Source organism: Clostridium sp. Marseille-P3244, assembly GCF_900120155.1.
Taxonomy (GTDB): Bacteria; Bacillota; Clostridia; order Lachnospirales; family Lachnospiraceae; genus Mediterraneibacter.
Genome location: NZ_LT635549.1, coordinates 1353907 through 1411577 on the forward strand (window position 1 = coordinate 1353907; position 57671 = coordinate 1411577).

Below are 57671 nucleotides of genomic sequence, written 5' to 3' on the forward strand. Positions count from 1 at the left end.
TCTGATCCATAACCCGGTATACGGTCCGTTCACTGGGGATATGTACGCCTTCCGGCTGCTTCAGCAACAGCGCCTGATACATCCGGATCCGTCCATAAGTATCGTTACATTCATCCTCGCTGATGATTTCTTTCATGGCATCCGCCAGATCCTGGTACTTCCATGGACGGTCTTTGTTTGCGAGATATTTATAGAAGCCCTGCCGGCTGATACCAAGCATCCGGCAATAAAATGAAATTTTTCCGGTAATCCTGCCGTCCTCTGTTTTCAAAGCGAGAAAGATCATTCTCTGGTTTTTGCTGACTTCCGACGGCTGGCGGCGAAAAAAGCGCTGGCTTCCTCCAGAAATTCATTTTCTTCCTTCAGGCGGCGGATTTCTTTATCCTGCTCCTTCACCCGCTTACGCAGCATGGTAATTTCTTCTGACAGGCTCATTGCACTGGCAGGGGTATGGGAACCTTCCCCAACATCCAGCTTACCAGCTCTTACAGCTTTCAGCCATGTATGGATGGTTCCTTCAGGGATTCCTAATTCTTTAGCAGCCTTAGCGCCGCCGATTTCTTTGGCAAGTTTCACTGCCTGTACTTTGTATTCATGGTCATATTTACGTGCCACTTTGAATACCTCCTTATTCTCTTGGTTTTATTATGAAATCCTTGAGAATAAGCTGTCAACTTTTTTTATACCACACCAATACTTGCAGATATGAGCTCCACCTTCGAGGGCAGATTCCGCTTGCTCTGGATAAAAAGAAAAAGGTATTTGATTAATCATCAGATATTTCGTGTCATGTTCAATCATTTTCCACTCCATCACATCAAAATATCCATTTTGGAAATTCACCCAATAAGATGGTTGGTTATTTAGGTCAGAAAAACGTTTCTGCACCTGTGGTTGTGATATCAGAAGATTATAAATGCCCTGAATCGTAGTTGCTTTGATGCAGTCACGAAATATCAGCCTTTGAATCTGAGATTTTAAGCGAATCCCATTACGATCTTCATGGTAACATCCTTGTTCATAGATATAGGGTGTGCTTCCGAGCATAAAAAAAGGAACCGTCTGTATCAGATGGTCCACAATTTCCATGTCGAATACTCCAATCCGTTTTCCCTGTTCATTAAAACGATGAAATCTGTTTAAGTCTGGTGTATCGTCTGGTCTGCGTTCAAAGCGCTTAATATAGTCTCCAAGTAAAGATTTTATTTCTTGCATATGCTCCAGTTTTTGAAGATATTTCTTTTCTTTAAATAAATACCATCCCTGCCTGACTGTTAGAAAATTTTTATGGAGCATTTGTTCCAGAAAATCATTATATTTCTTGCCGTAACAAGCCGTTACATAGCAGTAATCCATTTGGTAAGTTCCAGCATAAGCAATTTCTTCCATATATGCTGCGAAACTCTCAAGACTATGATATCCGTCTTCCGCAGGAAGCAGAGCAACAGTAAGGAATCCGGCACCTATCAAAGAAAATGCTAAATCCTGATTATCAACAAGGAAAATATATTTCTGTTCATCTGTTTCCGGTTTGGTTTTCATATAGTGTTCTAAAAAGTTTTTATTCAATGTAAATTCCTCCTAACGTGAAGAAAGACGCTCCAACTAAGGAACGCCTTTCGGTAAAAAGTCTATTGATAGGCTGAATGCAAGGCTTTTGCCTTAGTCAAACCATCAATCCAGTTACATATAATAACGATAGATTCAAGATTTACATTGATTAGTGAACAACACCTTTCCGGCCGCCAAGGACGAGATGCCCTTTCAAGTCATCCCATGTGAAATCCGGCATATCCTCTCTTGCCACGAGAAAGTTCCCTGCCCGCTGGGTAAGCTGGGCAAAGTTTACCACATAGTCTGTAGCGCCTTCACTGTAAGTGTAGATAGACGCTTCAGAACCCATAAACCCGATTTCTGCTTCACCGGAGATTACGGCAGTCATAACTTTGTCGGCGCCAAACCCGCATACGAGATCCAGATCGATCCCTTCATCTTCAAAATATCCTTCTTCTATTGCTACATACATAGGTGCATAGAAGATAGAGTGAGCAACTTCATTCAGAGTGACTTTCGTCAGTTCTTTTTCTGTCTGCTTTGCAGCGGCACTGTCCGGGGAGTCCTTTTGCTGGGCCGTGCCTTTGGCGCAGCCGCCCAGAAGCGTCAGAGCAAATACAGCGGCAGTCAGGCATGCTATAATACGCTTTTTCATAATTCCTCCATAACATATGATTCTATGAATTTCATAATAATATATGAGCAAAGAATGAAAAAGGTGTGAAAACAGGGTACAAATAAAACAGGATGTACCATCGGATACATCCTGTTCATATGAACGATCATATTTCAGAAATAAGATAAAACATCAATAATCATCCGCATAGTCATCCTCAAAGGAATCATCGTAGTCATCCTCATCATCGTAATCTCCACCGCCCCTTGAAGTGATGGCCAGGATCAGTGATATAACTGCCAGTACGGCCGCGGCTACAGCGGCGATGAGAAGCTGCAGGTCATCTCCTCTGTTGAGGAAGGCAAGCACTCCGCTGCCGAGATAGAATAACATAGGCAGAAGGAATGCAAATACAGAATTTGTTTTCTGCATAATTAAATACAGCAGAGCGGCTACCAGCATACAGAGAGACAGAATGACAAAAATCAGTCCGGAAGTGGATCCGTCTTCTGCAGTTGATGTCAGCCCGGCGGCAAATCCGCGGTAAATAAAATAGCCGAATCCAAGCAGTGAAACGATGCCGAGAAGGATGCGCATAGGGCGGAATCTCGGAGTGTCATCGTAATAATCATCCTCGTATTCATCAAATTCTGGCTCGGATTTTCTGGACGAAGCATTAGCGTGAGACGCCTTTTTTTCAGCCGGGGCAGCGCTGGAAATAGTTTTTGTCTCATCTGCCGGCCGGGCTTTCTTTTTTAAAGGCTTTCCTATTGCTCCGGTGGCAAGCATGTCCTCATACCCTTTTCTGGCCGCTTTTTCATGCTTGGTGCGGACCCTTTCAGGCGGAATATTACTGTAACGTTTTTCTTCGTCAGAAGCTCCGGCATTGTTTTTTGCAGCAGTTTTTGTGGCGGCTGCTTTTTTCTGAGCGGGTTTCTGATCTGTAGTTTTGCGGACGGTGGCCTTTGCATCGGCAGGTTTCTGACCCGCAGACTTTGCAGAAGCCGCTTTCTTGCCGGAGGAAGAAACAGATGAAGAAGCAGTGGCAGAAGACTTTCGCTTAGGAGCGGCAGTTTTCAGTTCTTTATCCGAAATTTCATCTTTGGCCGCTTTTTTCTGAGCCGCTTTTTTTGCACGCTGTTTATCAAGATTCCACTGTTTTTTACAATCGCGGCAGATAGCATACTCGTTATAGACAGGATCACCGTTTTCGCCAGTGCCGACCTGTTTTGTGCGCAGTTCAAGATCTTTTCCGCATATTGGACACTTCATATATCTATACTCCTCTCTTTTGTTGGACAGAATCTACAACGTATTTATTATAACATTATGAGAGGGCAAGAACAACGAAAAAATGTAAGATCTGCTCGAAAATTGTAAATTATCCTCGGATTCTGTCATGGGATCCTAAGAGCGCAGAGAGGCACAGAAAGTTAATTTTTACTTTTTCCTTGTCTGTCACAATGTTTCCGCTTCGTATGTGGCTGAAACTGGTAGATGTCATTGTAAGATTCTAATTCCTCATCATTTTGCGGAAGTGATGGGATCAGTCCTGTACAGTCCATAGCAGAAGCCGCGTTAGTAAGATAATCATAGTCATCGATAGATTTCTTTTTTTCTTTTTTTATTTCTTTTTTCATTTTTTCACCTCGCGGTTATTATCTCCGGATAAGATAAATTGTATTCTGAGGGAAGTATGGTATAATAGCAGATGGTTACGGCTGAAGACGTTTTTGGAAAAGATTTCGTTTGAAAAATACATGTGGAAAGGTGGTATATTGATGAATTTTTTAGTGGATACACACTCTCATACGATTGCCAGCGGCCATGCTTACAGTACAATAAAGGAAATGGCGGCGGCGGCAAAGTCCAGGGGCCTGAAGGCCCTGGCCATCACGGATCATGCGCCGGAAATGCCGGGTTCATGCGGGATGTTTTACTTTGATAATCTGGGGATCGTGCCCAGAGAAGAGAGCGGGGTCCGGCTTTTTATGGGAGCGGAAGTAAATATCATGGCTCCGGACGGGACCATTGATCTTCCGGAAAAGGTATGCAGAAATCTGGATATTGTAGTGGCAAGTATCCATCCTCCGTGCTATGGTTTGGATCACACTCCGGAAGAAACTCTGAGAGCCTATGCAGAAGTGATGAGTAAACCTTATATCAACATTATCGGCCATCCGGATGACGGGAGATTTTCTGTTGATTATGAGGTCCTGGTTAAAATGGCAAAAGAGACAGGAACTCTTCTGGAAATCAATAATTCATCCTTGAATCCAAATGGAGTCCGGGCAGGAGCCAGAAAGAACACACTGGTCATCCTTGACCTGTGCAAGAAGCATGGGGTACCGGTGACTGTAGGCAGTGATGCTCATATAGATGTGCAGGTCGCTGATTTCTCTTTTGTCAGGGAAGTGCTTGATTATTGCGATTTCCCGGAAGATTTGATCGTCAATACGAATCTGGAGAAGCTGAAGCCTTACTTAAATCTTTATAAAACACTATAAAGAGGTAGACTTTAAAAGTTTAGTGTGCTAAAATATAGGGGCAGTTTGAAATGAAGATCATCTGACAATGCCGGCATTTTGCTGTATTTGGGCCGCAGGCTTGAAAAGGAGAAACACGATTATGAGTAAGAAGATAAGGACAGAAGCGGTAGATTATCTTTTTAAAGCAATTCTCAGTCTGGAAAATAAAGAAGAGTGCTATACATTTTTTGAAGATATCTGTACGATCAACGAACTTCTTTCACTGTCGCAGAGATTTGAAGTGGCCAAAATGCTGAGGGAACAAAAGACGTATCTTGAGATCGCGGAGAAGACAGGAGCTTCTACAGCGACGATCAGCCGGGTAAACCGCTCCCTGAATTATGGAAATGACGGTTATGATATGGTGTTTGAGAGGATCGGGCTGGATGACGGGGAATAAACGATTCCGATAAGAATAGAAAAGAGGATGTCTGAAGTTTTTCAGGCATCCTCTTTTGGTGCAAGTTCATCGAGGATTTTTTCAATCATGGATTTCTTTAAGTAAACATCAAAACTCAGACTGCACAGGAAAGAGAAAAGCTGGAGTTCTTCTCTGTCCGGGCCATCCGGCATGTCAGGAAACGCAGAACATGACTGCTCATAAGCGTCCTTCACGGCAGCCTTGAGAGGTTCGATGCGGGCTTTTTCCATTGCGCAGATTTCGCTGTAAAGGTCAGAAAGTTTCGGGTTATTTTCATTTGAGAAATATTTTTCTTTCAAAGGCCTTAAAATAATTTCTATATCTTTGATGGAAAGAATATTTTTAAAATAGTAAATAAAAATAAGCAGGAGGACATGCTCCTTGGAATATTTCTTTTTTATAGAAGGTGGCAGAAGATTATTTTTCGTGTAATTGTTGATCATGGTCTTGGTGAGGATCTTGTCTTCTTCATATCGTTTTGTAGAGGCAAAATGCTCGTCCATAAATGTGGTGACCTGATCCATATACAGAGCAATATTGGGGATTTCTTCGGGACGGATATAATCTACATGGTCCAGACTCTCCAGGATACTCTTCAGTATATCATTTGTATCAATTTTCATAGTATCACCTCAGCGCTTCCATTATATAGTATTCAAAACTATATAGCAAGGGAAAAGTGACGAAAATGTGTTGACTTTGACGAAAACATGTTCGATAATAAACAGAAACGCAGATGATCAGAAATCTGCGGATCAACAGACAGATGCAGGATATATTTAAAGGAGACATAGATGGATATATATGAAACTTTGAATGAACCACAGAGAGAAGCTGTTTTCTACACAGACGGACCTCTTTTGATTCTTGCGGGAGCGGGCTCCGGTAAAACGAGAGTGCTGACTCATCGCATCGCTTATCTGATTCGGGAGAAGAGTGTGAATCCCTGGAATATTCTGGCTATCACATTTACGAACAAGGCAGCGGGCGAGATGCGGCAGCGGGTGGACAATCTGGTAGGGTTCGGTTCAGAGAGCATCTGGGTGAGTACATTTCATTCGGCATGTGTCAGGATCCTGCGCAGATACATAGACAGACTGGGCTATGACACCCGGTTTACCATTTATGACACAGATGATCAGAAGACTCTGATGAAAGAGGTGTGCCGGAAATGTGGGATCGACACGAAGCAGTTTAAAGAGAGGATGCTCCTCTCTGTTATTTCTTCGGCCAAAAATGAGATGGTCATGCCGGAGGAGTTTGAACTGAACGCCGGAGGAGATTTTTCTCAGCTAAAGATCGCGAAGGTATACCGGGAGTATGAGGCGCAGCTTAGGGCGAATAATGCTCTGGATTTCGATGATCTTCTGGTGAAAACAGTGCAGCTGCTGGACACTCAGCCGGATGTGCTGGAAAGCTACCAGGAGAGATTCCGTTATATTATGGTAGATGAATATCAGGATACGAATACTGTGCAGTTCAGACTGATCCGTCTGCTGGCAGGCAAATACAGGAATCTGTGTGTTGTCGGGGATGACGATCAGTCGATCTATAAGTTCCGGGGCGCGAATATCCGCAATATCCTTGATTTTGAGAAAGAATATCCGGATGCCCGGGTCATCCGGCTGGAGCAGAACTACCGCTCTACGGGCAATATTCTGAATGCGGCAAACCATGTAATCTGCAACAACAGGGGACGTAAGGAAAAAACTCTGTGGACGGAGAACGGAGACGGGGACAGGATCCGATTGGGACAGTTCGATACCGGCTACGATGAGGCGGACTTTATTGCTTCGGATATCCGGAAAAGTGTCCGGGAAGGTGCATCTTACAATGACAATGCCATCCTGTACAGGACCAATGCACAGTCCCGTCTGTTTGAGGAAAAGTTTGTGGCCATGAATATTCCCTATAAGATCGTAGGGGGAATCAATTTCTATGCCCGCAGGGAGATCAAGGATATCCTTGCCTATTTGAAGACCGTGGACAACGGGAAGGATGACCTGGCTGTGCGCAGGATCATCAATGTGCCGAAACGGGGGATCGGGCTGACTACGATCAACCGTGTCCAGGAGTCAGCTACCGCCCGCGGTATCGGTTTTTATGAAGCGCTGCTGGCGCCGGATCTGATCGCAGGGATTGGAAGGAGTGGGGCGAAGCTGGATTCTTTTGCGGCTCTGATCGAATATTTCAAGGGACAGGCAGAGAGAGAAAGTCTGACTGATCTGCTGAATGAGATCATAGAAAAGACCGGATATATTGAAAATCTGGAGGCGGATGATCCGGTAGATGCGGAGACCAGGATCCAGAATATCGATGAACTTCTGAATAAAGCGGCCGCTTATGAGGAAGATTGTGCAGATAAAGGAGAACCTGCGGATCTGAGCGGTTTTCTGGAAGAAGTGGCTCTTGTGGCTGACATTGACAGCCTGGATGAAGATCAGGATTATGTCGTGTTGATGACACTGCACAGTGCGAAAGGACTCGAATTTCCTCATGTGTATATGGCCGGTATGGAAGACGGATTGTTTCCCAGTTATATGACGGTTACAGGAGATGATCCGGAAGAACTGGAAGAGGAGCGCAGGCTCTGTTATGTGGGTATCACCAGAGCAGAGCAGAAGCTGACGCTGACCTGCGCGCGCTACAGGATGGTGCGCGGTGAGACACAGTATAACAAGCTGTCCCGGTTTGTTAGGGAGATCCCTGCAGAGCTGTTAGATACCGGTGCCGGTCAGAGACCTGTAAAGCCCCTTTTTATGGATAGACCGGAGTCGAAACAGGCATCTGTTGGGAAGGGGGTATTTTCCGTACTGAAGAAGGGAAGTCAGCTGACTGCGGAAAAGCCCGGGAAATTGACCTATGACGTTGGAGACCGGGTGCGGCATGTGAAATTTGGAGAGGGGACCGTGCTTGAGATCAAAGATGGAGGACGTGACCATGAGGTGACAGTCGAATTTGATACTGCCGGAATAAGAAAAATGTTTGCCATGTTTGCCAAGCTGGTCCGGATTACAGATGATGGGGCCAGGTAAAGATTGGACAGAGCAATAATTTTCAGAATTTGGAATAAATCAGTAGTAATCTGAAAATGTTAGTGTTATAATAATCAGAGAGCAAGAGCTGTCCTTAGGGACAGGGAAAGGACGGGTATTATGAGCAAAGTAGAAGAGCTTATCGCTGAATCAAAATTGAGCGAACTGCTGCACAGAAATGAGGCAGACAAACAGAAGAATACAGTGATCTGGGTACTCGCCATAATTGGCGTAGTCGCTGCGGTGGCGGCTATCGCATATGCGGTATACCGTTTCTTTACACCGGATTATCTGGAAGATTTTGAAGATGATTTCGATGATGACTTTGATGATTATTTCAGCGAAGATGACCAGGTGTAATACACTTAAGTAGTAAGAGATAGAACAGAACATACAGGCAGGATGTAGAAAGCTGCACCCTGTCTGTTTTGCTGTAAAGTTTCAATAGGGGACGTGTACCTTTTAAAAGGGGACAGGCACCTTTTAAAAGGTACACGTCCCCTATCGAGGATAATATTCTGACAATTTGGAGATCAGTAATGAAAAAAGGACAGATTTATGAAGGAATCATAGAGAGAGTTGATTTTCCGAACAAAGGGATTGTATCCGTGGCGGAAGAGAACAGGCAGGTCGTGGTCAAGAACGGGATCCCCGGGCAGAAAGTCCGTTTCTTGATCAATAAAATCCGCCAAGGAAACGCAGAAGGAAGGCTTGTGGAGGTGCTGGAAAGGTCTCCTCTTGAGACGCGGGAACCTGTGTGCGGTATCTTCCCGGCCTGCGGGGGATGTATGTATCAGACCATGGCCTATGAAGATCAGCTGAAAATGAAGGAAGGCCAGATCAGACGGATCATGGATGAAGCCGTAAAAGGCACATATCTGTTTGAGGGGATAAAAAGAAGCCCAAGAGAGTTCGGCTACCGGAATAAAATGGAATTTTCGTTTGGAGATGAATATAAAGACGGACCGCTGTCACTGGGCCTTCATAAGAAAGGCAGTACTTATGATGTATTGACTGCCGCGGACTGCAGGCTGGTGCATGAGGATATGACCCGGATCCTTGTCTGCGTGCTGGAATATTTTCGAAAGAGGAATGTCAGTTATTACAGGAAGATGCAGCATACAGGATATCTGCGGCATCTGCTGGTCAGAAGGGGAGGCGCGACAGGAGAGATCCTGATAAATCTTGTCACCACGACGCAGGAGGAACACGACCTTGGCCCGCTGGTGCAGGAGCTGCTGGATCTGAAGCTGGAGGGGAGCGTCGCCGGCATCCTCCATATCCTCAATGATTCTCTGTCAGATGTAGTGAAGAGTGACGAAACTCGTATCCTGTATGGCCGGGATTTCTTTTATGATAAACTTCTGGGACTGGAGTTTAAGATTACGCCATTTTCTTTCTTTCAGCCAAATACGGGAGGAGCGGAAGTGCTTTATGAGACCGTGCGGGAATATATTGGGGATATTCATGATATGACTGTATTCGATCTGTTCAGCGGAACCGGCACCATCAGCCAGGTTCTTGCGCCGGTGGCAAAACAGGTGGTGGGAGTGGAGATCGTGGAAGAGGCGGTTATAGCGGCGAGGGAAAATGCCAAAAGAAACGGAATTTCCAACTGTAAATTCATAGCAGGCGATGTTTTCCAGGTGCTGGATGAAATTAAAGAAAAGCCGGATGTGATCGTGCTGGATCCGCCACGGGATGGAATTCATCCGAAGGCTCTTCCCAAGATTCTGGACTACGGTGTGGATCGGATCGTATACATTTCCTGTAAGATGACCAGCCTGGCGCGGGATCTGGAGATGATGCAGATGAAAGGGTACCGGGTGGAGAAAATAACGGCCGTGGATCAGTTTTGTCAAACGGTTCATATAGAGACTGTGTGCCTCTTGGGCAAACGAAAACCTGACACTACGGTAAAGATCGGTATAGATATGAAAGATTACCGCAGAATTAGGGATGCGGAAAAAGCAGAATAGAAGCCTATCTGCCATTGAAAATAGTATACGGAATCGAAGTTGAGAAGCTGTTGATGCGTTAGAGAAAAACGTGTCAGCAGCTTTTTTTAGCGTTGGGTGCGTAGTCGAAACTTCGAGGAGGTGGTGCCGTTGGGCAGAGAAAATTAAAAAATGGTGATGGAGGCAAGTCTGTAATAATTCTAAGGTCTGATCAAATCTGAAAGGAGTCAATTCTATGGCAAAGAAGAGTGTAAGAAATATGAAGGTCTGTGGACAGAGCGGTTATCAGTATAAGACGATCCCGTCTATCATGCTGAAGGGACAGTGGCTGAAGGACTGGGGATTCGAGATTGATGATGCGATTGTGGTGAAGTGTGAGGATGGGAAACTGGTGATTTCCAAGGCTGAAGACGAGCAGCGGGAGTTTGCCGGAGTGAGCCAGATGGTTGCGGAGGGCGTGAAAAAATACGGAAACTGAGAATGATAAGAAAATCAGAGTTAAAGGAGGCAGTGTGCATAATGGGTAAGATTATGATGTGCGGATCATTTAAAGGGGGAGTTGGCAAGACGGCAAGCTCCTGGAATTTGGCGTATTGTCTGGCAGAGATGGGGAAGAAGGTTCTGGCTGTAGATTTTGACAGCCAGGCAAATCTTTCCACCTGTTTTGGAATTGAGGATCCGGCGGCGGTACCGTTGACCATCGGGCATCTGATGATGAGTCAGCTGGAAGATGAGAAACAGCCGGATCCGGCGGAGTTTATTCAGAGAAGAAATGGTGTGAATTTTATCCCGTCATCCATGGTGCTGTCTGCTGTGGACAGCAGGCTGCGGATGGAGATGGGGGCGGAGAAGATTCTGGAAAGTATCCTGGAGCCGCTCAGGGATCGGTATGACTTTGTGATAGTGGATACGTGCCCTTCGCTGGGAACGTTGACCATCAATGCGCTGGCTGCAGCAGATGAAGTGATGATTACCGTCAATCCGCAGCTCCTGGCTATGATGGGGCTTCAGGATTTTATCCGGACAATAAAGAAAGTACGGAACCGGCTGAATGAAAGACTCCGGATTGCAGGTATTTTGTTGACAATGTGTGATGCCAGAACAAATCTCTGCAAGGTGATTACAGAACAGGTGATGGGAGCGTTTGAAGGACAGATCCGGATTTTTGAGAGCGTGATCCCGAACACGGTCAAAGTGGGAGAGTCTATTTATTACAGTAAGCCGTTGGTGGAATATGCGCCGGGAAGCAAGGTGTGTGAAATGTATCGGAGCCTGGCGAGGGAGGTGGCAGGTTATGAAAGCGAATAGCCCGAAACGGAAGGTATTCCAGGATGCCCTGGATTTACTGACGGAGGATATGGCAGTAGATAAGGCTGTGTCTGAAAATGGTATTCTGCAGATTGCTATTGATAAGATCACGCCGTTTTACGACCATCCTTTCCGGTTGTATGAGGGAGAACGCCTGGCTGATATGGTGCAGAGCATTCGGGAGCATGGAGTCCTGAATCCGGTGATCGTAAGACGTACAAAAAAGGGATTTGAGATGCTGGCCGGACATAACCGGGCAAATGCTGCCAAACTGGCGGGATTGAAGGAGATTCCTGCTATTGTGAAGGATAAGCTGTCAGAGGAAGAGGCTTATGTCTATGTGATCGAGACGAACCTGATCCAGCGGTCCTTTACAGATCTCCTGCCGTCAGAAAAGGCGGCAGTGCTGAAGGAACGGCATGAGAAGATTTCCTGTCAGGGGAAACGGAATGATATTGTAAAAGAGATTGCTGCTCTGGAAGGCGCATCACAGAAATCAACTTGTGGTCACTGTGACCACAAGTTGAGGAGCAGGGATAGCGTTGGAAAGGAATATGAACTGTCAGGAAGTTCTGTCTCCCGACTGATGCGCCTGAATCATCTGATTCCGGAGTTTAAGGAACAGGTGGATGATGGAAGGCTGCCCTTTATGGCGGCGGTCCATCTGTCCTATTTGAATGAAGAAGAGCAGGATCTGATCTGTCAGGTTGCGGAGCAGGAAGGCAAGAAGATTCGCCCCAAGCAGGCGGAGCAGCTTCGGAAACGGACCGGGAAGATTGATCGGGAGGCAGCGGAGACTATGTTCCGATGCTCCGAGAAGTCTATGGCTGAGAAGAAGACAGTCAGGATATGGATTGACGCAGGAGTTTACAATGCGTATCTGGCGGATGTTGGCGAAGCAGATGTTTCTGAAATCATGGAGAAAGCATTGAGAATGTATTTTGGAAAGGCGGTGTGAAGTGTTTTCAGAGAGGGAATTAAAGGGACTGGATCGGGGCTATTTTAACATTATTATGGCAAATGATTATGATCTGACATTGATGAGCAAAAATACCGGGCACTACTGGTATTTGCATAATCCGGAGTATCCGGAAGAAGGAAAGGTGATCATATTTCATCGTCATAATGGACAACTGCCGTATCATCTGCACAGTAAAAGCAGCACGCTGAGCCAGGCGGTAAAGCAGATCAAAGCCCATGATGCGTTCCAGTTGAACGGCCGGCGGCCGGTCCGCAGATGATAAAGTATTAGCAGACAGCACTGTAGGAGATGCCTGTGGTGCTGTCTGATTTTTATGCCTGATATTGAGAAAAGTAAGTCTTTAATTTCATATCTTGTTATCGCTTTTAGCTGATGTTCATTCTTGAGAAACTAAAGATTATTCGTTGTGAAAATTGAGGAGCTGTGATATACTGAAAATTGATTGATAAATTAGTTCCTGTAAAAGAATTTGAAGATGACGGACATGAGGTGTACGGCATGAAAATAAGCTATAAAAAATTATGGAAGCAGCTGATCGATGAAGATATGATGAAGAAAGATCTGCAGCAGAAAGCGGGGATCAGCTGGGCTACGATGACGAAAATGTCTAAGGGCGAAGTGGTAAGCACGGAAGTGCTGATGAAGGTATGTCAGGTGCTGCATTGTAATGTAGGGGACATCATTGATTTTATTGAAGATGATCCGGAATAGATCAGGGATTTTTATGGGACAGCAACCTTGTAATAATTAGAATGGGAATGTAAGGAAGGTAAGCAGCGGATGGCGGGAAATCAGATGGTAAGCCCATATAAGGGAAGCGGCCAGATCACAAGAGAGAAATTTATGTTTTATGAGATGCGGACTGCTGCAAGACTGATGGAGGAAGGGTTAAGTGATTCAGATGTGGAGGAACGGATCGTAGAGGATAATCTGTTCCAATACCCCACAGAGAAATCCATCCGACAAATGGCTAAGACTTGTATCCGGCGTCTGCATGGCCTTCAGGATGAAAGCCTGATAGCGGCAGTTGCGGCAATGCCTCAGGATGCAGCAAAGCAAATCTGTTTATATGCGATGATGAAACAGTATCGTTTGGTATGGGATTTTATGATCACGGTGATCGGTGAGAAATACCGGATGCAGAATTTCTCCTTCAGCCAGATGGATGTGAATGTTTTTTTCATGCAGCTTCAGGAACAGGATGATTATGTGGCTGGATGGAGTGAGAGTACGATGAAGAAAATCCGCCAGATTTTGATCCGGGTGCTTGCGGAGAATGAGTATCTGGATGACATCAAGGCGGATCACATCAATCCGGTATGGCTGAATCCAGTGCTGGAGAATGCCATAAGAAGCAACAACGACGACAGGGCACTGGCGGCGTTCAACTGCTTTCAGTGAAGCAGGCTTCACTGAAAGCCTCCGGCGGATCGCAGAAATGCGCAAAGGAAAGATTGCTTCGCAATCTGCGCATTTCGCGCACTGAGCGACAAGCGCTCAATGATGATAGAGGAGGAGAACATGAACAACATAAACGAAAGATTGGATAATCTGAAATTAGAGATACAGAAGCCGGAGTTTCTGGAAGGTAAGGGACTCAGCAATGAGGTGAATATTCGTATTTTCTGTTATGATGCCCAGGATGAAATGATCGTCAGGCATTTTACGGAGCAGCTGATTGTAGACCAGTCTCTGGACTGCCATTTGATTGAGCGAAATCTGTACAAGGTATTCTTGTCTATCTGTGATGATAAGCGTATCACGGAAAAGGCAGTGCAGATGGAAGAAAAGAAAGGAAAAGAGTTCCTGTTCCATAATCTGCAGAAGTTTGCCAATAATAAGAGCTTTGTGGAGAAGATGCAGTATGAACCGCATGAGCCGGGGGATGTGCTGCTTCTGACCGGCGTGGGGGAGGTTTTTCCGTTTATGAGGATTCATTCCCTTCTGGAAGCATTGCAGCCTGAATTTCCGGATATCCCGATTCTGGTGATGTATCCGGGAACATATGACGGAAGATTTGTGCGTCTGTTCGATAAGCTGGAACCGAATCCATATTACCGCGCATTTAATATTATTGGAATTGATGGTTCCAATAATCATGTATTGTAGGAGGTACTGACAAATGAGAATACAGGAAATGTTTTATGACGACATCGACCGTAAGATCAATGGCGTCGTTAAGGTAGACCAGGATGCCGCTGATGTACTGAAGCAGGAAGTTAAGGAATATGTCATCACGCGGGATATCCGTAAGCACATGATCACCTTCTTCAATAATTATGCCGAATCTTTTCGGGAGCCGACAGCAGATGTGGGCGTGTGGATCTCAGGATTCTTCGGAAGTGGTAAATCTCATTTCCTGAAAATGCTGTCATACCTTCTGGAAAACAAGGAAGTGGATGGAAAGAAGGTTGAGGATTATTTCCGTGAGAAGTTTGATGATGAAGCGACTTTCATGCAGATCGCAAGCGCGATCCGCGGAGAAACCGACACGATCCTGTTCAATATAGATATCGAGGGATCCATCAATAAGGATAAAACTGCTGTTCTGCGTGTATTTGCGAAGATGTTTTACAACTATCTGGGCTTTTATGGTGAGAACCTGAAGTGTGCGAAGATGGAACAGTTTATTGATAAAAAGGGAAAGACGGAAGAGTTCCGCAGAGTGTTTGAAGAAAAGAACGGTTCCCCATGGGTAGAATCCCGTGATGCTTTCGCATTCTTCGAGGATGATGTGGTAGATACTCTGGTTGAAGTGCTGGGTATGAGCGAGACTGCCGCTCATAACTGGTTTGACGGCACGGAGACCGTTGAGACCTCCATTGCACAGCTTGTATCCGAAATGAAGGAATACGTGGATGCCAAGCCGAAAAATTTCAGACTGCTGTTTATGATCGATGAGGTTGGCCAGTATGTGGGCGACAGCATTGATCTGTTGATGAACCTGCAGTCGCTTGTGGAGAAGATCGGAAGCGAGTGCAACGGAAAGATCTGGGTGGTATGTACCGGACAGGAAGCGATCGATGAAATCATCAAGACCAGACAGGATCAGTTCTCACGTATCCAGGCGAGATTCAAGACTAGGCTGTCCCTGACGTCTTCCTCTGCGGATGAAGTGATCCAGAAGCGTATCCTCAGAAAGAAGGATGCGATAACACCGCAGCTGGAACAGGTATATAATGAGAATGATTCCGTGCTGAGAAATCTGTTCAGTTTTAATTATTCTGCCGGTGATGCGGTTTTGGATATTAAAGGTTTTAATGGCCCGGGAGAGTTTGCAAGGGACTTCCCGTTCGTACCGTATCAGTTCATCATCATGCAGAAGGTATTTGCCGAGATCCGCAAGCACGGCAATTCCGGAAAGCATCTGTCCGGTGGGGAGCGTTCCATGCTGTCCGGATTCCAGGAAGCGGCGCAGAAGATCGAGGATAAGGATGAGTTCGCGCTGGCGCCGTTCTATCTCTTCTACGATACGGTTCACACATTCCTTGACAGTTCTATCCGCCGGGTGATCGAGCGCTGCCAGAAGGCGGCTGACACGAATGCCGGCATTGAACAGCAGGATGTGGCCGTGCTGAAGCTTTTATATCTGGTTCGCTATATCGATGATATCAAGGCGAATCTGGACAATATCGTTATCCTGATGGCGGATGATATCCGCATGGATAAGATCATCATGAGGGAACAGGTCAGGGGATCCCTTGACCGCCTGATGAGCCAGAACTATATCGGACGCACGGGCGATACTTATAATTTCCTGACGGATGAAGAACAGGATATTCAGAGAGAAATCAAGAATACGCCGGTTGATACCGCGGCGATTGTAGAGCGTATCGCACATATGGTATTCGGCGATATTTATACAGCAAAGAAGTTCCGCTATGGTAAGTATGACTTTGCCTTTGACCAGATGGTGGATCATACCACGGTCGGAGCGGTGACAGGCGGCATGAGACTGAAGATCATGACTGTGGCAGCGGATCCTGAGGAGAAGGCAGAACTTCGCCTGATGACAGAATCCTCAGGCCAGTCTATTGTGGTATTGTCTGATACGCCGTATTATGAATCGCTGGAAAATGCAATGAAGATCCGCAAGTATGTGAAGCAGAGGAATGTGGCTCAGCTTCCAAAGAGCGTGAGAGACATCATTGCAAATTATCAGAATGAAGCTGATAAATATGAGCAATCTGCACAGACGGATCTGGCAGACGCCATAACCAATGCGCAGTTCTATGTGGACGGTGAGAAAATTGAGATCAAGGCAGCAGCCGTTTCCTCAAAGGAAGAGGATCCGGTGAAGAGGGATTATGAGATCAAGAAGGGCAAGGCGAAGAGTGTCATTGACCAGTCCCTTGATTATCTGGTGTCCCACGTGTACAGCGACCTGGATCTGATCGTGGAGAATGCTGAATCGGATGCGGATATTCTGGCGCTTCTGACTGGCGCTGTCACGATGCTTCCGGGAACGGAGCCGAACAGGGATGCTGCTGCCAAGGTGGAAGAGTATCTGGAAATGCAGGACAGAAAGCATCTGCCGACTTCCATGGCGGATGTTCAGAAAAGATACCAAGCGATTCCTTATGGATGGCGTGAGATTGATATTGCGGCTGTCGTGGCTCTGCTGATTGTAGGGCAGAAAGTGACGATCAAATATGCCGGTTCAACGGTGCAGCCGAACAATCCGAAACTTCCGGATATGCTCAGGAAAAAGAGCGAGATCGGGAAGACGCAGATTTCCAAGAGACAGGTGGTGTCTGCAACAAGGATGAAGGCGGTTAAGGATTTTCTGAGGGATTACTTCAATCTCATGGATGTTCCTGCGGATGAAGACGGCCTGATCCATTTCATCATTGATAAGTTTGAAGGTCTGCAGAAGCATTATGAAGATCTTTTGGAAAAATACGAGGGTCATAAGTATCCGGACAGGAATGTGGTCAGCAATGCACATCAAATTATAAAAGATGTGCTGTCACAGCAGAAGGATAACGTGGCTCTGATCGAGCGTGTCCTTCAGAGGGAAGACAATCTGTATGATGCGCAGGACGCTATGCAGAATGTGGAAGCCTTTTTCAAGACGCAGATTTCCGTATTTGATGCAGCAGTGAAGTTTGAGCAGGATCTGAGGAATGACCTGGATTATCTCAAGAAGGATGAAGAGGCAAACCAAGAGCTGAACACAATCCGTCTGATTACCATGATTCCTTCCAATGGGAAGTATGATTATAGGAGGATTCCGGAATTGAACGCTCTGATGGCGAAGGTAAAGGCTTCCCATGATGCGATGCTGGAAGAAAAGCGCACAGAGCTTCTGGAAGTAGTCCGTCAGTGTATGGCGGAGATCCATCAGGCGTTAGACGATGGAAATGCGACAGCCAAGGCAATCAGTGACAAGGCTGATGTGTACTATGGACAGCAGAAGGAAAAGATTGCGGAGACGACAAGTCTGGCATTGATGGAAGGCTTCCCGATTCCGATGTGGAATTACCGGGATGATGCTGTTTCCAAGATCGAGTTTAGCAAACGGCCGCCGAAACCGGTTGCTCCGAAGCCCGTGAATCCTGTGAAGCCGGCTGCGAAGAAGACGTATAAGCCGATATTCCGTCAATCGCTTTTGAAGGCGGCAAGGCTGGAAAGCGATGCGGAAATTGATGCGTATGTGGACAAACTGAGAGAGCAGCTGAAGACATTACTGAAGGGATCAGACGGTATCGAACTTAAGTGAGGCAGTAAATCTTTGATTTGTCTAGCTGAACCTATGTGGAGTTTAGTAAAGGAAGAGTCAACTTATGGATAAAAATGCGATAAAGAAGTATGCGGTGTGGGCGCGTAAGGAGTTGATTACGCGCGTCACACAGAAGACAGAGCAATATGAAATTACGGAGAAGAAAACTACTCCCGCGGACGCAGATAGCATCGGTGGAAGGGTGCTTACTGCAGCGGAAAAGAAGCAGAGACAGGCATTGATTGCAAAAATCAATCAGGATGGGTTTGAACAGGTGATGGAAGAGGTTGCCTATACCTGGTTCAACCGTTTTACCGCGCTTCGGTTCATGGAAGTGAACAATTATCTGCCGAGTCATACCAGAGTTTTCACCAACGAGAATGGCAGGTTCAAGCCGCAGATTCTGGCAGATGCGATACAGCTGGATCTGGAAGGTTTGGATATGGACAAGGTTTTTGAACTGAAGGATGCCAACAAGACGGAAGAACTTTATAAGTATCTTCTGATCACTCAGTGTAATGTTTTGTCCGGTATTTTGCCGCGTATGTTTCAGAAGATTGAGGATTATACGGAACTGCTTCTGCCGGATTATCTTCTCCGTGAGGGAAGTGTGATTGAGCAGATGATCGCATTGATTCCGGAAGAAGATTGGACGGATCAGGTTCAGATTATTGGGTGGCTTTATCAATACTATAACAGCGAGAAAAAGGACGATATTTTCGCAGCACTGAAAAAGAATGTGAAAATCACAAAAGAAAATATTCCAGCAGCAACCCAGCTTTTCACACCGGATTGGATTGTCCGCTACATGGTAGAGAACAGTCTTGGCCGTCTGTGGCTGGAGGGACACCCGGACGTGAAGGAGCAGTTTCTGCCAACGGAGGAAGAACAGTCTGCATATGCGAAAGGAAATCGCACCCCGGAAGATACCAAATGGCACTACTATCTGGAAGAAGCCGAGCAGGAGCCGGAAGTGCAGGCACAGCTGGATGAGGTTCGCAAGGAATACGCCGTACTGACACCGGATCAGTTGAAAGTGATCGACCCATGCTGTGGATCCGGTCATATCCTTGCGTATATGTTCGATGTGTTGATGAAGATTTATGAATCCTACGGTTATACGACCCGTGAAGCAGTGGCAAGCATTGTGGAGAACAATCTTTACGGTCTGGATATTGATGAGCGTGCGGTACAGTTGGCATACTTTGCGGTAATGATGAAAGCCCGTCAGTATGACCGCCGTTTTTTCAGTCGAGGTATTCAACCACATGTATATGCCATTGAGGAGAGCAATCATGTAGATCAGTTTGCCGTGGACTATTTCTGCAACGGCGATGCCAAGCTGAAATCGGCTATGGACACCATTCTCAGCGAACTGTATGATGCAAAGGAATACGGCTCGATTCTGACTGTGACACCGCAGGATTGGTCTGCACTGCATGACCGCTTTGCGGAGATTACGGAAGATATAAATATGTCCCGAGAGACGGCATTGAGAGAACTGTTGCCGCTGGTGCAGATAGCAGAAGCACTGGCGCAGAAGTATGATGCGGTTGTGACAAATCCGCCATATATGTCAACCTCTAATGCTGATATAAAAGTAAATCAATATATAAAGAATAATTTTGCTATTGCTAAAGCTGATTTATATTCCGTATTTATTGCGAAGTGCGGAAGCATGGTAAAAAAACATAGATTTCAGGCGATGATTACACAACATAGTTGGATGTACTTGGCGAGTTTTGAAAAAATGCGGCAGGTTTTGCTGAATGGCTCGGATGTTGTTAATATGGCTCATCTGGGCGCAAGAGCCTTTGAGGAAATTGGGGGAGAGGTAGTGCAAACAACCAGTTTTGTTTTGCGAAAAAGTTTAGTCCTTGGATATCATGGAGCATATATCCGCTTGGTGGAAGCAAATAACCAGTTCACAAAAGAAAAGGAATTTTTATCAAAGAAAAGTATGTTTTACGTAAATCAGCAACAATTTATAGAGATTCCTGGTGCGCCAATAGCTTATTGGCTGTCACAATCTTTCTTAAATGTATTTTCTTTTCCATCACTTTCAACGGTGGGTGAAACACGAGAGGGTGTTACAACGGCTAATAATGAGCTATTTTTAAAATTGTGGTTTGAAGTAAAAAAAGATGATATTGATTTTGGATGTACTTCACAGGAGGATGCAGTAGTATCTACAAAGAAATGGTTTCCACATCATAAAGGTGGAGAATATAGGAAATGGTATGGTAATTGTGAATATGTCATAAATTGGGCAAATGGTGGCTCAGAGATTATGAATTACAAAGATGAAAAAACAGGAAGGGTTAGATCTCATAATTATAATATTGATTATAATTTTAGAGAGTATGCAACATGGTCTCGAATTTCATCGGAAAATGTTGGATTAAGATATTCTCCAAAAGGATTTATCTTTGATTCAGCGAGTGCAGGGTTATTCTTGCCACACGATATTCTTAAATATGGCATGGGTTTTATATGTTCTAAGGTCGCAAAACCATTATTAAAGGTATTAAATCCTACCATTAAAATTCAACCGGGGGATATTGCAGTACTTCCATTTTGCATTGATAAATCACAAAAAAAAAGGGTTGAAATTCTTGTAGATGAAAATATTCAGCAGTCAGAAACGGAATGGAATGATTTTGAAACCTCATGGGACTTTCAGCGGCATCCTTTGCTTCGCAAAGTTTCTACTATTGCTGAAGCCTTTGACCAATGGCAGGCTGAATGTGACAACCGTTTTAGCCAACTGAAAGCCAATGAGGAAGAACTGAACCGTATCTTCATTGATATTTACGGTTTGCAGGATGAGTTGACACCGGAAGTTGAGGATAAAGATGTTACCGTTCGCAAGGCTGACCTTGGCAGAGACATTCGCTCCTTCATTTCCTATGCGGTTGGTTGTATGTTTGGGCGCTACTCTATTTATAAAGAGGGAGTGATATATGCTGGCGGTAACTGGAATTATAATGACTATGAAAACATGGCATGGATAGCTGAAGGAAAACCGGAAATTCTGTCTTTTTATAGCAAGACACATTTCTTTCCGGATCAAGATAATATCATTCCTATTTGTGATGATGAATATTTTGTTGATGATATTGTTCACAAATTTATAGAATTTGTAAGCGTAGTTTACGGCACAGATAATTTGCATGAAAATATCAAATTCATTGCCGATGCCCTGGGCGGCAAAGGTCAGCCAAAAGATGTGATTCGGAATTATTTCCTGAATGATTTTTACAAAGACCATTGCAAGATTTATCAGAAACGCCCGATTTACTGGCTGTTTGACAGCGGCAAGAAGAATGGGTTTAAGGCTCTGATTTATATGCACCGCTATCAGCCGGATACTATTGCCCGCATACGCACGGATTATGTCCATGAACAGCAGAGCCGCTACCGCACGGCGATGGCTGATCTGGAAAAACGTATTGACAATGCAGCTACCGGCGAGCGTGTAAAGTTGAACAAAGAACTGAATAAGCTGCAGACGCAGTCGGAAGAAATTCGTGTTTATGAAGAAAAGATTCATCACCTTGCAGATCAGATGATCAGCATCAATCTGGACGATGGCGTCAAGCATAATTATGCGATATTCGAGGATGTGCTTGCGAAGATAAAGTAAGTAAGGAAGGTACCAGTATGGATTCGGATAAGATCATACAAGAATTAAATCAACGGTTTGCCGCACCACTGCCGGAATTCTATAAGCGTCGTATTATATTCTGGTACGATGAAGATGGAGAGTTCCGTGAGAGGCTGGATGAGGTTGCGCTGAATAATGCAAAGTTGGTCGCATTGACCGGAACCAATAATTTTGCAGTGAAAAAGCTTCTTTCGGTGGACGATACCACAAACAATTTTCTGATATATTGCCCGCTGTCCTATGAGAAGCCGGAGGATGACTGGCTTCTGGATATAGAAATGTATAGCGAAGAATTCCGGGCGGATCTGATCTCTATCTGGATGGACGAGATGGGGATTCCGTCAACACCTGCAATGCGTAAACAGGTGAAGGACTACCGGAAGTTTTTCAAAGCAAAGGTGCGCAGAGATAAAATTGCAAGCCAGAACAAGGTGCCAAGCGTCCCGCCTCAGCTGCACATAGCTGTGATGGGTGCTCTGGGCGGCATTAAAGATGTCACGCCGTCGGCGATCATCAAGGAAGTGCTGAAGGCCGGTATGGACACCGACACGAATGATCTGTATCAGGAGTTTGTTAATTATGGTGCGGATAAGGCTTTTTGGAGTATGGTGAACCAGGGATCTGGCTACAAGGTGAATTCCGGTGGAGCCGGAAGAGAGGGCGGTCTGGACCACGTTTCTGAGCAGCCGGATATTGCGATGCTGGCAACACATATGCTTCTGACAGCAACCACAAGGACGATGAGGCTGGAACATTTGGCGGGATTGGACGAGTTCATTTCCTCGCCGCATCAGGCGTTCTGCTTTGATTTTATTTCTGACTGGCTCCATGCTGAAGATCGGGAACAGCTGATAGAGATTGCAAAGTCTGTGGAAGATGAACTGAAGCTGCCGCAGCGGTTCATGAAGCTGGAGGTCAGTGATCTGGTGGATACGGAAGTCTTTCCGTGTCTGGATGAAGTGATTCTGATCAAGCTGATGACAGAGATCGGAGATCATCTCATTGATGTAGATGTGATCAAGCGGACAGTAGAGAAACGCCGGACGTGCGTAAACTATGAGCCATTTAAGGATTATTACGAGGGAATTCTGCAGGTGGCAAACATGCAGGCGTTCTATAAAGAGCATTCGACAGGCTTCCATTCTGCTGAGGCGAAGAAGGTCTGGAAAGAATATACTTCTGAGTATTACAAGATGGATACTTATTACCGTCTGTTCCATAAGAGCTATGGGGAAAGCCTGAAGGAATACAATTCCGATCTGCATGACCTGTTCCGCTCTGTCATGGAGAAGGTGGAAGGGCTGTATAAGAACTGGTTCCTGGGGCAGCTGGGCGGTAACTGGCAGGCAGTATGTTCTGAGGAATTGGCAAAGTATGGCCGGATTTTGGAAGTGCCACAACAGGCAGACTTCTACAGAAACCGCATTGACAATGCGGACAGCAGGGTATTTGTTGTCATTTCCGATGCTTTGCGGTATGAAGTGGCAGCTTCCCTTGCGGAACAGTTAAGACGTGAGACGCAGGCGGATGTAAAGCTTCAGGATGTTCAGGGCATCTTCCCGACTATCACGAAGTTCGGCATGGCTGCGCTGCTTCCGCATAAGGAACTGGAAGTGGAGCTGCATGGTGAAGTTCTGAAGGTTATGGCGGACGGCGTTTCAACGGATGCCGGATACAGAGATAGGATCTTGAAAGCGGAGAAGCCGAATAGCGTGGCAGTAAAATACGAAGATCTGGTAAATGCGAAGAGGGCTGACCGAAGCGCAATGGTAAAGGGAATGGATGTTGTGTATATCTATCATGATACGATTGATGAGGCAAGCCATACATCCGATACGATGGTGTTCCCGGCCTGCGATGATGCGATTCAGGAATTAAAGAACCTGACGAAGATCATTTGCAATGATTTCGGAGCGACGCATATTCTGTTTACCGCGGATCATGGTTTCCTCTATACCTATAGTCCGCTGACCGAGGATGACAAAATCGACAAGACCGGATTTGTCAATCGTATTGTGGAGTACGGCAGGCGCTATGCCATCATGATGAAGGATTCGGATCCCGATTATCTGCAGAAGATTCAGTTTTTGGGCGGAACATCCGAGTATGATGCTTTTGCGCCGAAGGAAAATATAAGAATTAAGATGAACGGCAGCGGCCTTAATTTCGTTCATGGCGGAATCAGCCTTCAGGAAATGGTCGTGCCGGTCATTGATTATCATTTTCTGAGAAATCAGAGCAAGCAGTATCAGAGGAACCAGAAGAAGTATGATACGAAGCCGGTGGAGGTAAGTCTCCTGTCGGCAACACATAAAGTCAGCAATATGATCTTCTCACTGAACTTCTATCAGAAAGAGCCGGTGGGGGATAATCGTGAGGCGGCGATCTATCAGCTGTATTTCACGGACAGCAATGGAAAGCAGATCAGCGACATCTCGAAGATCATTGCAGATAAGACCAGTGACAACGGACAGGAGAGGACATTCCGGTGCAGCTTCAATCTGAAGTCGCTGAAATACGATAACAAGGAAATCTATTATCTCGTGATCGCAGATGCAGACGGTCTGGTTGTATCAAGGGAAGAGTTCCAGATAGATATTGCCTTTGCGGTGGATGAATTTGATTTCTTTAGTTAAGGCGGAAGGAGAGAATATATGGAGCCTATCGCTGAAAATGCTGTAGATAAACGTGAGGAAATAAAGAACAAACTCCGTGAGAGTTTTGACGGAAAGATCGTCCGGAAGGATCTGACGAAGAAGATCAAGGAAGGGGCAAACGTGCCGGTGTATGTGCTGGAGTTCCTTCTTGGTCAGTATTGCAGTTCCGATGATGAGTCTATCATTGAGCAGGGGGTACAGAATGTGAAGCGGATCCTGGCGGATAATTTTGTCCGTCCGGATGAATCGCAGAAAGTTCTGTCAAAGCTCAGGAAAAAAGGAAGCTATACTGTTATCGATATGATTACGGCACGGCTGGACATGAAGCGGAATATTTATATTGCAAGCTTCTCCAATCTGGGCATCGACAATGTTCTCCTGGAGGATGAATATCCGGAGAAGTTTGACCGGCTGCTCTGCGGCGGTATCTGGTGTATTGTCCAGCTTGATTACGAGTATGTGGAAGAAGAAAAGAAGAATGGAATGCCGGTACAGATCCGGAAGCTGACGCCGATCCAGATGCCCCATGTGGAGATTGATGAACTGAAGGAAGGCAGGAAACGTTTCACGGAAGATGAGTGGTTGGATATCATGATGCGTTCGATCGGTATGGAGCCGGATACTCTGTCTGAACGTGAGAAGTGGCTGCTTCTTTTACGTATGGTTCCGCTGGTAGAGAATAACTTCAATCTGTGTGAACTGGGTCCGAGATCCACGGGTAAGTCCCATCTGTATAAAGAAATATCGCCGAACAGTATTCTGGTATCCGGCGGACAGACCACGGTGGCCAATCTTTTCTATAACATGGGAAGGAAGACAATTGGCCTTGTCGGTATGTGGGATGTCGTTGCTTTTGATGAGGTGGCCGGTATTCATTTTAAGGATAAAGATGGGATCCAGATCATGAAGGATTATATGGCGTCTGGATCCTTTGCCAGAGGCAAGGAAGAGAAGGCGGCCTCCGCATCGATGGTCTTTGTGGGAAATATTAATCAGAGTGTGGATGTTCTGTTGAAAACTTCCAGTTTGTTTGATCCGTTTCCGCCGGAGATGGGAACGGATACAGCGTTTCTGGATCGTATACATTGTTATATTCCTGGTTGGGAGATTCCGAAGTTTCGGCCGGAGCATTTTACAAATGATTATGGTTTCATCACGGATTATCTGGCTGAGTTTCTGCGGGAACTGAGAAAAGAGCAGTATGGGGATGCTCTGGATGAGTATTTCCGTTTGGGAAGGAACCTGAATCAGAGAGATACGATTGCAGTCCGGAAGATGGTGGGCGGTCTTGTGAAGCTCATGTATCCGGATGGCGAATATACAAAAGAGCAGCTGGAAGAGATCCTGAAGATTTCTCTGGAAATGCGCCGGCGCGTTAAAGAACAGCTGAAGAAGCTGGGTGGCATGGAGTTCTATGATGTGAACTTTTCTTATATTGATCTGGAAGATATGTCCGAGCATTATGTTTCGGTGCCTGAGCAGGGCGGCGGCAAGCTGATCCCTGAAGGGCTGTGCAATCCGGGACAGGTTTATACTGTATCACGGGGAAAGTCCGGAATGATCGGAGTGTTCCGTCTGGAAAGCCAGATGCTTCCGGGCAATGGCAAGCTGGAGCGGACAGGATTGGGATCTGACCGTGACGCGAAAGAATCTTCCAATACAGCTTTCAATTATCTGAAGGCGAACGGTAACAGAATCAGTGGTTCCATCAGTACAACGCAGAAGGATTACATTATCAATTATCAGGATCTGCAGGGAATCGGTATGACCGGGAAACTGGCTCTGCCGACGCTGATTGCACTGTGTTCCATCGCTTTGAGAAGACCGGTGCAGAGTTCCACGGCGATCCTAGGTGAAATCAGTATCAGCGGTACGCTGATCAAGGCGGATAACCTGGCGGATACGCTGCAAGTGTGCCTGGATTCTGGTGCAAAGAAGGTGCTGCTTCCGCAGACATCGTTTGTAGATTTTGCAACGGTGCCGCCGGAGTTGATGAGTGCGTTCCAATTAATTCCGTATCAGAGTGCGGAGGATGCGGTGTTTAAGGCTTTGGGGGTTGAGTAATATGGCATTTATCACAAAAAAAGAAGAAGGGTTATTTTTGGCTCTTTTTAATAGAGACGGATATGTACTAAATTTTAATGATAGTACTTTTAACGCTTTTACAGCTTCGAGTATTGGAGAAGCTTTAAAACAAAAGTATGGGATGTCAAAGGGAAAATCCTTGGCGGCGTATCTCAATGATGCTACTGATGCGAATAGAACAAAGATTTTGGTGGATCTTTTTCATCATTACGAAGATGAAATGGAATATGAATTTAACAAAGACTATGAGGATGTCACCTGGTGGGGAAATAGTTCCAGATATGATGAAAAATATGCAAAGCTATACCAGAAATGTAAAGAAGTCGTAGACAGGTTGGAAGGAAGTACAGTTGTTATAACTCAGACAGCAGAAGAATTGAAGATGAAGTTTTCAAGCGAATATCTTTCCAGGCAGATTGATCTTATGGTGAAGATGCAAGTATCTGATCCGACTAACGCAATTGGTATGGCGAAGGAACTGATCGAAAGCTGTTGTAAGACGATTTTAGATGAGAAGGGAATTGCATACACCAAGAATGACGATGTTCCGCAGCTGGCCGATAAAACAATGGATGCATTGAATCTTCTTCCGGCAAACGTACAACCAACGGATCGCGTGCTGACGCAATAAAAGCTGTTTTGGGAAACCTAAGGGCTATACCTACGAAACTTGCTGAAATAAGAAATCCGTTTGGTAGTGGACACGGAAAGAGCGCTTCATTTAAGGGGCTTGAGGTTAGGCATGCAAAGCTGGCTGTAGGAAGCAGCATAACATTTGTTGATTTCGTCTGGAGTACATACGAGGCATCGAAGAAGTAAGTATAAAGAAAAAGATCCATATGCGGCGTAGGTCGCAGATGGATCTCGTAACATTAGATACGGCTTACGGTGTCCATATATTCGTCAAAGATCGGGCGAAGGGTAAGGATCCAGCCGTAAAGTGTCCGGTACGGTTTACCGAGAATGACGGAAGCTTCCTTAAGGGTGTGCTCATGCCCGAGAAGTTCCACCAATTCCGTGTATTTACTGTATTTCGGATGTTGTACCTTGATAAAGCGGATCAGGCCATATAAAAGTTCCATGTAGTTATCCGCCTGATTGAGTGGGTACGGTGATGCGGGATCAAAGGGGGCCTCATTTCCATGGTCATCAATGACGGTGAGGGTGGAAAAGAAAACCTTGCCCTTTGTTGATTTGAAGGATCTGTAATACTTACATTTGGCGCAGTCATTCATGATGGTTTTCGGAGCGGTGCCGCCTTCCTTGTATTCAGGGTTTGGGATTCTGCAGGGGCAAAATCTGGATTTACCGCCTGCTCCGCCGATGAGGCAGCGGTTTTCCTGTTTGTAGCGGTATTCTTCCATCCATTGATCCCTTTTGAAGGTGTCGTAGGTGGATTTATCAACTTCCAGCTTGATAGCCGGAACTATTTCGCCTTCAACACGCATCTTGGAGAGAGAAGTGCCGATGCGCTCCTGTTCGGAGGCGGCTTTGTACTGGCGAATGCCTTCCTCATCGGTTTCAAAGAGTACATAATACTTTTTGTCGCTGGTTTTCTCAGAAGTGTATTTATTCATGTTATTCTCCTTTTTCATGGCGATTGCCTGAAATCGGAGGATGCACACTGCTGAGACTGTCCTTGCTGCTGGCCTGAAAAAAGGCACACAAACAAAGAGGTAAAGCACAATGTTTCAGATGGATCCTGCGGATCTGGCCAAAACGGTATGTGCATCCTCCTGCTTATGCGCGCTTAGATCAAAGCAATCAGATTCAATTTTTAAAGTGCTGTGTTGTTATGGTTGGATCATTGATCCAGTGTATTGGGTGGGCGGATTTTGTACATGGTGAAAGACTCCTGCGGCTACGCGAAGATATTGTCCCTCAGGTCAAGGGATACCTTGAGACCCTGATTGAAACGGATTTCGTCTTCTGGTCTTAATGTATCTACAACATCGATGATGTCATCACGATCAATCGTCATGATCTGTCCGCACTTGATCATTGCAGGTTTGTAGTCAAGACCGGCATACCACTGGATCGGTACATTGGTTCTGATGTCCAGGCGTTTCACCTTGGATGTGATGTAGCAGATGATCACGCTGTCGGAATAACGGTTTCCCATGTTGTTCTGACAAACGACAGCATAATGGTCGCCCTGCATGATGTGACTTCCGGCTGAGCCGGGGAAAGGGTTCTTTACGAACACGATAGAATTACGTTTAATATCTTTTTTCATATTCGAAATCTCCTTGTCGCTGATGGACTCTCATTTACTCTGTGACTGTCCCCCGTCGAGGACCTTCCTTCGAAGGTGGCGCAGGATAAAAAGGTTCTTTATCCTTTGCTGATAGGAGTTTCGGGTTTATAAAGTTTGAGGTCAATATCCCTAAACAGGGCAAAATGGCTTTATAAGGTTTATTAGGTTTATTCTTTTTGAAAGGGGATAAAGAATGGGTGAAATGAACATTCCCTTCCTCTGTGGAGGCACCTTTTACATCCTGCTTTTGCAGGCATTAAAGAAAGACAGGCGTATCCGCCTCAATGATCTGGATGGGTATAAAGCAAAAGAAAAAGCGATTAACGATGTTACCTGCCTGAAGGGGTTAGTAAGAACGTTTTATGATTTTAATGAGCATTTTTCGGACAGTACCTTCACTGCTCATAAGAATCAATATAAGTTGTGTGAAAAAAACAGCACAGACTGGCTGCGGTTTGAGACTCAGTATTTAGTCGATGCGTATGATAAAAAGGTCAGAGACAATTACGCTCTTGCGCTGGAGGAAATGGATAGCTTTATCGATGCTTTTATTGATGATGGTGATCTTGGAAAGAAGCTGGTCAGAGCACTGCTTGAGGTTATTGATTTGGACAGAACGATAGATGATGATGCCGAATTTGTGGTACAGACCGATGGCAGAGTAATAGATAAAAAGGGACTTTTAAAGCTTTCTAACATTGGAGCAAGGCCGTTTCTGTTGTCTGTATGGCACTTTATCATAACGAAACGTGGATCGGAAAACACTTTGGGTGCCGAAACTGTTGGCCAATGGCTGCACCATAAAACAAGCCAAGCTCCTTACAAATATGTAGGTACTGTTGGAGAGCGTTACGCTTTGGATAAGGAAATATCGTTTAAGAAGGTTGTGACTGACTCTGTAGATGAATCTGGAACACCGGAAAGCACAGAATATACGGATTCAGATAATAAGGCGAAAGAGGATCGGAGCGATGAATATTGTGAACAAAGAGAAGCTGGAGGACAGGGGACAAATCAGATTTTGAATGCTCAAACAGTATTCAATCAAAGAGCAGAGAAGATCGTGAATATTGAGCATGTAGAACACTTACAGATATAGGAGTAATCAATCATGGCAAATGAGATACAGAAGACCGGCCCTGCAGGTCTTTTAAATAATGTAGCAGGAGTAAATCAGCAGGCAGAGAAGATTATTAATGTGAATCGCGCGGATTCTATCACAACCGGAAATATCACCAACAATATGTATTTTGCAGCCACGGATCAGAGGCAGGCAGTAATCTCCGGAAATTATGGAACCAGTCATGAATACTATAATCTCTTTGTGCAATTTGAAGAGACATTTTATGATCAGGGACATTTTTATGTGACTAAAGATCGTGCATTGAATTCCAAACTCACATCAGACTATATACGGGATAAAGTCAATGGGTTGGAGCCGGAGGCAATTGAACAGATAAAAACATTTCCTGCCATCTTCTGCTCCGAGAATCATGAAATGGGGAAAACCGATGATGATCAGATGGCATACTATGGGCTGGTTACGGATGTTAAAGTCCAGGATAACGGGATCAAGATATATTACAGAGTATTGAATGCACTTCAGCAGAAGATTCTTAACGAGAACTTATTTGATCTTGGGATAGATGGTAATGATAGATTCAATGAGTTGAATCATACTCATTGGGCAATCAAGAGAATCGATCTGGTTACGACATTAAAAGAGATAGGCGTTTCTGTATTCACTCTGTCTTAAAGGAGGCATTGCTAATGGCGGAGAAACTGGTTACAGGTATACAAGAACTGACAATATCGTCAGCGACATACCACGGGGTAAAAATCAATCCTACATACGTAAATTACTTTTTTGGAAACAATGGTGTAGGAAAAACAACTATTGCAAGAGAGATAGCGAAGCTGAAGAGGCCTGCAAACGAATTGTCCGGTGGCGAAGAGCCAAAGGATGTTCTTTTCGAACCGGGAAAAACGCACAGGGACTTTAACTTTCTTGTATATAATGATGATTTTATCCGGGAGAATTTCCGTCAGTTAGAACATCTGCCAGGTGTCTTCATGATTGATAAAGAAGGTATTAAGCAGGAGGATGACCTAAATGCCACAAAGAAAGAAAAAGACGATGTGGATCGGGAATATGGAGAGCTTCTTAAACAGAAAAAGCTGAAAGAATCCGTGCTGACAACCATGGGAACTACGTTAGAAAATGATTGTTGGAATCTGACAAAAGCGATCAGAGAAAAGTTCTCTGAGACTCAGATGTCTGGCACTAAGACAAAGAAAGGGTTTCTGTCAAAGATCCGGACAGTGCAGGCGCCTACCGGTCACGATGAAGATGAATTGAAAAAACTGTATGATACGGTATTCGATCGGAATGCAAGAACATATAACCTCTTTAAACGGATTTCTGATACAGAAGTGATGGATACAGTTCCTGGATTGGAATTGCTTTCAAAACGTATTGTTAGCAGTAGCGATACGGATTTTGCAAGATTTATAAAAGCACTCAATGCAACGGACTGGGTTCGTCAGGGACACGAAAAATATCATAATACGCCCGACGGTAAATGTCCTTATTGTCAGCAGAAGATGCCGGTGACTTTTGAGAAGGATCTGGCGGATTGTTTTGATGAATCATATCAGCAGGAAGTCAGTGCTTTGGGGCAATTACTTCAAGCGTATAAAACAGCCGGTAATAATCTTTGGAGAGTTCTTCAAGATAACCTTCAGGATGTATATCCCAAAATAGATCCGACGGAATATCGCGATAAGATGACAATTCTGAAGAATGCCATTGGTGCAAATATCCAGATTATCGAACAGAAAATCAAGGAACCAAGTAGCGAAGTGCTTCTTGATCCCATTACACCTTACTTAGAGGAATTGAATGAGCTTATTGTTGGATTCAATATTCAGATAAAAGAGAACAACGACATTGTTAATGCAGCAAGAACCAAAAAGAAAGAATGTACTGAACAAGTATGGGAATTAATGGCATTCCGGGTAGGGGATACCATTGCCAAGTACAATTCTGATCTTGAAAAAGTCTTGGATGATCAGAAAAAAATAGACGATGCGGCAAAGAAAAAACAAGCTTATGCTATGTCGCTTGCTGAAAAAATCAATGAGCTGAATAAGCATACCGTGAATACAGAAGAAGCAATCGCAAACATGAATAAGATGCTTAGAGATTCAGGATTCCAAGGCTTTAGTATTCAGGAACATCCTGCCAGCAAGAACCAATATCAGATTGTTCGAGAAGATGGTGCGGTAGCGGACAGGCTGAGTGAAGGTGAAAGAAACTTTATCGCATTCCTGTACTTCTGTAATTTGGTTCATGGCAGCGGTTGTACTCGAGATGCCCAAGTTATAATTACGAATCATGGAGAAGAGATGATCACGGATGGCCGTGATATGCGTGATAAGATAGTAGTAATCGATGATCCGGTTTCCAGTATGGACAGCAGCACCTTATTTATCGTTAGTTCTCTGGTGCGGCAGATGATTTCAATCTGCCTTAACAATGTCACATTAGGAGAAAAGCCAGAGAAGGGCGATTATATAAAGCAGATATTTATTCTGACTCATAACGCATATTTTCATAGGGAAGTAACAGTGAACCAGGAAAAGAACTATCTGCGAGTATCCTTTTATTTGATCACGAAGTATGACAATAAGTCTGTGATTAAGCACTGCATTACGAAAAACGAAGCTGCTCCTTCAGAAAAGAAAAATTATAATCCAGTGCAGAATTCTTATGCCGCATTGTGGACGGAATATAATGAAGTTAAGAGTTCTATTACATTGAAGAATGTGATCCGGAGGATTCTGGAGTACTATTTTATCCAGATCTGCGGCTATGATGGGCATACACTTCAGGATATCATTCTGGTAAAGAATCGTCATCGGTTTGTGAAAGTAATTGATGAATCTACAGGGGAGGAAGATACAATTGAACTTCGCATGGTGTCGTCTATGATCAATTACCTTGCGGCTGATTCGTTTGGAGTAAATGAAGGTCTGCATTTTGTTGAGGATAGTATCGCACCGGAGATTTATAAGGATCTGACAAAGAGGATATTTGAAGCAATGGGGCAGCCACAGCATTATCAGATGATGTCGTCCATATTTGTGTATGAATAAAAATAACACCGCCAGGGCAGCAGCTCCGGCGGTGTTTTACGTCAACTATCCTTTTGATAAAAATCGCACTGATATCCATCTCCGCGGATCAGGATGCCCGTCATCCAGTCCGGAGATCTGCTCATGATGCCGCAGAGGCTCTGCACAGAGACCTCCGGGCTGCATTCGATGATCACCTCATCATGAACATGGCCGACGATCTGGCAGAAGGACAGGTTCCTCATAGCAAAGCACAGGAGATCCCGGGAGATTGCCTGAACGATGTTCTCCACGAATTTCGGACCGTAAGATTCGATCCTTTCCCATTTTTTTGTGGCGCCGACCCCTTCATAGGTGACGGATTCTCCGCCGAAACGGTTTTCCCCAATACGGGGTTTCACATAGGCAAGCTGCCGGCCGGAGGGAAGGGTGATGAAGAGCATGCCGCTTTTGTAGGAGAAGCGTATGCCGCGGACTTCGGTTTTGATCCGCTGCCGGACGGTTGTCTTTACGGCATTATCTACATCCCACCAAAAATGTACGATGTTTGGATTAGCCTGACGCCAGGCGTTGACTAATGGCTGAAGTTCTTCTTCCTGCAGACCATTATCCAGGGCACCCATAGATTTTAGGGCGCCTACAGATCCGCCGTATCCGAGGGCAAGTTCAGCGATTTTGCCTTTTTGGCGGAGATGACTGTTGATACCGTGTTTTTCCACGGGAACGCCGAACATCTGAGATGCAGAAGCGCAGTAAATATCTTTTCCTTCAGCAAATACTTTAGAACGCCATTTTTCACCGGCGATATGCGCGAGGACTCTGGCTTCTATGGCAGAATAATCGCTGACAATGAACTTGCATCCCGGTTTTGGGATAAAAGCCGTGCGGATCAGCTGCGAGAGCGTGTCCGGGATGTCGTTGTAAAGAAGGTTCATGGTATCGTAATCTCCGGAACGGACAAGGGCGCGGGCTTCTGCGAGATCCGGGATGTGGTTCTGTGGAAGGTTCTGCAGCTGGATCAGACGGCCGGCCCATCTGCCGGAACGATTGGCACCGTAGAACTGAAACATGCCGTGGGCACGTCCGTCAGAGCACATGACGTTCTGCATGGCCTGATATTTGCGGACGGAGGATTTTGCAAGCTGGAGGCGGAGTTTCAGGGCTTCTGTAATATTACCATCCATATTGCCAATGGAATCTTTGACAAACTTCGCAACTTCTTTCTTGCCGAGTGATTCCATTTCAACGCCCCGATCGGAGAGCCATTCTTTCATTTGCTGAACGCTGTTCGGATTATCAATCCCTGTGATATCCCGCATTTTTGACATGAGGGAAGCTCTGGATCTTTCATCAAAGGCGATGGCATTCGATACGAATTCTGGGTCAATCATGATGCCGCGGTCATTGATTTCCTGATCCAGGTGATATTCATCCCAGACAAAATCAGGGACAGGGAAACGTGCGAGTTTCTGCTTGATAGCTATTTCTACTTCCACATCACGGTGGTTGTATTCCTTAAAGAGGATCCATTTTTCACTGTCATGCTGGGGAAGGTTCCGGGTGCGTCCGCCGTTTGCCTTGGTAGGTTTGCATGGCTTGCAGAAATAGCGGATCAGGTCTTTGCCTTCCTTCAGCTTCTGATCCTGTAATTTCAGGACAGCACCGACGCCTTCCAGTGAGAGGGGAAGCCCCATGTATGCGGACCATATCATGGTACATTTCCATGAGGAAGGATCCAGATATTTTGAGGCCGGATCCTCAGGAATGCTGTATCCGCGGAAGTGTTCCGGGCAATGCCGATTCAGCCAGTTGGAGAGGCAGATACGCTCGAAGGAAGCGTTGAAAGCCCACTTGGTTATATTTTCATCAGATAGTGCTGCAAGGATTTCTTCCGGAATGGTATCGCCGCAGGCCAGGTCATATACCTTAACAGGGCCGCCATTCACGGAGACTCCGAAGAGCAGTATCTCAAAATAGTCAGACTCAGCGTACTTGTATGCACCGCATTTGGTGATATCGATGTCGCTGTAAGTCTCCAGGTCGATTGACATTTCTCTGATTTCCATAGTAAATATTCCTTTATTTGAGAAAGGCAGCAGGCATGAAAAACCGCTGCCATTTGTATTTTATTCTTCCGGTATCGGTTCGTTTTCCTTCTTGTACCGGAGAAGACTGTAGCTGATATCGGTAAGTGATTTACGGATTTCTTCATGCCATTCCGGCGCTTCATCTTCATAGGCAGTATTGAAACGGTTGATAACCGGATGGCCGCACCAGTTGTTATCCTGAAGATCCTCCATGTGCTCCTGCAGCATCCTGTACTCATTCCAGAGGATAATTGCCGGCGCATCCATGGCCAGAAGGCGCGTAAATCTGGCATTCCTCATACGGACGCGGTTCAGAAGATAAAGGATATCGTAAAGGGTATCGAAGTCTTCTGTATTCATGACGATATCATCAACCTCAATATCGGTCAGAGATACATCCGGAAGATCCAGAGACTGGCGGTAATAGCAGACTGCTTCTGATCCATACAGGTAGAATTTTGGAAGTTTGCTGCTGTTCTTCGTGTTTTCGATGAGCCGTAATCCATCTGCATCCGGAAGCAGGAACTTCCGGTTGGTCAGAAGATCCACTGCGATTTCCCTTTGGGAGACCGTCATATCATTCAGGGCGCTGCGGAGGACGACAGGCTTGATAAGTGTGATGTTTTTCATATCATGTTCCTTTCTTTCTTAAGAAGGCAGCGGCAGCCATATTTTGATGACTGCCGCCGGATAGAGTGTTACAGGTTTTCAGCTTAGCTCAGGAAATCATCATCGTCTTCGGTATTGAAATCATCCTCAGCCCTGGACTTACCGCCAAGAGGTTCGCCGTCGCGGATCTTCTGAAGGTTGTTCAGGCCGCAGGCAATGCCTTTGTTCCCGTTGGTGTTGAAAGCATACAGATTGATACTGGCCCTGCCGTACACGCCGGAATATACTTCGGAGCGGTCAATGATCTGCTGTCTGTCCGCGTCTACGATACCGGGCGCTGTAGAAGAGTTGGCGTTGATGAAGTAGGCGTTGGCGTAGACCGGATCATCGGGTCTTTCCAGGTCGCCGTCACGGAGCGGAGTCTTCAGGGTGGACAGCGCCGGTACGGACTTGCTGTTGCCCTTCAGCTTGCTCTGGCCTTCCTCGTAAGCTGCCTGGATGGCGGCCTTGATTTTGTTGATGGTCATGGTATCCGACTTCGGAATGATGAGGCTGACGCTGTATTTCGGCGTACCGCCGTTGATGGACTTCGGATCCCAGACGTTCGCGTAGGACCATCTGGTGTTTACGCCTGTGATAACTTTTGTAGGATTAACAAATTTTGCCATAATATTTTTCTCCTTTATTCTTGAAAGTCTTCGATTGCTGTGTTTATTGCCGGCCGTTTATCGGTGTCCGGCACCAGTGTCGGCTTGCCGGGCGGTTTCGTGATAAGACCACCGAGAAGCTCTTCAAATCTCTTCTTCCCGAGAAGGGAAGTCATTGCCGTGATCCCGAGAAGTTTCTTCTCATAAGGGTCGAATCCATTGTTTGTGACGACTTCTGCTACGGCGGCTTCATCTGTGAAACGCCTTGTGGATCTGCCTTCAACAACCTTGAAGCCTGGATACTGTGTTCCGCTTAAGGCTGACTGAAGGGCAAATTCCTTTACGTCTCCGGCCCATGCGATGAGTTCGTCAATCCGGGGGAGAATGGCAGAAATCTCTGCCTGATCCAGATTTACCGGCATCTCAAAATCATATTTTGCAAGTTCCAGATTGTATTCCGCGCGCTTGCGGCAGGTAGCCTTGACTGCGCAGAACTGGCAGTGATCTCCGGCCTGGAAGTCGCCCTCGCCTTTGATGGCAAGTTCCGCTGCAGGTTTCAGCACCTTCTCAGCCCATGCAAGCAGGTCGGTCTTGCTGATGTCCCAGGAACTGATATTTCCGCGGCGGGGCTGGAAGATCGTCATACGGACTTCTTCTATATCATAGATGCCATCGTAGATATCCAGGGCGCCGAGGGCGTAACACATCATCTGGGGATTGTTCTTAGCTTCTACGAGAATTCCGACGCCGTATTTGAAATCGATGATGTGAAGGATCTTGTCAGCAACGATCAGGCAGTCGCCGGTTCCGAAGCCTTGCGGTACCCATCTGGAAAAGTCCAGCCGCTGTTCGATCAGGATCTGCGGATCGCTGCAGAGGGTTTTGACTTTCTGCAGCTGCTCGTATACGTAGGAACAATACTGGTCGGAGCAGTCATCCATCTCTGTATCAAAGTAGTCCAGGTTCTCCGTAGGATCAGGGGAATCGCGCCCCAGGGCTTTCAAGACCTTGTACTCACAGAGTGCATGGGCGTCAGTACCCTGCTGGGCGTATGGACTGGACTTGTTGGCTTCCTTTGCGCAGAGTTTCGCGCTTGGTGGACAGGCAAGCCAGCGGTGTGACGATGATGCTGAGAGGATTGCGTGTTTACCCGGCATTTCCGATTGCCTCCACTTCAGCTGCAAGAGCCGCATAGTTTCTGGGGTCTACATCGGTAAGGCTTCCACCGTTGCCGTACTTTCTGACCAGGTTTCTGACATCCACTTTATAGATGCCGTCTGCCTCATTGGCTTTCGCTGCAAGCATGGCTCTGATCTCTTCCTTCGAATATGTTTTCTCCGGTATCGATTCAGGCTGCGTTGTTTCCGGGGCTGCCGGTTCCTCTGTGGGAGGAAGTGGCTTTGCCGGAGCGGCTGAAGGGTCATTGTCAGATGAATAGAACGCTTTTAGTGCCCTGGCCGTCTCTGTTAGTGTTTCGCCGCATTCGATCAGATTGTCCAGCAGCATGGACAGTTCATTCATTTTGCTCATCTTGTCTTTCTCCTTCCGTCATGATCAGGCCTGCGAGGCGCTTAGCGATGACACTGATGATGATCAGGAAATCCGAGATTTCTTCATCCGTCGGCATGCTGCGCCTGCTAGGTCTTGTGTCTGGTTGACTCTGCATTCTCTTTGCCTCCTTGTCTGTATTTTTCTGAGCGGCTGTGTGCCTCTCTGGTGCTGTAAGGAGTTTTGGCAGCGAATTTTTTGTGACTTCCGAGGGAATTTTTTCGGAAGCCGCCGCCGGATTTACTCCTCTGATGTCGTAAGGAGTTTGGAACGGCAGATTTTTGAATTGGATTTTGGATTTTCTGTGGAATGCGTTTCGCGCTTATAAAAGGGAAGAGATTTCAAACGGGGATTTTTCTAAAAATTTTTTGATCAGGTCAAAAAACAGGTAACCGAAACTCCTTGGATCAATAGAAGGCGGTCAGAGCGCCTTACTACTGTCGAAGGGAGAACGGTCCAATGGAATATGAAAAAGATGTTTTTACGAGTGGCGCATGCCGGTGGCGAAGATGCCGGCAGGAACAGAATTTAAGACAGGAGGCATAGCGAATGCGATTGATTTTGCATACAGCCAATGTAGTTTCCGACACGAAGAACTGCTTTTATCCGAACAGGGTGGAAGTAACTTCCGCGGAGGAACTGCATGAGGCGGCGAAGTTTGATCATGTGTGCGCAGAATACCGGAAAGATTACCGCAGCAAGAATAATTTTGTGAAGTCGAATGTTCTGGTGATGGATTGTGACAACGACCATTCTGAGGATCCAAAAGAGTGGATGACAGAGGAAAAGCTGGCGGAGCTTCTGCCGGATGTATCCTATGCGATTGCCTACAGCCGGAATCATATGAAGGAAAAGGATGGCAGGGGTGCCAGACCTAAGTTTCATGTGTATTTCGAGCTCGAGGAAACGGAGGATCCGGATTATTATGCGGCGCTGAAGGCGGCGGTTCATGAAAAGTATCCTTTTTTTGACGGGAATGCCCTGGATGCGGCAAGGTTCATTTTCGGCGCGGATACCGGAGCGTGCATCTGGCATGAAGGGTGGCTGAACATTGATGAAGAGGTGTCTATGGATCCTTCCTATGAGGAAGAAGGGGAGATGCCGGTGGGTTCCGGTCCGATTACAGAGGGAAGACGCAACAATTCTATGAGCCATTTTGCTGGCAGGATTCTGAAAAAGTATGGGATCACGGATAAGGCGAAGGATGCTTTTCTGGAATATGCGAAGCGGTGTGATCCGCCGTTGGAGGAATCGGAGCTGAATACGATCTGGGCAAGTGCGGTGCGGTTTTATAAGAAAACGGTCATGACGCAGCCGGGCTATGTGCCGCCGGAGGAATATAACGCTGAGTTTGGTTCCTTAAAGCCTGAGGACTATTCGGATATCGGAGAGGCGCGAGTGTTGGTCAGGGAATATGCCGGCGAGCTTCTTTATACGGATGCGACAGAGTTCTTAAGTTATGACGGGGTCTGTTGGAGAGAAAACAGGCAGAAGGCGGTCGGAACTGTGGAAGAGTTTTTGGATATGCAGCTTGTGGATGCCAGATCACAGTATTCGGCAGCGATGCAGGCGCTTATCTCCGGAGGTATTCCGGAGCAGGCTGTAAGAACCGGCGGGAAAGCTTTGGAGAAGCTGATTTCCCCGGAACTGAATGATGCCTATAAGGAATATCTGGCGGCAAAAGCTTATTACGCTTTCGTGATGAAGTACAGGAATTACAAGAATATCGTCAACACGCAGAATGCGGCGAAGCCTATGGTTGCGACAGATATCAACCTGTTTGACGCGCAGGAGAATTACCTGAATACGCCGGAAGCAACTTATGACCTGAAGAAGGGGATAGAAGGCGCGAGGGCGCATAATTCAGCGGATCTTCTGACGAAGATTACGAATGCGTCGCCGGGGGATAAGGGAAAAGACTTGTGGGAAAATGCCCTGCAGGTATTCTTCTGTAAAGATCAGGATCTGATTGATTATGTGCAGGAGACGGTGGGACTTGCGGCGATTGGAAAGGTATATGAGGAGGCTCTCATCATTGCGTATGGGGAAGGGCGGAACGGTAAATCTACCTTCTGGAATACGGTGTCGAGAGTGCTTGGTACCTATTCCGGAGCGATTTCTGCCGATGCCCTGACGGCTGGCTGCAGGAGAAATGTAAAACCGGAGATTGCGGAGCTGAAGGGAAAGCGTCTCATCATCGCGGCGGAGCTGGAAGAAGGGATGAGATTGTCAACTTCCATCCTGAAACAGCTGTGCTCCACGGATCAGATCCGGGGTGAGAAGAAGTTCAAAGATCCTTTTGATTTTGTCCCTTCACACACAGTAGTGCTTTATACGAACCATCTGCCGAAGGTCAGCGCATCCGATGACGGGACCTGGCGAAGGCTGATCGTGATTCCGTTCCATGCAAAGATCGAAGGTAATTCAGATATCAAGAATTACTCGGATTATCTATATGAGCATGCTGCGCCGGCCATCATGAGCTGGATTATTGAGGGCGCAGGGAAGGTGATCGGGCATGACCACAAGACGACAAAACCGAAGGTGGTTGTGGATGCCATTGCTGCTTACCGCGGGATGAATGACTGGATGGGCATTTTCCTGGAGGAATGCTGCGAGGTCGGTGACGGACTGGAGTATAAGTCTGGGGAACTGTATGAAGAGTTCCGTGCTTACTGCCTGCGTACCGGAGAGTATCAGCGTACAAATGCGGATTTTGTTTTGGAATTGGAGAAGAGAGGATTTACCCGCAAAAAGAAGAAATCCGGCATGTGGGTGCAGGGGCTGCAGGTCAAAGACACAGACTTTGCTGAATGATAATAACGAAAAGGTGCAGGGGTTGCAGGACTATTACCTATATCGCGTATAGAGAATTTTTTCAAGAAAAATCCCTATAAGGGGAATATAGAAATGTCCTGCACCCCCTGCACCATAAATTCGATTGATGGAGGAGCTATGAGAGAGAAACAGGTGGAGCAGAAACTGGTTCAGGCCGTAAAGGCCAGAGGCGGGATCTGTCCCAAGTTCGTTTCACCGGGATTTGACGGAATGCCGGATCGGATCGTGCTTCTGCCGGGAAGGCATTTTGGATTTGTGGAGATTAAGGCTCCTGGGAAGATGCCAAGGCCGCTACAGGTATCCAGGCACAGGCTTATGGAGAAACTTGGATTTTCGGTGTATGTACTTGATGGTCCGGAGAAAATCGGAGGGATTTTAGATGAGATACAAGCCACATGATTATCAGAAATATGCGATAAATTTTATAAAGGAACATCCGATAGCAGCAATTCTGCTGGATATGGGGATGGGCAAGACCAGTATAGTGCTGGCGGCTCTGAATGACCTGATATTTGATCGCTTTGAGGTGTCGAAGGTGCTGATTATAGCGCCGTTAAGGGTCGCAAAACATACCTGGTCAACAGAAATTCAGAAATGGGATCAGCTGAAGGGACTCAGGTACTCCATAGTAGTCGGTACAGCGGCAGAGAGGAGGAGAGCCCTTATGGTGGATGCAGATATTTATATCATCAACCGGGAAAACATCCCTTGGCTGATTGAGAAGAGCGGCCTGCCTTTTGATTATGACATGGTGGTGATCGATGAGCTGTCATCCTTTAAAAATTGGCAGGCAAAGAGATTTCGGGCATTGATGAAGGTGCGGCCGAAGGTAAAACGGATCGTGGGGCTGACCGGGACGCCTTCTTCCAATGGATTGATGGATTTATTCGCCGAGTACAAGATCCTGGATATGGGGGAACGCCTGGGAAGATTTATCAGCCAGTACCGGCTGGATTATTTTGTGCCGGATCAGATGAACGGACCCGTTGTGTACAGCTACCGTTTAAGGCCGGGGGCAGACAGGAGAATCTACAACCGGATTTCGGATATTACGATTTCCATGAAGGGAACGGACCATCTGAAGATGCCGGAATTGGTAAATTCAGAATATATGGTCTACATGGATGAGGATGAGTGCAGGAAATATGAGCAGATGAAGCATGATCTGGTTGTAAGCCTTCCGGGTGGAGAGGTTACAGCTGCGAACGCTGCCTCTTTATCCGGGAAGCTGACGCAGATGGCAAATGGCGCTGTGTATTCCGATACGGGCGGGATAGAGAAGATCCATGACCGGAAGCTGGATGCCTTGGAGGATATGATTGAAGCAGCGAATGGAAAGAGTCTTCTGGTGGCCTATTGGTATAAGCATGACCTGATACGGATTTCCAGAAGACTGGATGCCCGGGGAGTGCGTTATGGAAAGCTGGATACGGACAAAAGTATCTGTGATTGGAATGCGGGAAGGCTGGAGGTTGGGCTGATACATCCGGCTTCTGCGGGACATGGGCTGAATCTGCAGAGCGGCGGGAGTACTCTGGTGTGGTTTGGGATGATATGGAGCTTGGAACTGTATCAGCAGACGATAGCCAGGCTTTGGAGACAGGGACAGGAATCCGGAACTGTGGTGGTACAGCACATCCTGACAGCAGGTACTGTAGATGAGCGGATCATGAAGGCGTTATCCGCAAAAGATGCTACACAGACCAGGCTGATTGATGCAGTGAAGGCAGAGGTGACAGCAGATGACGGGAACTAAGAACCTGGCAGAGGATCCTTATGAACGGTTGGCGAACGCCATTATCCTGCAGGCTGTCACGGATTACCGAGCGGCGCTAAAGCGGATCAAATGGAAGCCGGAGGATCGGGAGACAATAGATGAAGCCATGAGAGTTGAGAGTTTTTTCCGTTCTGGCTGGTACAGTCAGCTGACAACCGTTGACGGAGAATATCTGATTCGAAGACTTCAGGACGAAGTGAAGGAATGAGAGTCAATCAAGGGAGGCAATCCGAGGAGAACTATTTACGGATTTCAATCGGAGGTGGCTTATGGATAAACAGCAGACGGCGGTTAAGAACTTTTTGATGAAAGCGTATTATATGGATGAGCGGATCAACAGCAAGCTGGAGCAGGTAGCTTCCTTGAATGAATTGGCGATAAAAGCAACCTCGACCATGAGTGACATGCCTGGCAGCCCGAACCGGAACATCCACAAAACAGAGGACATCATTGTGAAGATTCTGGATCTGCAGAGGGAGATCCAGGAGGATGCCAATGAACTTCTGAACCTGAAGCAGGTGATCCGCCGGTGTATCAAGCAGGTGGAAGATCCAGAATGCCAGATCATTTTGGAAGAGAGGTATCTGCGGATGGTGAAATGGGAGCAGATCGCTACAACGCTGAACATGAGCATGAGGAAAGTGTTCCGGCTCCATGACGAGACGCTGAAAAAAATCGTGATCCCTGAAAGTTGGCAGTAAATGCTATAGATGTGCAGTATGGAAGTATGATATAGTTAAGATGGCAAAAATGAAAACAGGCCGTTGCGGAGAAAATCTGCAGCGGCTTTTTCTGTGGAAGAAAGAAGGTGGACAGATGCCGAGAAAACCAAAGAAGCCCTGTGCTTATCCGGGCTGTCCCAACCTGACGGATGGACGGTATTGTCCAGAGCATCAGAGCAAAGTGAACAGCGATTATGAGAAGTATGGCAGAGACAAGAATACCAAGAGAAAGTATGGTCGAGCCTGGAAGAGGATCCGGGATAAGTATGCGGCAGAGCATCCTTTCTGCGAGAGGTGCTTTGAACGAGGGATTCTTGTGGAGACGGAAGAGATCCACCACAAGCTGCCGCTGAGTGAAGGCGGCACTCATGACCGGAGAAATCTGATCGCGTTGTGCAAGTCGTGCCATTCCCGTGAGCACGCCGAGAGGGGAGATCGGTGGAGAAAAGCCCGGTAGGGGCGGGTAAAATCTCCACGGGAACAGCCTCCGGGGAACGGTGCGGGGGTGTCACGCACAAAAACGAGAAATCAAACGGGGAATTATCCCCTGCAAGTCTGGGGTTCCCGCGAAGCTTGCTTCGTGGGGAGAGGACGAGGAGGTGAGAGGAACATGGCGAAAGATGGAACGATGCGCGGCGGTGCCAGGGTTGGCTCTGGCAGGAAATCCAAAGCGCTGACGGAAAAGATCGGCAGCGGGCTGGCGGCATCGGTCATTGACCTTCCGGAGCCGGAAGAGATCAGCGGCGAGGACGTGCCTCCGGTGAAGGAGTTTTTAAAGGCGGCTCAGAAAAGCGGCATCGATCTCTGCGCGGAGGATGTGTTCCGGTCTACATTCCTCTGGCTGAAGGAGCGGGGATGTGACCGGCTGGTGAATACCCAGCTGATTGAGCAGTACGCTATGTCGGTGTCCCGGTGGGTGCAGTGCGAAACCTGTATTTCTGAATACGGTTTTCTGGCGAAGCATCCGACCACAGGGGCGGCGATCACTTCTCCGTATGTGACCATGAGCCAGAATTATTTGAAGCAGGTAAACCAGTGCTGGTATCAGATTTATCAGATTGTGAAGGAAAACTGTTCCGTGGAGTACGGCGGCGCCAATCCCCACGATGACCTGATGGAGCATCTGCTGTCTGCACGGAAACGGGGATAGGAGGACTTGGATGGAGTATGTAAGAAAAAGGCTTTCAGAATTAAAGCCGTATGAGAATAATCCGAGGGTCAATGATGAGGCGGTGGACGATGTTGCGGAGAGCATCCGGCAGTGTTCTTACATCGCACCAATCATCATTGATGAGGATGGCATGATCCTGGCCGGACACACGAGATATAAAGCTTTGAAGAAGCTGGGGTATCAGGAATGTGAAGTGGTTATCGTTTCCGATCTGACGGAAGCGCAGAAGAAAAAGTATCGTCTGTATGACAACAAAACGGCTGAGATGGCTTCCTGGGATCAAAGGAAGCTGAGTGCGGAATTGTGTGATGTGGATTTTCAGGGATATGATTTCGGACAGCCTGAGATTGCGATTCCTGATGATGAAACGGAAGAGGCAGGCCCTAAGACGATGACCTGTCCGTGCTGCGGGGAGGTGTTCGAGGTATGAAGCTTCAGAGATTAAAGCTGGCTGATATAGAACCATACAAGAATAATCCGAGAAAAAACGATAATGCGGTGAATGCTGTTGCGGAAAGTATTCGCCAGTGTTCCTATATTACGCCGATCATCGTAGATGAGAATTATGTGATCATCGCAGGCCATACCAGATACAAGGCGCTTGTCGCTCTTGGTATAGATGATGCGGAATGCCTGATCTGCGATGGGCTGACGGAGGAACAGAAGAAGAAATATCGGTTCCTGGATAACAAAATCGGCGAAAAGGCAACATGGGATCTGATGAAGTTGGAAGTCGAACTGGAAGGACTGGATCTGGAAGGGTTCGATTTTTTGGGCATGGCGGCCGACCTGCCTGTAGATAGTGACGGCAGCAGCGGTTCTGAAAAGGAACTGACCGGTACCACGGAAATAGATGCGGAGGTGTTTGGAGATGAAAAGTTCAAATACGAATGCCCGAACTGTGGTTTCCGGTTCAACTGAGTTTCCGTGGAAGTGGAGCCTGTCGGAACTGGAGAAAAGACCGAAGCATGGGCATACTGTGTTTTCCTGTTTTTCCTGTGGCGGCGGTTCCTCGATGGGATACAAGCTGGCAGGATATGATGTCGTGGGTAGCTGCGAGATCGATCCCGATATGATGAAGGTTTATAAGCAGAACAATCATCCGAAGCATTCATTTCTTATGGATGTCAGGGATTTTCTGAAATTGCCGGATGAAAAGATTCCGGAAGAGTTATTCCATCTGGATGTGCTGGACGGTTCGCCGCCTTGCTCCGTGTTTTCCACAGCCGGAGCCAGAGAAGAAGGATGGAATACGGAAAAGGTATTCCGTGAAGGGCAGGCAAAGCAGCGGCTGGATGATCTGTTCCTTTATTTTATAGCGATAGCGAAGAGACTGCAGCCGAAGGCTGTGATCGCGGAGAATGTGAAGGGGATCATCATTGGAAATGCCAAGGGCTGGGTCAACCAGATCGTGAAGGGGTTTGATGACGCAGGATATACAGTGCAGATCTTTTTGTTCAACGCGGCGAGGATGGGAGTGCCTCAGAAAAGGGAGCGCGTCTTTTTTATTGCCCATCGGAAAGACCTGAAATATCCGAAGCTGTCTATGGAGTTCCATTCTAAGCCGATCCCGTTTGGGGATGTCCGGGAGCCGTATGGCAAGCCGATGGATCCGGACAGCATGCAGGCGAAGCTTCTGAAATACCGGATTCCGACGGACCGCTGTATCGCGGATATCAATGAGCGGGTGCGGAAGGTGAAGAACAACGGTTTTTCCACTCCGATCAACAGGGATGAGGAACCGGTGCAGACAATCGTTTCCGGCAGCAGCCTTTACCGGATGTGCGATGGCCTGCTGATGACGGATAAGGATATCATCAGCTGCCAGACCTTCCCGCAGGATTATGATTTTATGGGACAGAGTGTCCAGTATATTTGCGGGATGAGTGTTCCGCCGGTGATGATGGCGAAAATCTCCGAGCAGGTGTACCGGCAGTGGCTGAAAGGCGGTGATGCGGATGAAGATGCGGAAACTGAAGAAATATAAGCCGACAAAGTTCAAGGCGAAGGATTCTGTTTACGATGAGGAAGCGGCAGATTTTGCCGTGAACTTTATCGAGTGCCTGTGCCACACCAAAGGCACCTGGGCCGGGAAGCCCTTTGAACTAATCGACTGGCAGGAGCAGATCATCCGGGATGTGTTTGGCACCATCAAGCCGAACGGCTACCGGCAGTTTAATACCGCATACATTGAGATCCCTAAGAAGCAAGGAAAATCGGAACTGGCTGCGGCAGTGGCCCTTCTGCTCTGCTGCGGAGATGGTGAGGAACGGGCGGAAGTGTATGGCTGTGCCGCAGACCGGCAGCAGGCGTCCATTGTTTTTGAAGTGGCGGCGGATATGGTGCGGATGTGTCCGGCCTTAAATAAGCGGGTGAAGATCCTGGCTTCCCAGAAGAGGATCATCTATCAGCCGACCAACAGTTTTTATCAGGTGCTGTCTGCGGAGGCCTACAGCAAGCATGGGTTTAATATTCATGGAGTTGTCTTTGATGAGCTGCATACCCAGCCGAACCGGAAGCTGTTCGATGTTATGACAAAGGGTTCCGGCGATGCCAGGATGCAGCCTCTGTATTTCCTGATCACTACAGCAGGGACGGATACCAACTCCATCTGCTATGAGACGCACCAGAAGGCAAAGGATATCCTGGAAGGCCGGAAGATCGACCCGACTTTTTACCCGGTGATCTATGGGGCGGATGAGGGTGACGACTGGACTGATCCGAAGGTCTGGAAGAAGGCCAACCCGTCTCTGGACATCACGGTGGGGATGGACAAGGTGAGGGCAGCCTGCGAGTCAGCAAAGCAGAATCCAGGAGAGGAAAACTCCTTCCGGCAGCTGCGGCTGAACCAGTGGGTGAAGCAGGCGGTGCGCTGGATGCCGATGGAGAAATGGGATCAATGCGCCTTCGCGGTCAATGAAGAGGAACTGGAAGGAAGGGTCTGCTACGGCGGCCTGGATCTTTCCTCCACCACGGACATCACGGCGTTTGTCCTGGTGTTCCCGCCTCTGGATGAGGAAGATAAGTTTCAGCTGCTCCCGTATTTCTGGATTCCGGAAGAGACGCTGGATCTGCGGGTGCGCAGGGATCATGTCCCCTATGATGTGTGGGAGCGGCAGGGTTTCCTGCAGACCACGGAGGGGAATGTGGTGCATTACGGATATATTGAGAAATTCATTGAACGCCTGGGGGAACGGTTCAACATCCGGGAGATTGCTTTTGACCGGTGGGGCGCCGTGCAGATGGTCCAGAACCTGGAAGGCATGGGATTCACGGTGGTTCCCTTCGGTCAGGGATTTAAGGATATGTCGCCGCCTACCAAGGAGCTGATGAAGCTGACATTGGAGCAGAGGATCGCCCACGGCGGGCATCCGGTGCTGCGGTGGATGATGGACAACATCTTCATCCGTACCGATCCGGCGGGGAATATCAAGGCGGATAAGGAGAAGTCCACGGAGAAGATCGATGGAGCGATCGCGGCGATCATGGGGCTGGACCGGGCGATCCGGTGCGGGAATGATACAGGGGAATCTGTTTACGATACCAGGGGACTGCTGGTATTTTGATAGGAGGTTTTGATGGGAATCTTAAGTTTGTTTGGATTTGGAAGGAGCAGGGATAAGCCGGAGAATCGGACTTCCGGCAGCGGCTATACCTTCTTTATGGGAGGGAGTACATCCGGGAAGCGGGTGAATGAACGGACGGCCATGCAGATGACGGCGGTGTACTCCTGCGTGAGGATCCTGTCGGAGGCGGTGGCCAGCCTGCCATTACAATTCTATAGATATACCGATGATGGCGGGAAAGAGAAAGCGGTGGAACATCCGCTTTATTTTTTGCTCCATGACGAGCCGAACCCGGAGATGACGTCTTTCGTGTTCCGGGAGACGCTGATGACGCACCTGCTTTTGTGGGGCAATGCCTACGCCCAGATCATCCGGAACGGAAGGGGCGAGGTGGTGGCCTTATATCCCCTGATGGCGGACCGGATGTATGTGGACAGGGATGACAAGGGGCAGCTGTACTACGAGTACACCCTGTATTCCGATGACGCGCCTACCATGAAGGGATCCATTGTCCGGCTGTCCCCATATGAAGTGCTGCATATCCCAGGTCTGGGATTTGACGGGCTGGTGGGCTATTCGCCCATCGCTATGGCGAAGAACGCCATCGGCATGGCCATGGCCTGCGAGGAATACGGGGCGAAGTTTTTCGCCAACGGCGCGGCGCCTTCCGGGGTGCTGGAGCATCCGGGGACGATTAAAGATCCCAGTCGGGTGCGGGAAAGCTGGCAGAGGACCTTCGGAGGAAGCGGGAACGCCAACAAGGTGGCGGTGCTGGAGGAAGGGATGAAGTACACGCCCATCTCTATCTCGCCGGAGCAGGCGCAGTTTCTGGAAACAAGGAAGTTCCAGCTGGATGAGATCGCCCGGATCTTCCGGGTTCCGCCCCATATGATCGGGGATCTGGAAAAGTCGTCTTTCAACAACATCGAGCAGCAGTCCCTGGAATTCGTGAAGTATACTTTGGATCCCTGGGTGTCCCGGTGGGAGCAGTCCATGGTGCGCTCTTTACTGTCCAGGGAAGAGAAAAAGCAGTATTTCATCAAGTTCAACGTGGACGGCCTGCTTCGCGGGGACTACCAGAGCCGGATGAACGGCTACGCCACGGCAAGGCAGAACGGCTGGATGAGCGCCAATGATATCCGGGAACTGGAAAACCTGGACCGGATCCCGGCGGAGCAGGGCGGGGATCTGTACCTGATCAATGGGAACATGACGAAGCTTGCGGATGCCGGATTGTTTGGGACATCTCGGCAGGAGGCTGCCGCAGGGGGAGAGGATCTTGCGGCAATGGGGAAAGGAGAAGAAATCCGATGAAAAAATTTTGGAACTGGAAAAGCAGGAAGATCCGGGATCAGGATTCCGGCAAAGAGAGCGTTGAGAGAGTGCTGTTCCTGAACGGAACGATTGCGGAAGAGAGCTGGTATGACGATGAAGTCACGCCGGCTCTTTTTAAGGAAGAGCTGATGGCGGGAAACGGCGATATCACGGTTTGGATCAACAGCCCCGGCGGGGACTGTGTGGCCGCGGCACAGATCTACAACATGCTGATGGATTATAAAGGGAATGTCACGGTAAAGATCGATGGGATCGCGGCATCCGCGGCAAGCGTGATCGCCATGGCAGGAACGAAGGTACTGATCTCGCCGGTAGGCATGCTGATGATCCATAACCCGGCCACCATCGCCTGGGGAGATTCCGGAGAAATGCAGAAGGCTATTGAGATGCTGGAAAGCGTGAAGGATTCCATCATCAACGCCTATGAGATCAAGACCGGCCTGTCCCGGACAAAGCTGTCCCACATGATGGACGCGGAGACCTGGATGGATGCCGGGAAAGCAGTGGAACTGGGGTTCGCGGACGGTATTTTAAGCCGTGAAGGATTCCCGGAGGACGCAGAACCTCCTGCGGTATCTATGCTCTATTCCGAAGCCGCCGCAGTCAATTCCTTAATGGATAAGATCGCGGCAAAGTGCAGGACAAAACCGAAAACCGAACCGACAGGCCGCAGCGTAGACAGTCTCTATGAGCGGCTTAATTTATTGAAGAATTAGAGGAGGACATGACGATGACGATTTTAGAGCTGAGAGAAAAGAGGGCGAAGGCGTGGGAGGCAGCGAAAGCCTTTCTGGATTCCCACAGGAATGAAAAAGGTGTGCTGTCTGCGGAGGATGACGCCGCCTATACCCGTATGGAACAGGAAATTACGGATCTGGGAAAAGAGATTGCCAGGATGGAGCGGCAGGAAGCCTTTGAGAGGGAACTGTCCCAGCCGGTGAATCAGCCCCTGACCGGACGTCCTGCATCCGGCAGTGCGGGAAAGGAAAAGACCGGCCGCGCTTCGGAGGAATATAAAACGAACTTCTGGAACGCCATGCGCTCCAAGGTGCCGCTTCCCAACGTGGTCAATGCCCTGGAAGAGGGCACGGATTCCGAGGGCGGGTATCTTGTGCCGGATGAGTATGAACGTACCCTGGTGGAAGCCCTGGAAGAGGAAAATGTGTTCCGCCAGCTGGCAAACGTGATCCGCACTTCCAGCGGCGACCGGAAGATCCCGGTGGTGGCAACGAAGGGAACGGCGTCCTGGATTGATGAGGAAGGGGCCTACACGGAGAGTGATGATTCCTTCGGCCAGGTATCCATCGGGGCCTACAAGGTGGGTACCATGATCAAGGTATCTGAGGAACTTCTTAATGACAGCGTTTTTGACCTGGAATCTTATATTGCGAAGGAATTCGCCCGCCGGATCGGGGCGAAGGAGGAAGAGGCGTTCTTTACCGGGGACGGCTCCGGGAAACCCTTGGGTGTCCTTGCGGCCACCGGCGGCGCTGAAACAGGGGTGACGGCAGCTTCCTCTACAGCCATTACGGCGGATGAACTGATGGATCTGTTCTATTCCCTGAAATCTCCCTATCGGAAGAAGGCAGTATGGGTGCTGAACGATTCTACCATCAAGGCGGTGCGGAAACTGAAGGACTCCACGGGGCAGTACCTGTGGCAGCCTTCCCTTGCGGCCGGTACGCCGGATACGCTCCTTGGCAGGCCGGTGAAGACTTCTGCCTATATGCCGGTGATCGCGGCGGGGGCAAAGACCATTGCCTTCGGCGATTTCAGCTATTACTGGATCGCGGACCGGCAGGGGCGTTCCTTTAAACGGCTGAATGAACTGTATGCCGCCAACGGCCAGGTGGGTTTCCTTGGCTCCCAGAGGGTAGATGGGAAGCTGGTGCTTTCCGAGGCAGTGAAGGTACTGGCGCAGAAGGCAGGTTCCTGATGGATTGATATGAGAAAAAAGGCGGTGCCTTCAGTTACAGAGGCACTGCCGATAGTAAAGGAGGGCAGGAAGGATGCTGGTGACCCTGGAAGAAATGAAAAATTACCTCCGGGTGGATGACAGTGAGGATGACGGGCTGATCACTGCGCTTTTGGCATCAGCGGAGCGGATGTGCATGGATATCCTGCGCACAGACGAGGAAAGCGGCCTGCAGGAGGCGGAGAATGGAAAACCGGCGGTGATGTATACCGTGGCCTATCTGTATGAACACCGGGAGGAAGCCGACCACCATGCCCTGGTCCTGACGCTGCGCTCCCTGCTCTTCGGCAGCCGGAAGGAGGCGTTCTGATGGAGATCGCTCTTCTGAATGTGAAAGTGACATTCCAGAAAAACTCCGTAGCTGCGGACGATATCGGAAACCGAAAAAATGTCTGGGAGGATTATTATACCTGCCATGCCACGGTCAGCGGGGAAAGCGGGCAGGAAAAGGCAGCAGCCGGATTGACGGTTGCGGATTCTGACATTGCTTTTACCATCCGTTTTTGTAAACGGGCGGCGGAGGTAACGGCGGACGGGTTCCGTATCCTGTTTCAAGGGGAGATCTACAATATCGCGGCTGTGGACCACATGAACTATAAGAAGAAAGCGCTGAAGTTCCGGTGTGAGAAAGCGAGGCGGTGACTATGGGACAGACCGTGCAGATCGGGGATCTGGCGGACGCTGTTATGGAGACATTGGAGGAATATGCGGATCTGGCTGTCGAAGATGTGAAACAGGCGGTTCGGGATACCGGGGAGACGGTAAGGAAGGAGATCCGTGCCAACGCCCCGAAGGATACCGGGGACTACGCCAAAAGCTGGGCGGTAAAGAAAACAAAAGAAACTTCCACCAGCCTGACGCTGACCGTCCATTCCAAAAACCGCTACCAGCTGGCCCATCTGCTGGAGTATGGCCATGCAAAGCGGGGCGGCGGACGGGTGGAGGGCAAAGCCCATATCGCCCCGGCGGAGGAGAAGGGGATCCGGCAGCTGGAAGAAGAGATCGAAAGGAGCCTGAGGGATGGATAAACTTCTGGATATTTTGAAAAGCACCGGCTTCCCCTATGCTTATGACCATTTCGCGGAAGGGGAAGCGCCGGATCCGCCGTTCCTTTGCTACCTGCTGCCGGGGAGCGATAACTTTTCCGCGGATGGGAAGGTCTATTACCGGATCAGCGAGGTGCGGGTGGAATTATATACGGACCAGAAGGATTTAGCCGCGGAGAGGAAGATGGAGGATGCCCTGGATGCGGCAGGAGTTTTTTATAACAAGACGGAAACCTGGATCGAAAGCGAAAAGCTGTATGAGGTTCTGTACTCTTTTGAGATGGAGGGAGTAGGAAATGTCTACAAAGAAGAATAAAGTAAAATTTAATATCTGCAACGTGCATTACGCGTTGATTACAGTGGATGATGACGGGGAGGTGACCTTTGGGACGCCGGTGGCTATGCCTGGAGCGGTATCCTTGTCTTTGGAGCCGAATGGAGAGCCGTCCAATTTTTATGCGGATGGGTACGCTTATTATACGATCTCCAATAACATGGGTTATGAGGGGGATCTGGAACTGGCCATGGTGCCGGAGAGTTTCCGGACGGATGTGCTGAAGGAATCCTTGGATGACAACAGCGTGCTGGTGGAGAGCGCCAATGTGGAAACAGCGAACTTTGCCCTGCTTTTTGAATTTGATGGGGATGTGAAGAAGATCCGACATGTGCTGTATAACTGCTCTGCGGCCAGGCCCAATATCGAGTCCGCGACCAATGAAGAGGAGATCGAGGTACAGACGGAAACGCTGGCCATCACGGCGGCGCCCCTGGCCAATGGGTATGTGAAGGCCCGTACCGGGGACAGCACCACGGATACCGTTTATACGGGCTGGTATACAGCGGTGTATCTGCCGGAGGTGACGCCGGATACCTCCGGGACACAGCAGTCCGGCCAGCAAGGGACAGATGATGAGACAGGAGGGGAGACCTTATGAGCATGAAACGGAATATCATGATTGACGGGCAGGAGGTCACTTTTAAGGCCTCCGCCGCTATCCCCCGGATCTACCGGATGCGGTTCCACCGGGATATTTATAAGGACCTGCGGGATCTGGAAAAGGGGATTGACAAGAATGACCCGGAGAATTCCAACCTGGACCTGTTTTCCCTGGAAATGTTTGAGAACATCGCCTATGTGATGGCGAAGCACGCTGACCCGTCCATCCCGGATACGCCGGAGGAATGGCTGGATGGGTTCAACACCTTTTCCATTTATCAGGTGCTGCCCCAGATCATTGAACTGTGGGGGCTGAACACCCAGACGGATGTGCAGGCTAAAAAAAACTTCGCCCGACTGACCGGGAAATGACAACACCTCTGTTCCTCCTGCGGTGCGTGCAGCTGGGGCTGTCCATCCGGGATCTGGATCTGCTGACCATTGGGATGGTGAATGATATGTATGTGGAGAGCCGGAACGATGAGCATAAGTATGCGGTAGTGGCCACGCAGGAGGATTTTGATAGGTTCTGATTGTTTATAGTTCTCATCCTTGCTATAATTGAGTAGGGAGAAATATCCCCTATTTTTAATGTAGAGTAGAGCAAATTGAGATGGGGAGAAAATATGATGGATATTCAAGAGTTGAGAAATGATAAAAAATTTGAAAACTGGCATGAATACGAACCGATGGATGCTCAATATGTGAGATATATTAAAACGGATCCTTCTGTATTGGCTGCAGGGCATAAAATCAATGATGTATACCATACATTTTGTGATGCAAGAGCTTCATTACTACAAGCCAATTACAAAAATTATGGAGATTTGTGTGCCGATAATGAGATCAGTAGATTATACATAAAGACGAAATTTTTAAAAGATGCTCTTATGGAATATGCAATATGTCTTGATTTGAGTTGGCAAGTGGTATGGGCTTATATTCAGCCCAGTTCTTTTGCTTATTTGGTTCAAAAGAAATATAAGGAAATGGAAAAGTTATGTACAGAAGACAATGTACATTCACAATTAAATTGTGCAATAGCACAAAATGTAGATAAAGCAAAAAGAATAAAGGACTTGATAATATGCTTTGGAGATGAAAAGACAGTCAGAGACATTAGAAGCATATATAATAGCATAAAACATCGTGGTATGATGTATTTTAAAGGTTTCTCTAAAGAAGATATATCAAAGTTTCTTTTTGATCCCAATATTGAAATGCCTCTTAAAAGAGAAACATATGATCCTAATTATATTCAGGAGTTATTATTATCGTATCACGAAAAATTTGAAGAATATTTTAACGACTTGATTTCTTTGATTATGCCGATAGATTATAAAAATAATGATATTGGGATAATCAATTACATAAGTATTCTTGATGAAATCAAAAAATTCAACTAGAGTAATACGTTTAAAAATCATTTAATATTTGCATAATTGTGAGGAATCCTTTGTAAAAAGCTCGGAGAAATCCGGGCTTTTTCTATGTCCATTTTCAGGAGGTGGCAACACATGGCAAGCCGGATTAAGGGCATTACAGTGGAGATTGGCGGCGATACCAGAGGACTGGAAAAGTCGCTTGCCGCAGTGAACAATTCCATAAAGAAGACCCAGAGCCAGCTTCGGGATGTAAATAACCTTCTGAAACTGGATCCGTCCAACACCATCCTTCTGGCGCAGAAGCAGGAACTTCTGCAGTCGGCCATCGGGGATACGGAAAAGAAGCTGGAAGCCCTGGAACAGGCCCAGGAGGATGTGGCGAAAGCCTTTGAACGTGGTGACCTGGGGAAAGACCGGTACATGGCTTTCCAACGTGAAGTAGAAGAAACCCGTGGAGCGCTGAACCGGTATAAGGCAGACTTGTCTGGTTTGCAGTCAGAGCAGGAGCGGCTGGCATCCAATACGGAGCGGCTGAATAAGCTGTTTGCGGCTACAGGTTCCAGTGTGGATGATTACGCCGATGTGCTGGGGAGCCGCCTGGTGACGGCGATCCGGAATGGGACGGCTTCTTCTGATCAACTGAAAACCGCTGTGGAGAAGATCGGGAAGGCGGTCACCGGCGGGAAGGCAGACATTAAGCAGCTGACAGACGCCCTGGATACAGTAGATGACGGGCAGGCGGTACGAAATCTGATCAATGATCTGAATGATGTGGGTGACGCTGCTCAGGACGCTGCGGATGACATCGGGGAGATTGCCCAGGCCACCAAGGGTGCAGCGCTTATGGAAGCCGCTGACCAGTTATCTGTGGTGGGGGATAAGATCCAGGATGTGGGAGATAAGGCGGTATCCGCTTATGCGGAGATTGAGACGGCCGTTTCTAAAGTAAACGCCTACTTCGGGGAGACCGGGGAGGCGGCGGAAGCCAGCGCTGAAATCGTGAAAAACGTGTACGGCTCCGGCGTGGGCCAGAGTATGGACGCGGTGGCGGAAGCGGTCATCATGGTCAAGAAGAATCTGGGAGAGCTTTCCGATACTGACCTTACGAACCTTACCAAGCAGGCGCTGACGCTGGAAGAACTGTACGGGATCGACATGAATGAGACCCTTCGGGGCGTCAACTCTCTGATGAAGCAGTATGGCCTGACCGCACAGGAGGCCATGGATTATATTGTCCGAGGTACGCAGAACGGCTTGGACAAGACCAATGAGTTGGGGGATAACCTGTCCGAGTATGCCGGGAAATTTGAGCAGGCTGGGTATTCTGCTTCCGAGTATTTTCAGCTTCTGCAGAATGGCCTGCAGGGAGGCGCTTATAACCTGGACAAGGTCAATGACGCGGTCAATGAGGTGACCACCCGTCTGGCGGATGGAACCATCGGGGATTCCATTGACCTGTATTCCCAGAAGACCCAATCTTTATTCCTTGCATGGCAGAACGGGGAGGCCACCCAGAAGCAGGTAATCGATTCCATTGTGGCAGATATTGGAAACTGCACCAGCCAGCAGGAAGCCCTGAACATGGCGGCCCAGGCATTTGGGACCATGGCTGAGGACGGGAACCTAAAATTTATTACTTCCCTGACTTCTGTGGGAGAGACTTATGACAGCGTTGCCGGGTCAGCGGAAAATCTGTTCAGCCAGACACAGACGCCTATGCAGGAGATGGAAGCCAATACGAGGAAGCTGCAGCAGGCGCTGGTGCCTCTGGGAGAAAAGATCGTGGAGCTGGCCAACGTGGTGCTGCCGCCCCTGGTGGCCATCATCACAGCAGTGAGCGAGGTATTCGGCATGCTGCCTGAGCCGGTGCAGAATTTTGTGGTGATCCTTGGGGCTTTGCTGGTGGCGTTTACCGCATTGACGCCGGTAATCGCGGCCCTGGCGGTGTCCTTCGGGGCACTGAACATCTCCCTGCTTCCCGTGATCGGCATTATTGCCGGGGTGGCGGCGGCCATTGCCGGGATCATCGCTATCGTCAAAAACTGGGGAGCGATTACGGAATGGTTCGGGAACCTGTGGCAGACGGTATCCCAAAAGCTGATGGAATTATGGAACGGGTTGGCAGTCTTTTTTACGGAGACGATCCCGGCAGCGTTCCAGATCTTCATCAGCTTTTTTTCTGCCATCCCGGACTGGTGGAGCGGCCTGTGGTCACAGGTATCCGCGTTTTTCGCGAATACCTGGAACGCAATCCTGCAGAATCCCATTGTCCAGCTGGTGGTGACAACGATTACTTCTTTGTGGGAGAATGCGAAAAATACTCTGCAGGGGATCTGGTCGGGAATTTGCCAGATTGCCTCCGGCGCTTTTGAACTGCTGAAAAATGTGATCTTGGCTCCGGTGCTTCTGCTGATCGATTTGGTGACAGGAAATTTCTCCCAGTTTGCCTTCGATGCGGCCAATATCTGGAACAATATCAGAAATGCGGCTTCCCAGATCTGGTCGGGAATCCGGCAGGTGGTGACTTCTGCAGCTTCGGGACTGAAGCAGGGCGTGGAAACTGTGCTTTCGGCTCTGTCCCAGTTTGCCTCTCAGATCTGGTCCGCCATGAAGCAGACGGCGTCTTCTGTCTGGAACGGCATCAAGACCACGGTGGTGAATATCGCATCCACCTTGCGTGAAGCGGCGGTGTCCGCTTTCCAGCGGATGGTTTCCGGGATTGGCTCCGCCCTTTCCGGGCTGTATTCGGTTGTAAGCAATGGATTTTCTTCCGCCATCCGGTTTATCACCGGGCTGCCGGGACAGGCGTTCCAGTGGGGGAAAGATTTCATTCAGGGGCTGATCAACGGGATTTCCAGCATGATCCAGAGTGTGATCAACACAATTTCCGGTCTGGCTGACCGGATCCGATCTTTCCTGCACTTCTCGGCTCCGGATGAGGGGCCGCTGGCAGATTATGAGACCTGGATGCCGGACTTCATGAAGGGGCTGGCGAGCGGCATTGAGAAGAACCGGAACCTGGTGGAGAAAGCTGTCCGGGATGTGGCTTCGGATATGGTGATTTCCCCGAAAATGAACGGGCCAGAGTATGGCTATGCCAA

At 47.8% G+C, this 57671-nt stretch carries 57 protein-coding genes and 2 pseudogenes (1 of these 59 running past the window's edge); 44 read left to right on the forward strand and 15 right to left on the reverse strand.

The window, feature by feature from the left end:
* The 6 genes and pseudogenes from BQ7367_RS08235 to BQ7367_RS08260 form a co-directional block, all read right to left on the reverse strand.
* Window positions 1-220 (reverse strand): annotated as a pseudogene (locus BQ7367_RS08235) (IS3 family transposase); the annotation flags it as partial.
* Between the two features lie 62 nt (window positions 221-282).
* Window positions 283-615, reverse strand: coding sequence for a transposase (locus BQ7367_RS08240; RefSeq protein WP_072524275.1), 333 nt, complete (start codon window positions 613-615; stop codon window positions 283-285).
* Window positions 616-645: 30 nt separating this feature from the next.
* Window positions 646-1569 carry a hypothetical protein gene (locus tag BQ7367_RS08245; RefSeq protein ID WP_072525000.1) on the reverse strand — a complete coding sequence of 308 codons (924 nt, stop codon included), beginning with the start codon at window positions 1567-1569 and terminating at the stop codon, window positions 646-648.
* 163 nt (window positions 1570-1732) lie between these two features.
* Window positions 1733-2209 (reverse strand): annotated as a pseudogene (locus tag BQ7367_RS08250) (ABC transporter substrate-binding protein); the annotation flags it as partial.
* A 153-nt stretch (window positions 2210-2362) separates the two neighbouring features.
* Complete coding sequence (locus BQ7367_RS08255; protein WP_072525002.1) at window positions 2363-3442, reverse strand: MFS transporter; 1080 nt, start codon at window positions 3440-3442, stop codon at window positions 2363-2365.
* Window positions 3443-3603: 161 nt separating this feature from the next.
* On the reverse strand, window positions 3604-3810 hold the full coding sequence (locus BQ7367_RS08260; protein WP_072525003.1) for a hypothetical protein: 207 nt from the start codon (window positions 3808-3810) through the stop codon (window positions 3604-3606).
* Window positions 3811-3951: 141 nt separating this feature from the next.
* Here BQ7367_RS08260 and BQ7367_RS08265 point away from each other — a divergent pair, with 141 nt between their 5' ends.
* Window positions 3952-4677 (forward strand): phosphatase, encoded by a 726-nt coding sequence (locus tag BQ7367_RS08265; RefSeq protein WP_072525004.1) that lies wholly within the window; start codon window positions 3952-3954, stop codon window positions 4675-4677.
* 121 nt (window positions 4678-4798) lie between these two features.
* Window positions 4799-5098: a YerC/YecD family TrpR-related protein gene (locus BQ7367_RS08270; RefSeq protein ID WP_072525005.1), complete on the forward strand. Its 300-nt coding sequence runs from the start codon at window positions 4799-4801 to the stop codon at window positions 5096-5098.
* A 41-nt stretch (window positions 5099-5139) separates the two neighbouring features.
* Here BQ7367_RS08270 and BQ7367_RS08275 read toward each other — a convergent pair whose 3' ends face one another.
* Entirely contained in the window at window positions 5140-5742 is a 603-nt protein-coding gene (locus BQ7367_RS08275; RefSeq protein WP_072525006.1) for a DUF1836 domain-containing protein, read from the reverse strand.
* A gap of 171 nt (window positions 5743-5913) precedes the next feature.
* On the opposite strand from BQ7367_RS08275, the gene pcrA reads away from it, so the two are divergent.
* The 16 genes from pcrA (at window position 5914) to BQ7367_RS14820 (ending at window position 27352) form a co-directional block, all read left to right on the forward strand.
* On the forward strand, window positions 5914-8154 hold the full coding sequence (gene pcrA, locus BQ7367_RS08280; protein ID WP_072525007.1) for a DNA helicase PcrA: 2241 nt from the start codon (window positions 5914-5916) through the stop codon (window positions 8152-8154).
* Window positions 8155-8274: 120 nt separating this feature from the next.
* Window positions 8275-8514, forward strand: a complete 240-nt coding sequence (locus tag BQ7367_RS08285; protein ID WP_072525008.1) for a hypothetical protein — start codon at window positions 8275-8277, stop codon at window positions 8512-8514.
* Window positions 8515-8693: 179 nt separating this feature from the next.
* On the forward strand, window positions 8694-10133 hold the full coding sequence (gene rlmD, locus BQ7367_RS08290) for a 23S rRNA (uracil(1939)-C(5))-methyltransferase RlmD (RefSeq protein WP_072525009.1): 1440 nt from the start codon (window positions 8694-8696) through the stop codon (window positions 10131-10133).
* Window positions 10134-10347: 214 nt separating this feature from the next.
* Complete coding sequence (locus tag BQ7367_RS08295) at window positions 10348-10590, forward strand: SymE family type I addiction module toxin (RefSeq protein ID WP_072525010.1); 243 nt, start codon at window positions 10348-10350, stop codon at window positions 10588-10590.
* A 41-nt stretch (window positions 10591-10631) separates the two neighbouring features.
* Window positions 10632-11420: a ParA family protein gene (locus BQ7367_RS08300; protein ID WP_072525011.1), complete on the forward strand. Its 789-nt coding sequence runs from the start codon at window positions 10632-10634 to the stop codon at window positions 11418-11420.
* Window positions 11407-12378 (forward strand): ParB N-terminal domain-containing protein, encoded by a 972-nt coding sequence (locus BQ7367_RS08305; protein WP_072525012.1) that lies wholly within the window; start codon window positions 11407-11409, stop codon window positions 12376-12378. Before BQ7367_RS08300 ends, BQ7367_RS08305 begins: the two co-directional genes overlap by 14 nt.
* A 1-nt stretch (window position 12379) precedes the next feature.
* Window positions 12380-12661 carry a hypothetical protein gene (locus tag BQ7367_RS08310; protein WP_072525013.1) on the forward strand — a complete coding sequence of 94 codons (282 nt, stop codon included), beginning with the start codon at window positions 12380-12382 and terminating at the stop codon, window positions 12659-12661.
* Between the two features lie 179 nt (window positions 12662-12840).
* Window positions 12841-13113 carry a helix-turn-helix domain-containing protein gene (locus BQ7367_RS08315; protein ID WP_418435560.1) on the forward strand — a complete coding sequence of 91 codons (273 nt, stop codon included), beginning with the start codon at window positions 12841-12843 and terminating at the stop codon, window positions 13111-13113.
* A gap of 69 nt (window positions 13114-13182) precedes the next feature.
* A complete protein-coding gene (locus tag BQ7367_RS08320; protein WP_235837576.1) occupies window positions 13183-13803 on the forward strand; it encodes a DUF1819 family protein in 621 nt (206 codons plus the stop codon).
* A gap of 120 nt (window positions 13804-13923) precedes the next feature.
* Window positions 13924-14511 carry a DUF1788 domain-containing protein gene (locus BQ7367_RS08325; protein ID WP_072525014.1) on the forward strand — a complete coding sequence of 196 codons (588 nt, stop codon included), beginning with the start codon at window positions 13924-13926 and terminating at the stop codon, window positions 14509-14511.
* Between the two features lie 13 nt (window positions 14512-14524).
* A complete protein-coding gene (brxC, locus tag BQ7367_RS08330) occupies window positions 14525-18124 on the forward strand; it encodes a BREX system P-loop protein BrxC (RefSeq protein ID WP_072525015.1) in 3600 nt (1199 codons plus the stop codon).
* A 64-nt stretch (window positions 18125-18188) separates the two neighbouring features.
* A complete protein-coding gene (pglX, locus tag BQ7367_RS08335) occupies window positions 18189-21770 on the forward strand; it encodes a BREX-1 system adenine-specific DNA-methyltransferase PglX (RefSeq protein ID WP_072525016.1) in 3582 nt (1193 codons plus the stop codon).
* 17 nt (window positions 21771-21787) lie between these two features.
* Complete coding sequence (pglZ, locus tag BQ7367_RS08340; protein ID WP_072525017.1) at window positions 21788-24427, forward strand: BREX-1 system phosphatase PglZ type A; 2640 nt, start codon at window positions 21788-21790, stop codon at window positions 24425-24427.
* A gap of 18 nt (window positions 24428-24445) precedes the next feature.
* Complete coding sequence (gene brxL, locus BQ7367_RS08345; RefSeq protein ID WP_072525018.1) at window positions 24446-26512, forward strand: protease Lon-related BREX system protein BrxL; 2067 nt, start codon at window positions 24446-24448, stop codon at window positions 26510-26512.
* A gap of 1 nt (window position 26513) precedes the next feature.
* The gene (locus BQ7367_RS08350; RefSeq protein WP_235837577.1) at window positions 26514-27164 is read left to right on the forward strand and encodes a hypothetical protein; all 651 of its coding nucleotides are present in this window, start codon (window positions 26514-26516) and stop codon (window positions 27162-27164) included.
* Window positions 27165-27172: 8 nt separating this feature from the next.
* Entirely contained in the window at window positions 27173-27352 is a 180-nt protein-coding gene (locus BQ7367_RS14820; RefSeq protein ID WP_235837578.1) for an abortive infection family protein, read from the forward strand.
* Between the two features lie 53 nt (window positions 27353-27405).
* Here BQ7367_RS14820 and BQ7367_RS08355 read toward each other — a convergent pair whose 3' ends face one another.
* Together BQ7367_RS08355 and BQ7367_RS08360 are read right to left on the reverse strand one after the other, a co-directional pair.
* Entirely contained in the window at window positions 27406-28128 is a 723-nt protein-coding gene (locus tag BQ7367_RS08355; protein ID WP_159431643.1) for a hypothetical protein, read from the reverse strand.
* A gap of 266 nt (window positions 28129-28394) precedes the next feature.
* A complete protein-coding gene (locus BQ7367_RS08360) occupies window positions 28395-28769 on the reverse strand; it encodes a type II toxin-antitoxin system PemK/MazF family toxin (RefSeq protein WP_072525020.1) in 375 nt (124 codons plus the stop codon).
* A gap of 214 nt (window positions 28770-28983) precedes the next feature.
* Between BQ7367_RS08360 and BQ7367_RS08365 the strand changes: the two genes are divergently transcribed.
* From BQ7367_RS08365 to BQ7367_RS08375, 3 genes are read left to right on the forward strand one after another with little or no spacing between them, the layout of a single operon-like run.
* Entirely contained in the window at window positions 28984-29889 is a 906-nt protein-coding gene (locus tag BQ7367_RS08365; protein WP_072525021.1) for a hypothetical protein, read from the forward strand.
* Window positions 29890-29901: 12 nt separating this feature from the next.
* On the forward strand, window positions 29902-30546 hold the full coding sequence (locus tag BQ7367_RS08370; RefSeq protein ID WP_072525022.1) for a hypothetical protein: 645 nt from the start codon (window positions 29902-29904) through the stop codon (window positions 30544-30546).
* Window positions 30547-30560: 14 nt separating this feature from the next.
* On the forward strand, window positions 30561-32948 hold the full coding sequence (locus tag BQ7367_RS08375) for an AAA family ATPase (protein WP_072525023.1): 2388 nt from the start codon (window positions 30561-30563) through the stop codon (window positions 32946-32948).
* Between the two features lie 41 nt (window positions 32949-32989).
* Here BQ7367_RS08375 and BQ7367_RS08380 read toward each other — a convergent pair whose 3' ends face one another.
* From BQ7367_RS08380 to BQ7367_RS14490, 6 genes are all read right to left on the reverse strand, one after another.
* Window positions 32990-34987, reverse strand: coding sequence for a DNA polymerase (locus tag BQ7367_RS08380; protein ID WP_442855399.1), 1998 nt, complete (start codon window positions 34985-34987; stop codon window positions 32990-32992).
* Window positions 34988-35053: 66 nt separating this feature from the next.
* The gene (locus BQ7367_RS08385) at window positions 35054-35644 is read right to left on the reverse strand and encodes a hypothetical protein (RefSeq protein ID WP_072525025.1); all 591 of its coding nucleotides are present in this window, start codon (window positions 35642-35644) and stop codon (window positions 35054-35056) included.
* Window positions 35645-35727: 83 nt separating this feature from the next.
* Entirely contained in the window at window positions 35728-36291 is a 564-nt protein-coding gene (locus BQ7367_RS08390) for a DUF2815 family protein (protein ID WP_072525026.1), read from the reverse strand.
* A gap of 14 nt (window positions 36292-36305) precedes the next feature.
* Entirely contained in the window at window positions 36306-37427 is a 1122-nt protein-coding gene (locus tag BQ7367_RS08395; RefSeq protein ID WP_072525027.1) for a DUF2800 domain-containing protein, read from the reverse strand.
* Window positions 37417-37800, reverse strand: a complete 384-nt coding sequence (locus tag BQ7367_RS08400) for a hypothetical protein (RefSeq protein WP_072525028.1) — start codon at window positions 37798-37800, stop codon at window positions 37417-37419. Before BQ7367_RS08400 ends, BQ7367_RS08395 begins: the two co-directional genes overlap by 11 nt.
* Window positions 37784-37936 (reverse strand): hypothetical protein, encoded by a 153-nt coding sequence (locus tag BQ7367_RS14490; protein WP_159431644.1) that lies wholly within the window; start codon window positions 37934-37936, stop codon window positions 37784-37786. Before BQ7367_RS14490 ends, BQ7367_RS08400 begins: the two co-directional genes overlap by 17 nt.
* A gap of 431 nt (window positions 37937-38367) precedes the next feature.
* Here BQ7367_RS14490 and BQ7367_RS08405 point away from each other — a divergent pair, with 431 nt between their 5' ends.
* The 23 genes from BQ7367_RS08405 to BQ7367_RS14250 form a co-directional block, all read left to right on the forward strand.
* Entirely contained in the window at window positions 38368-40635 is a 2268-nt protein-coding gene (locus BQ7367_RS08405) for a phage/plasmid primase, P4 family (RefSeq protein WP_072525029.1), read from the forward strand.
* Window positions 40636-40773: 138 nt separating this feature from the next.
* A complete protein-coding gene (locus BQ7367_RS08410; protein WP_072525030.1) occupies window positions 40774-41055 on the forward strand; it encodes a VRR-NUC domain-containing protein in 282 nt (93 codons plus the stop codon).
* On the forward strand, window positions 41036-42412 hold the full coding sequence (locus BQ7367_RS08415) for an SNF2-related protein (protein ID WP_072525031.1): 1377 nt from the start codon (window positions 41036-41038) through the stop codon (window positions 42410-42412). The genes BQ7367_RS08410 and BQ7367_RS08415 overlap by 20 nt, the downstream gene beginning before the upstream one ends.
* On the forward strand, window positions 42399-42641 hold the full coding sequence (locus BQ7367_RS08420) for a hypothetical protein (RefSeq protein WP_072525032.1): 243 nt from the start codon (window positions 42399-42401) through the stop codon (window positions 42639-42641). Before BQ7367_RS08415 ends, BQ7367_RS08420 begins: the two co-directional genes overlap by 14 nt.
* A 61-nt stretch (window positions 42642-42702) precedes the next feature.
* The gene (locus BQ7367_RS08425; RefSeq protein WP_072525033.1) at window positions 42703-43134 is read left to right on the forward strand and encodes a DUF1492 domain-containing protein; all 432 of its coding nucleotides are present in this window, start codon (window positions 42703-42705) and stop codon (window positions 43132-43134) included.
* A gap of 115 nt (window positions 43135-43249) precedes the next feature.
* On the forward strand, window positions 43250-43612 hold the full coding sequence (locus tag BQ7367_RS08430; protein ID WP_072526149.1) for an HNH endonuclease signature motif containing protein: 363 nt from the start codon (window positions 43250-43252) through the stop codon (window positions 43610-43612).
* Window positions 43613-43765: 153 nt separating this feature from the next.
* Window positions 43766-44305, forward strand: a complete 540-nt coding sequence (locus BQ7367_RS08435) for a P27 family phage terminase small subunit (protein WP_072525034.1) — start codon at window positions 43766-43768, stop codon at window positions 44303-44305.
* 10 nt (window positions 44306-44315) lie between these two features.
* Window positions 44316-44756, forward strand: coding sequence for a ParB N-terminal domain-containing protein (locus BQ7367_RS08440; RefSeq protein WP_072525035.1), 441 nt, complete (start codon window positions 44316-44318; stop codon window positions 44754-44756).
* Window positions 44753-45247 (forward strand): ParB N-terminal domain-containing protein, encoded by a 495-nt coding sequence (locus tag BQ7367_RS08445; RefSeq protein ID WP_072525036.1) that lies wholly within the window; start codon window positions 44753-44755, stop codon window positions 45245-45247. Before BQ7367_RS08440 ends, BQ7367_RS08445 begins: the two co-directional genes overlap by 4 nt.
* Window positions 45198-46313: a DNA cytosine methyltransferase gene (locus BQ7367_RS08450; RefSeq protein ID WP_072525037.1), complete on the forward strand. Its 1116-nt coding sequence runs from the start codon at window positions 45198-45200 to the stop codon at window positions 46311-46313. Before BQ7367_RS08445 ends, BQ7367_RS08450 begins: the two co-directional genes overlap by 50 nt.
* Entirely contained in the window at window positions 46291-47892 is a 1602-nt protein-coding gene (locus BQ7367_RS08455) for a terminase large subunit (protein ID WP_200786782.1), read from the forward strand. The genes BQ7367_RS08450 and BQ7367_RS08455 overlap by 23 nt, the downstream gene beginning before the upstream one ends.
* 12 nt (window positions 47893-47904) lie before the next feature.
* Window positions 47905-49206: a phage portal protein gene (locus tag BQ7367_RS08460; protein ID WP_072525039.1), complete on the forward strand. Its 1302-nt coding sequence runs from the start codon at window positions 47905-47907 to the stop codon at window positions 49204-49206.
* The gene (locus tag BQ7367_RS08465) at window positions 49203-49943 is read left to right on the forward strand and encodes a head maturation protease, ClpP-related (protein WP_072525040.1); all 741 of its coding nucleotides are present in this window, start codon (window positions 49203-49205) and stop codon (window positions 49941-49943) included. The genes BQ7367_RS08460 and BQ7367_RS08465 overlap by 4 nt, the downstream gene beginning before the upstream one ends.
* A 14-nt stretch (window positions 49944-49957) precedes the next feature.
* Window positions 49958-51163: a phage major capsid protein gene (locus BQ7367_RS08470; protein WP_072525041.1), complete on the forward strand. Its 1206-nt coding sequence runs from the start codon at window positions 49958-49960 to the stop codon at window positions 51161-51163.
* Window positions 51164-51236: 73 nt separating this feature from the next.
* A complete protein-coding gene (locus tag BQ7367_RS08475) occupies window positions 51237-51512 on the forward strand; it encodes a head-tail connector protein (protein WP_072525042.1) in 276 nt (91 codons plus the stop codon).
* Complete coding sequence (locus tag BQ7367_RS08480; protein ID WP_072525043.1) at window positions 51512-51844, forward strand: phage head closure protein; 333 nt, start codon at window positions 51512-51514, stop codon at window positions 51842-51844. Before BQ7367_RS08475 ends, BQ7367_RS08480 begins: the two co-directional genes overlap by 1 nt.
* A gap of 2 nt (window positions 51845-51846) precedes the next feature.
* A complete protein-coding gene (locus BQ7367_RS08485) occupies window positions 51847-52230 on the forward strand; it encodes an HK97 gp10 family phage protein (RefSeq protein WP_072525044.1) in 384 nt (127 codons plus the stop codon).
* Window positions 52223-52564 carry a hypothetical protein gene (locus tag BQ7367_RS08490; protein ID WP_072525045.1) on the forward strand — a complete coding sequence of 114 codons (342 nt, stop codon included), beginning with the start codon at window positions 52223-52225 and terminating at the stop codon, window positions 52562-52564. Before BQ7367_RS08485 ends, BQ7367_RS08490 begins: the two co-directional genes overlap by 8 nt.
* The gene (locus tag BQ7367_RS08495; RefSeq protein ID WP_072525046.1) at window positions 52545-53183 is read left to right on the forward strand and encodes a major tail protein; all 639 of its coding nucleotides are present in this window, start codon (window positions 52545-52547) and stop codon (window positions 53181-53183) included. Before BQ7367_RS08490 ends, BQ7367_RS08495 begins: the two co-directional genes overlap by 20 nt.
* A complete protein-coding gene (locus BQ7367_RS08500; RefSeq protein ID WP_072525047.1) occupies window positions 53180-53557 on the forward strand; it encodes a hypothetical protein in 378 nt (125 codons plus the stop codon). Before BQ7367_RS08495 ends, BQ7367_RS08500 begins: the two co-directional genes overlap by 4 nt.
* Window positions 53554-53718, forward strand: coding sequence for a hypothetical protein (locus BQ7367_RS14605; protein ID WP_166430228.1), 165 nt, complete (start codon window positions 53554-53556; stop codon window positions 53716-53718). Before BQ7367_RS08500 ends, BQ7367_RS14605 begins: the two co-directional genes overlap by 4 nt.
* A 93-nt stretch (window positions 53719-53811) precedes the next feature.
* On the forward strand, window positions 53812-54591 hold the full coding sequence (locus BQ7367_RS08505; protein ID WP_143142975.1) for a hypothetical protein: 780 nt from the start codon (window positions 53812-53814) through the stop codon (window positions 54589-54591).
* A gap of 111 nt (window positions 54592-54702) precedes the next feature.
* A protein-coding gene (locus BQ7367_RS14250) for a phage tail tape measure protein (protein ID WP_083588908.1) crosses the window boundary here: on the forward strand, window positions 54703-57671 show its 5' portion. The gene runs 190 nt beyond the window's last position; 2969 of the gene's 3159 nt are visible here — the first part of the coding sequence; it begins with the start codon at window positions 54703-54705; the stop codon falls past the right edge of the window.

Excerpts from the sequence above, each read along its gene's own strand:
- brxL (WP_072525018.1), top strand. The coding sequence starts at position 24,446 with ATGGAGCCTATCGCTGAAAATGCTGTAGATAAACGTGAGGAAATAAAG.
- BQ7367_RS08505 (WP_143142975.1), top strand. The coding sequence starts at position 53,812 with ATGATGGATATTCAAGAGTTGAGAAATGATAAAAAATTTGAAAACTGG.
- BQ7367_RS08445 (WP_072525036.1), top strand. The coding sequence starts at position 44,753 with ATGAAGCTTCAGAGATTAAAGCTGGCTGATATAGAACCATACAAGAAT.
- BQ7367_RS08405 (WP_072525029.1), top strand. The coding sequence starts at position 38,368 with ATGCGATTGATTTTGCATACAGCCAATGTAGTTTCCGACACGAAGAAC.
- BQ7367_RS08295 (WP_072525010.1), top strand. The coding sequence starts at position 10,348 with ATGGCAAAGAAGAGTGTAAGAAATATGAAGGTCTGTGGACAGAGCGGT.
- BQ7367_RS08455 (WP_200786782.1), top strand. The coding sequence starts at position 46,291 with ATGCGGAAACTGAAGAAATATAAGCCGACAAAGTTCAAGGCGAAGGAT.
- BQ7367_RS08325 (WP_072525014.1), top strand. The coding sequence starts at position 13,924 with ATGAACAACATAAACGAAAGATTGGATAATCTGAAATTAGAGATACAG.
- BQ7367_RS08460 (WP_072525039.1), top strand. The coding sequence starts at position 47,905 with ATGGGAATCTTAAGTTTGTTTGGATTTGGAAGGAGCAGGGATAAGCCG.
- BQ7367_RS08465 (WP_072525040.1), top strand. The coding sequence starts at position 49,203 with ATGAAAAAATTTTGGAACTGGAAAAGCAGGAAGATCCGGGATCAGGAT.
- BQ7367_RS08420 (WP_072525032.1), top strand. The coding sequence starts at position 42,399 with ATGACGGGAACTAAGAACCTGGCAGAGGATCCTTATGAACGGTTGGCG.
- BQ7367_RS08500 (WP_072525047.1), top strand. The coding sequence starts at position 53,180 with ATGAGCATGAAACGGAATATCATGATTGACGGGCAGGAGGTCACTTTT.
- BQ7367_RS08360 (WP_072525020.1), bottom strand. The coding sequence starts at position 28,769 with ATGAAAAAAGATATTAAACGTAATTCTATCGTGTTCGTAAAGAACCCT.
- BQ7367_RS08440 (WP_072525035.1), top strand. The coding sequence starts at position 44,316 with ATGGAGTATGTAAGAAAAAGGCTTTCAGAATTAAAGCCGTATGAGAAT.
- BQ7367_RS14605 (WP_166430228.1), top strand. The coding sequence starts at position 53,554 with ATGACAACACCTCTGTTCCTCCTGCGGTGCGTGCAGCTGGGGCTGTCC.
- BQ7367_RS14490 (WP_159431644.1), bottom strand. The coding sequence starts at position 37,936 with ATGCAGAGTCAACCAGACACAAGACCTAGCAGGCGCAGCATGCCGACG.
- BQ7367_RS08425 (WP_072525033.1), top strand. The coding sequence starts at position 42,703 with ATGGATAAACAGCAGACGGCGGTTAAGAACTTTTTGATGAAAGCGTAT.
- BQ7367_RS08375 (WP_072525023.1), top strand. The coding sequence starts at position 30,561 with ATGGCGGAGAAACTGGTTACAGGTATACAAGAACTGACAATATCGTCA.
- BQ7367_RS08395 (WP_072525027.1), bottom strand. The coding sequence starts at position 37,427 with ATGCCGGGTAAACACGCAATCCTCTCAGCATCATCGTCACACCGCTGG.
- BQ7367_RS08390 (WP_072525026.1), bottom strand. The coding sequence starts at position 36,291 with ATGGCAAAATTTGTTAATCCTACAAAAGTTATCACAGGCGTAAACACC.
- BQ7367_RS08270 (WP_072525005.1), top strand. The coding sequence starts at position 4,799 with ATGAGTAAGAAGATAAGGACAGAAGCGGTAGATTATCTTTTTAAAGCA.
- BQ7367_RS08475 (WP_072525042.1), top strand. The coding sequence starts at position 51,237 with ATGCTGGTGACCCTGGAAGAAATGAAAAATTACCTCCGGGTGGATGAC.
- BQ7367_RS08485 (WP_072525044.1), top strand. The coding sequence starts at position 51,847 with ATGGGACAGACCGTGCAGATCGGGGATCTGGCGGACGCTGTTATGGAG.
- BQ7367_RS08320 (WP_235837576.1), top strand. The coding sequence starts at position 13,183 with ATGGCGGGAAATCAGATGGTAAGCCCATATAAGGGAAGCGGCCAGATC.
- BQ7367_RS08255 (WP_072525002.1), bottom strand. The coding sequence starts at position 3,442 with ATGAAGTGTCCAATATGCGGAAAAGATCTTGAACTGCGCACAAAACAG.
- BQ7367_RS08275 (WP_072525006.1), bottom strand. The coding sequence starts at position 5,742 with ATGAAAATTGATACAAATGATATACTGAAGAGTATCCTGGAGAGTCTG.
- BQ7367_RS08400 (WP_072525028.1), bottom strand. The coding sequence starts at position 37,800 with ATGAGCAAAATGAATGAACTGTCCATGCTGCTGGACAATCTGATCGAA.
- pcrA (WP_072525007.1), top strand. The coding sequence starts at position 5,914 with ATGGATATATATGAAACTTTGAATGAACCACAGAGAGAAGCTGTTTTC.
- BQ7367_RS08300 (WP_072525011.1), top strand. The coding sequence starts at position 10,632 with ATGGGTAAGATTATGATGTGCGGATCATTTAAAGGGGGAGTTGGCAAG.
- BQ7367_RS08305 (WP_072525012.1), top strand. The coding sequence starts at position 11,407 with ATGAAAGCGAATAGCCCGAAACGGAAGGTATTCCAGGATGCCCTGGAT.
- BQ7367_RS08415 (WP_072525031.1), top strand. The coding sequence starts at position 41,036 with ATGAGATACAAGCCACATGATTATCAGAAATATGCGATAAATTTTATA.
- BQ7367_RS08410 (WP_072525030.1), top strand. The coding sequence starts at position 40,774 with ATGAGAGAGAAACAGGTGGAGCAGAAACTGGTTCAGGCCGTAAAGGCC.
- pglZ (WP_072525017.1), top strand. The coding sequence starts at position 21,788 with ATGGATTCGGATAAGATCATACAAGAATTAAATCAACGGTTTGCCGCA.
- rlmD (WP_072525009.1), top strand. The coding sequence starts at position 8,694 with ATGAAAAAAGGACAGATTTATGAAGGAATCATAGAGAGAGTTGATTTT.
- BQ7367_RS08480 (WP_072525043.1), top strand. The coding sequence starts at position 51,512 with ATGGAGATCGCTCTTCTGAATGTGAAAGTGACATTCCAGAAAAACTCC.
- BQ7367_RS08490 (WP_072525045.1), top strand. The coding sequence starts at position 52,223 with ATGGATAAACTTCTGGATATTTTGAAAAGCACCGGCTTCCCCTATGCT.
- BQ7367_RS08495 (WP_072525046.1), top strand. The coding sequence starts at position 52,545 with ATGTCTACAAAGAAGAATAAAGTAAAATTTAATATCTGCAACGTGCAT.
- BQ7367_RS08435 (WP_072525034.1), top strand. The coding sequence starts at position 43,766 with ATGGCGAAAGATGGAACGATGCGCGGCGGTGCCAGGGTTGGCTCTGGC.
- BQ7367_RS08355 (WP_159431643.1), bottom strand. The coding sequence starts at position 28,128 with ATGAAAAAGGAGAATAACATGAATAAATACACTTCTGAGAAAACCAGC.
- BQ7367_RS08450 (WP_072525037.1), top strand. The coding sequence starts at position 45,198 with ATGAAAAGTTCAAATACGAATGCCCGAACTGTGGTTTCCGGTTCAACT.
- BQ7367_RS08265 (WP_072525004.1), top strand. The coding sequence starts at position 3,952 with ATGAATTTTTTAGTGGATACACACTCTCATACGATTGCCAGCGGCCAT.
- BQ7367_RS08370 (WP_072525022.1), top strand. The coding sequence starts at position 29,902 with ATGGCAAATGAGATACAGAAGACCGGCCCTGCAGGTCTTTTAAATAAT.
- BQ7367_RS08430 (WP_072526149.1), top strand. The coding sequence starts at position 43,250 with ATGCCGAGAAAACCAAAGAAGCCCTGTGCTTATCCGGGCTGTCCCAAC.
- BQ7367_RS08365 (WP_072525021.1), top strand. The coding sequence starts at position 28,984 with ATGGGTGAAATGAACATTCCCTTCCTCTGTGGAGGCACCTTTTACATC.
- BQ7367_RS08350 (WP_235837577.1), top strand. The coding sequence starts at position 26,514 with ATGGCATTTATCACAAAAAAAGAAGAAGGGTTATTTTTGGCTCTTTTT.
- BQ7367_RS08260 (WP_072525003.1), bottom strand. The coding sequence starts at position 3,810 with ATGAAAAAAGAAATAAAAAAAGAAAAAAAGAAATCTATCGATGACTAT.
- pglX (WP_072525016.1), top strand. The coding sequence starts at position 18,189 with ATGGATAAAAATGCGATAAAGAAGTATGCGGTGTGGGCGCGTAAGGAG.
- brxC (WP_072525015.1), top strand. The coding sequence starts at position 14,525 with ATGAGAATACAGGAAATGTTTTATGACGACATCGACCGTAAGATCAAT.
- BQ7367_RS08285 (WP_072525008.1), top strand. The coding sequence starts at position 8,275 with ATGAGCAAAGTAGAAGAGCTTATCGCTGAATCAAAATTGAGCGAACTG.
- BQ7367_RS08385 (WP_072525025.1), bottom strand. The coding sequence starts at position 35,644 with ATGAAAAACATCACACTTATCAAGCCTGTCGTCCTCCGCAGCGCCCTG.
- BQ7367_RS08470 (WP_072525041.1), top strand. The coding sequence starts at position 49,958 with ATGACGATTTTAGAGCTGAGAGAAAAGAGGGCGAAGGCGTGGGAGGCA.